The sequence below is a fragment of the Streptomyces sp. NPDC097129 genome (genome assembly GCF_055668065.1).
Genome location: NZ_JBVOQE010000017.1, coordinates 55801 through 97989, shown reverse-complemented (window position 1 = coordinate 97989; position 42189 = coordinate 55801). Strand labels below are relative to the sequence as shown.

Sequence of the window (42189 nt, the reverse complement as noted above, 5' to 3'; positions counted from 1 at the left end):
CTGGCGTTGACTTTTGGCACGCTGTTGAGTTCTCAAGGAACGGTCGCTTCCTTTGTACTCACCCTCTCGGGCTTTCCTCCGGGCTTCCCTTCGGTGTTTCCAACTCTACCAGGCTTTTTCCGGCCCCCCGACCACCGTCCTGCAGGCATGCAGAAGGTGATCCAGGATAGGATCTGACAAGTTGGGGTGCTGCTCGGGCGATGACGCTCGTTCGCATCGCTCAGCCCGTTGCAGGAGTACGACTGTACACGGGGCCGTGGAGCGGGTGCAAATCCGTGGGAGATGTGGTCTAGACCTCTATTGGGATCTCTCATGCGGAACCGGTACTACCTATGACATACCCTGCTGCTCAGTGCGCCGTCCGGGACAGGCGAGACGGCCCTTTTGATCTCCACCCCTGGGAGGTTTCCCATGACCACCGTGACGTCCCCTCTTGCCGGACGTGCCATCGGACTGGCGGCCGTGCCGGATCCGGTCTTCTCCGGGGCCATGGTCGGCCCGGGTACCGCGATCGACCCCGACCGTGAGGCCTCCGAGGCCGTCGCGCCGGTGGACGGAGTCATCGTCTCCCTCCACCCGCACGCCTTCGTGGTCGTCGACGAGAGCGGACACGGCGTGCTCACGCACCTCGGCATCGACACCGTGCAGCTGAACGGCGAGGGCTTCGAGCTGCTCGTCAACAAGGGGGACACCGTCACGCGCGGCCAGGCCGTCGTGCGCTGGGACCCCGCCGCTGTGGAAGCCGCCGGCAAGTCTCCGATCTGCCCGGTGGTCGCCCTGGAGGCCACGGCCGAGGCGCTCCACGAGCTGCGTGAGGACGGCGACCTGAAGACCGGCGACAGCCTCTTCGTCTGGCAGTGACGTCAGCGCCGTCCCTGTGACGGCTGGTAGGACAACCACCGCGGCGGCGGGGCCCGCCGCACTATCGGAGACGGGTGAGATGGAGACAACGCTGCGAGGCGTCGGCGTGAGCCACGGTGTGGCGATCGGCGAGGTTCGGCACATGGGAACGGCGGTGCTCGAACCGCCGGCGAAGCAGATCCCGGCGGAGGATGCGGAGCGCGAACAGGGGCGTGCCCGCAAGGCCGTGGAGGCTGTGGCAGCCGACCTGATGGCGCGCGGCAACCTGGCGGGGGGCGAGGCCCAGGCCGTGCTCGAGGCCCAGGCCATGATGGCCCAGGACCCGGAGCTGATGGCGGACGTGGACCGTCGTATCGCTGTCGGCAGCACGGCCGAGCGCGCGGTGTACGACGCGTTCGCCTCGTACCGGGAGCTGCTGGCCGCGGCGGGCGAGTACCTGGCCGGCCGGGTGGCCGACCTCGACGACGTGCGGAATCGTATCGTCGCCCGTCTGCTCGGGGTGCCGATGCCGGGTGTGCCGGACAGCGACGAGCCGTATGTGCTCGTGGCCCGGGATCTGGCTCCTGCCGACACGGCGCTGCTGGACCCGACGCTGGTTCTGGGCTTCGTCACCGAGGAGGGCGGTCCGACCAGCCACAGCGCGATCCTGGCGCGTGCCCTGGGGGTGCCGGCCGTGGTCGCGCTGCCCGGCGCGGGTGAGCTGGCCGAGGGCACGCTGATCGCGGTCGACGGCAGCACGGGGGAGATCTTCGTGAACCCGACCGAGGAACGGAAGGCGCAGCTGGAGGCTGCTGCGGCCGAGCGCAAGGCCGCGCTGGCCGCCGCGACGGGTCCGGGCGCCACCGCTGACGGGCACAAGATGCCGCTGCTCGCCAACATCGGCGGTCCGGCGGATGTGGCCGCCGCGGTGGAGGCCGGTGCCGAGGGTGTCGGGCTCTTCCGTACCGAGTTCCTGTTCCTGGACGACAGCAAGCAGGCGCCGTCCGAGGAGAAGCAGGTCGAGTCCTACCGGCAGGTGCTGGAGGCGTTCCCCGAGGGCCGTGTGGTCGTGCGGGTGCTGGACGCGGGTGCCGACAAGCCGCTGGACTTCCTGACGCCGGCCGACGAGCCGAACCCGGCGCTGGGCGTGCGGGGTCTGCGGACCCTGCTCGATCACCCCGAGGTGCTGCGCACCCAGCTGACGGCGCTGGCGAAGGCGGCCGAGGGTCTGCCGGTCCACCTCGAGGTCATGGCCCCGATGGTGGCGGACCGCATCGACGCCAAGGCGTTCGCCGACGCCTGCCGTGAGGCGGGGCTGCGGGCGAAGTTCGGCGCGATGGTCGAGATCCCGTCGGCCGCGCTGCGGGCGCGTTCGATCCTGCAGGAGGTCGAGTTCCTGTCGCTGGGGACGAACGACCTGGCGCAGTACACGTTCGCCGCGGACCGTCAGGTGGGCGCGGTGTCGCGTCTGCAGGACCCGTGGCAGCCGGCGCTGCTCGACCTGGTGGCGCTGTCCGCCGAGGCGGCCAAGGCCGAGGGCAAGAGCTGCGGTGTCTGCGGTGAGGCCGCGTCCGACCCGTTGCTGGCGTGTGTGCTGACCGGTCTGGGTGTCACGTCCCTTTCCATGGGTGCGGCGTCGATTCCTTATGTCCGGGCGACCCTGGCGAAGTACACGCTCGCGCAGTGCGAACGGGCCGCCGCGGCCGCGCGGGCCACGGACAGTGCCGAGGAGGCGCGCGCCGCGGCTCAGGCGGTGCTGTCGGGCGAGTAGCCGCGTCAGGCACCTGTGTGTAGGGAGGGGCGCTCCGCTTTCGGGCGGGGCGCCCCTTCGCGCTGTGCGGGGGCGTTGTGCTGGAGCGGTCCTCAGGGCCGGTGGTGGTGAGGGGTCTCGTCCTCGCCCAGGTCGGGCGGTTCGCAGTAGTCGACGTCGGACTCGGGGGAGACGAGGTCGCCGGTCTCGGCGTCGGTGCAGTAGGCGTCGAAGACCTCGCCGGCTGTCAGCGGGCGGAGCGTGTCGGCCCGCATCCGCCATCCGTAGATGCGGTCGGGGGTGCCGGGTGCGCTGGTGCGCATGACGAGGCCACCGGGTCCGTCGGTGGCGAGGCCCAGTGCGAGGACGGTGGTGAACTCGAGGGCTTCCGCTTCGTCGAGTTGGGTGGCGCCGTCGTCGTCCTGTTCGGCGTGGAGCACGGCGAGGAGGGTTTCCGGTGGGCCGGAGACGCTGCAGACGAGATGCCGGTTGCCGGGCGGTGCGGTGTCCAGGACGCGCATGAGAAGCCTGGAAGCGTGCGCGAAGGCGGCGCGTCCGATGTCCTCGCCGCAGGAGGCGCAGTTGCCGAGGCGGGCCAGCAGGGTGGCGGCGTACTCCCAGGTGGCCTGGCGGACTGCCTCGTCGACCAGGGCGGGGACGAGTTCGGTGAGCGGTTGTCCCTCGTAGGGGATGGTGGGGCCGGTGGTGGCGAGTTCAGCGGTGAAGCGGGTGCGGTGGGAGGGGTTGTCGGGGTCCAGGCCGCGCTCGGTGCAGTAGGCGGCGTATTCCTCGGGGTCGAAGAGAGTGACGGTGGTGTGGCCGCCCTGGGTGGCGCGGGTCTTGAGGAGGGATTCCACCTCGCGCAGGTAGGCGGTGTGGTCGTCGAAGGTGAAGCTGCGATAGCGCCGCATGGCGCGGAAGTCGTGTTCGTCGGTGAGCAGGCCGATGGTGCCGGCGATTTCGCGGCGAAGGACGCGTCGCATGGTCCGGCGGTCGGTGTGCGCCATGTTTCCCCCTGTGCGCAGTCGATCAGTGCTCACTCACCGTAACCGGGGGCACTGACAACGGGGTCCGGCCGAGTCGGTCGCGGCCGAGCCGGTGCTGGATCGCGCAGGTCAGGGCGATGGACAGGTGGGCGAGGGAACCTGGGCGCCGGGCGCCGCGCTGCCTCCGGTGCGGCGGCTGGCGGACGAGCTGGGCGTGAGTCCGGGGACCGTCGCCACGGCGTAGTGGACCCTCACCGCCTCGGGGATCGGGCGCTGGGTGCATGCGCGGACCGTCAGCAAGTTCCTGGGGACCGACCTGCACTGGGCGGCTGCGGCCCGCGATCCGGTGGCGCTGGCCCGGCACGACGGTCGGTTGCTGCTGACGTCGGGGTGGGTGAGGCACCTGTTGCAGGAGACGGCGCACGGTCTGATGACGGACCCCGGAACACGCGCGCTGGTGGCACGCGCGCGTGGAGCGTACGCGCGGCGACGCGAGGCCCGGCTGGTGGGTCGCGGCCGGCGCCGATTCCGGCTGGCGGCGCCTGCGGGGGGTGCGGATCTCGGTCGCCGAGCTGGAGAGCGCCGATGCGGCGCGGCCGGCCTCGGACTTCGCCGCTGTGCTGGGCGAGTCCGAGGCCACCTGCGGGGGCTGAGACCGCAGGCGCTGATCCCGGGGGCCGTCAGGCGCGCTTGCGGGCCAGGTCCTCGTAGAAGTGCAGGAGGTCGAGGTTGTCGATGGAGCCGGGGTTGACGGCCTTCTCCAGGGAGGTGCCCTGCAGCAGGCGCTTGACGGGGACCTCGATGCGCTTGCCGGTGAGGGTGTGCGGCACCCCCGGCACCTCGATGATCTCGTCGGGGACGTGGCGCGGGGACAGCTGCTCGCGGATCGTGCGCTTGATCCGGTCGGTGAGGGCGTCGTCGAGCACCGCGCCCGGGGCCAGGTGCACGAACAGCGGCATCCAGTAGCCGCCGTCGGGCTGTTCGACGCCGATGACGAGGGACTCGCGGATCTCCGGCAGGCGCTCGACGGCCTCGTAGATGTCGGCCGAGCCCATGCGCACGCCCTGGCGGTTCAGGGTGGAGTCGGAGCGGCCGTGGATGATCACCGAGCCCCGGGAGGTGAGGGTGATCCAGTCTCCGTGGCGCCACACGCCGGGGTAGGTGTCGAAGTAGCTGTCGTGGTAGCGGCTGCCGTCGGGGTCGTTCCAGAAGCGGATCGGCATAGAGGGCATCGGGTTGGTGACGACCAGCTCGCCGACCTCGTCGGTCAGGGGCCGGCCACTGGGATCCCAGGACTGCAGGTCGGTGCCCAGGCAGGGGGCCTGGAGCTCGCCGATGTACACCGGGAGGGTCGGGACGGCGCCCGCGAAGCAGGAGCACACGTCCGTGCCGCCGCTGACCGAGGCGATCCACAGGTCGTCGCGCACCTCGTCGTGCAGCCAGCGGAAGCCGTCCGGGGGCAGCGGGGAGCCCGTGGTGGCGACGCACCGCACGCGGGAGAGGTCGAAGTCCCGCGCGGGGTGCACGCCGGCTTTGCGGCAGGCCATGACGTAGGCGGCCGACGTGCCGTAGAGGGTGGCCCCCGTCCGTTCGGCGATCCGCCACTGGGCGCCGGTGTCGGGGTAGCCGGGGCTGCCGTCGTAGAGCACGATCGTGGTGCCGGTCAGCAGGCCGGAGACGAGGAAGTTCCACATCATCCAGCCGGTCGAGGTGTACCAGAAGAAGCGGTCCTCGGGGCCGAGGTCGCAGTGCAGGCCGAGCTGCTTGAGGTGCTCGACCAGGATGCCGCCCTGCGACTGGACGATGGCTTTGGGCAGACCGGTCGTGCCGGAGGAGTACAGGACCCACAGCGGGTGGTCGAACGGCACCTGCTCGAAGACCGGCTCGATGTCGGCCGCGGTCAGCGCCGACCACTCCAGCGCACCGTCGGGAGCCTCGGTGCCCAGCAGCGGGATGTGCACCACGGCGCGCAGGGTGGGCAGCTCGCGGCGCAGTTCGGCGACGGTCTCGCGGCGGTCGTGCTCCTTGCCGCCGTACCGGTAGCCGTCGACCGTGAACAGCACGACCGGCTCGACCTGCTGGAAGCGGTCGAGAACGCTGCGCGCGCCGAAGTCGGGAGCGCAGGAGGTCCACACGGCGCCGACGGCGGCCGTCGCGAGCAGGGCGACCACGGCCTGCGGGATGTTCGGCAGATAGCCGCTGACGCGGTCCCCGGGGCGTACGCCGAGGACGCGCAGTTCGGCGGCGAGGGAGCCGACCTGGCGGCGCAGCTCGCCCCAGGTCACCGGACGCGTTTCGTGGGTCTCGTCGACGTACAGCAGCGCCGGTGCGTCGGCGCGGTCGGCGGCGGCGCGCAGGGCGTGCTCGGCGTAGTTGAGGGTCGCCCCGGGGAACCACTGGGCGCCGGGCATGGCACGGTCGCCGAGCACGCGCGTGTACGGGGTGGCGAACCGTACGTCGAACCACTGGGTGACGGCCGTCCAGAAGGCTTCGAGGTCGTCGACGGACCAGCGCTGCAGCGCGGGGTAGCCGCCGTCGGCCGGTGCGCCGTGGTGCTCGGCCGCCCAGGTCTGGAACCTGGTCACCTGGGCCTGTGCGATGCGCTCCGGATCCGGCTGCCAGAGCGGTTGCGGGTTCACGGTCGTCATGGGGGCGGCTCCCGGGCTGTGCGCGTCGTGTGCGTCCGTCCGCGCACGAGCTGGGGTGTGCGCGTGACGCGGCTGGAACGGACGATGCCATGTGATCGTCTTCTGCACCAGGGTTCGCCGCACATAGTTCGTGTCGTGAAGATGTGGTCCGATCACGGGTGAACGGCAGTTGAACGACGCACCCGCGCGGGGCGGTCAATGGCAGGGTGAGCAGCATGGACGGTCGTGACCTGGTGCGTTCGGTGAAGCTGGTCGGTTCGGTGCGGACAGCCCAGGGTTTGCGTGCCGTGCGGGCGGCGTGGCGCAGGCGGCGGGTCGACGCCGCGGGGCTGCCGAGGCGCGGGGCCGAGCGGGCGCGGGTGCCCGGCACTATCCGGGAGGTGGAGCCGGGCCCGGGCGGTGGTGTCATCCGTTTCGACCGCTCCGAGCTGCGCATTCTCGTCGCGGGCAACGGGGCCGCGTTCTGGGGCTGGGACGGGGCCGGCGCGGAGCCGTCGTACGGCCTGGCGGGGCGCTCCCCGGAGCCCGACTCGCGGGCGTCGCTGGAGCCGGACAAGGAGGGCGGCTGGCGGGTGGTGGCCGAGCGGGTGACGGTCGCCGTCTCGCGGCACGGCGCCGTGGAGATCCGTACGCCCGGCGGGGTGCCCCTGCGTCGCGAGGATCCGCCCAGGTGGTGGGAGCCGGCCGGCGGTGGGCCGGGGCGCTGGATGGTGCGCTCCGAGGTCGCCCCGGACGCACGGTTCTTCGGCCTCGGCGGCCGAGCGGGCGGCCCCCGCCTGCGGGACGGGACGTACCGCCTGTGGAACACCGATCCCGGACACGCGTTCTCCACCGGTGACGACCCGCTGTACATCACGATGCCGGTGCAGGTGGTGGTGGCCGACGCGGGGACGCACCTGCTGTTCCACGACAACTCCTGGGACGGGACGGTGACCCTGCGCGAGGGCGAGGAGGGAGCCGGTTCGGGGCACGACCGGGCCGGGGTCTGCGAGCTGCGCATGCAGGGCGGCCCGCTGCGCTGCTGGGTGGTGGTGGGCACTCCCGCGCGCGTGCTGCTCGTCTGGGCCTCGCTGACCGGGGCGCCCGCGCTCCCGCCGGCGTGGGCCCTCGGCCACCAGCACGCACGCTGGGGCTTCGGCAGCGAGCAGGAGGTGCGGCGGATCGTCGCGGGCTACCGGGAGCGCGGTCTGCCGCTCGACGCGGTCCACCTCGACATCGACCACTACGACGACCACCAGGTGTTCACCGTCGACCCGGAGCGCTTCCCGGCGCTGCCGAAGCTCGCCGAGGAGCTGCGCCGGGACGGGGTCCGGCTGGTCTCGATCGTGGACCCGGCCGTCAAGGCCGCTCCGGGCAATGAGGTGTACGACAGCGGCGTGGACCTGGACGTGTTCGTGCGGGACGCCTCGGGGCGGCTCGTCGAGGGGGTGGTGTGGCCGGGGGACGCGGTGTTCCCGGACTTCACGCACGCGCGCGTGCGCAAGTGGTGGGGCGGCTTGTACACGGAGCGGCTGGCGCAGGGCTTCGTGGGTTTCTGGCACGACATGAACGAGCCGACGTCGTTCACCGCGTTCGGCGAGTCGACGCTGCCGCGGTCGGCCCGGCACTGCCTGGAGGGCAGCGGCGGCGACCACCGCGAGGCGCACAACGTCTACGCCCTGTGCATGGCGCGTGCCGCGCACGAGGGGCTGCGCGAGCTGTCACCGCGCGAGCGCCCGTTCCTGTTCTCACGTTCGGGGTGGGCGGGGATGCAGCGGTACGGCGGGGCCTGGTCCGGTGACGTCGCCACGGGCTGGCCCGGGCTGCGGGCGTCGCTGTCGCTCGTGCTCGGCCTGGGGCTGTGCGGGGTGCCGTACTCGGGTCCGGACGTCGGCGGGTTCGACGGCAGCCCGTCACCGGAGCTGTTTCTGCGGTGGTTCCAGCTGGGCGCTTATCTGCCGCTGTTCCGCACGCACGCGCGTAAGGACGCGGGGCGCAGGGAGCCGTGGGAGTTCGGGGCCGACGTGCTCGAGCACGCGCGCGTGGCGCTCGTCGAGCGGCGGCGTCTGCTGCCGTACTTCATGACGCTGGCGCACCTGGCCCGGCGTACCGGAGCTCCTTATGTGCGCCCCCTGTGGTGGGGCGCCCCGGAGGACCGGGCGTTGCGCGGCTGCGAGGACGCCTTTCTGCTGGGCGACTGCCTGCTGGTGGCGCCGGTGCTCGACCCGGGGACGGAGCGGCGCACGGTGCGGCTGCCGCGTGGGCGCTGGTACGACACGGCCACGGGACGCGCGTACGAGGGGGCCGGCCAGGTGCTGCTCGACGCGCCGCTGTCGCGGATCCCGGTGCTGGCACGCGCGGGTGCCGTGATGGCGGTGCGCGGTGACGACGGGCGGCCGGCGCTGGAGGTCTGGGCTCCTGCGCCGGGCCGTTCCGGGGGCGGGCTCGTGGTGGCCGGCGGCGGCGACGGCTGGGGCGAGCCGGAGATCGAGCGGTACGTCACCCGCTGGGAGGGCACGCGCGTGGTCGTGGAGCTGCAAGGCCCGGACGGCCTGCGCGAACCGTCCCTTCCGGTCCGGGTGCGGGGCCTGTCCGGGGGCTGACGTCCCGGTGCGCGGGGCGCCACGGCTCAGACGTAGCGGCCCTCGAACCACGCCCGTACGGCCGCCGTGTGCAGCGGGAACGCGAGGTGCTCCGGGCGGCGCAGCAGCTGCCAGCCCTGCGTCTCGTCCGTGGCCGCCGAGGGCGGAAGGCCGTCGACGGGGCGCTCGGGCAGCAGTCCGAGCAGGAGCAGGTGGCCGTCGGGGGAGCTCATGGCGTCGACGAGGCGGACGTCGCGGGCGGCCGCGTCGATGCCCGTCTCCTCCTTGAGCTCGCGGACGACGGCCTGCCGCCAGTCCTCACGGTCGTCGACGTAGCCGCCGGGCAGGGCGATGCCCCCGCGCGCGGGTTCGACGGTCCGGGTGATCACGATCAGGGCGGTGCCCTGTGTGTCGTACACGGGCTGGAGGGCGATCGCCACGGGCAGCGGGTTGCGGTAGGCGACCGTGCCGCAGCCGGAGCAGATGCGCGGCCAGCCGGTGACGCCCTCTCCGTAGGGCGCGCCGCAGCTCGAACAGTGGGAGCCGGGACCGGAGTTGGAAGTGGAGTGCTGAATTTCGGACACGCGCGGACTGTATCCGATCGGAGAGGGCGTCGACTTCGGTCACTTGACTGTGCCTGCAGGCCGCCTTCCAGGGGTCGGCGGTGTCTTCACAGCCGGCTTCAGCGGGCCGGCCGTGCCTTCGTCAGCGACTTGGCGGACACGGGGAAGTCGAAGTAGGTGTCCGGGTAGGGCTCCGGCTTGTAGGTGTAGTGCCACCACTCCTCGGCGAGGTTGACGAACCCGAGGCTCTCCAGGGTGCTTTTCAGGAGCAGCCGGTTGGCGCGTTGCTCGCCCTGGACGCGCGGATCGAGGGTGTGCGAAAGAGTGTCGAAACAGTCGAATCCGGTCCCCATGTCGATGGAGTTGTCCGGAAAACGTTCCTTCTTGGGGGCGTAACAGGGCACGAGAGGTTGCCCCGGCACATAGGGATGCGTCGGCCTGGCGGGCAGCCGCACGATCGTGAGGTCCATGGTCGAGCCGCGGCTGTGGCCGGACTTCTCCGCGATGTACCCGTCGGCGAACAGCCGGGTCTTGTCGACGTCCGGGTAGAACTCGGCCTTCATGCGGTGGTCGTCGAGGTCCTTCGCCCACCGCACGAAGTGGTCGACGGCGCGCTGCGGCCGGTAGCAGTCGTACACCTTGAGGCTGTAGCCCTCCCGCAGCAGCTTCTGCTGCGCCGCGTGGAGCGCCTGGGCGGCGGGCCGCGTCAGGATACACATCGGCTGCTCGTAGCCGTCGATGCGTGCGCCCACGAAGTTGTGCGGCGTGAAGTAACGGATCTCCTGGATGATCGTCGGGTCGACGGCTCTCAGGGCGACGAAGTCCGCGGGGGCCTTGGGTTCGGTGGACGCCCGGGCCGTGACGGAGGCGAGGGGCACGGTCAGCAGGGCGGTGAGCGCGGTGATCAGCGCACGCGCCAGACGGGGCAGTCGTGTCATGCCCCTTGCATCTACCAGGTAGCCGGGCCGGCGGGGGCCGATTACCCACATCTCCCGCCGTCCGCGCGGGGGCGGGGCGCCACCTCCTACGCTGAGTGATCGCTTCAGAATCCTGCGTGAACGTCTCATGAACTGCGCGTGGGCGCGCTCCCGTGGCGCCATCATGCTCCCGTGCGCTCCTGGACGGATACTCTCCGCTTCGCTTTCCAACCGGTGGTCAACCTCACCACCGGCGGGGTCGCGGGCCTGGAGATCCTCGCCCGCCCGGAGGCCGGCGACATCCTGGCCGAGGCCCGCCGCGACCCCGAACTCGACGGACAGCTCGCGGTGTCGGCGTTCCGGGCCGCCGTGCACAAGGAGACGCTGCTGCCGCTGCAGGTGAACGTCTTCGCCGCGACCCTGGCCGACCTCGGCGGACTGTCCGCGCTGCACGACGCGGTACGGCAGGCCGGCCGGCTGCCCTGGGAAGTGACCGTCGACATCGGCCCGCCGTACACGCACGTGCCGCAACGCGCCCTGCTGGAGGCCGTGAGCGTGCTGCGCCGCCAGGGCTTCCGGATCAGCGCCGACGGGGTCGGGGACGGGGATCTTCCGCTGCGGCTGCTCACGGACCTCTCCCCCGAGCTGATGAAGCTCGACGCGTCCCTGCTGGCGCGGCCCGCGGCGGTGCGGGCGATGCGGACGCTGTGCGACGAACTGGGCGCCCTGCTGGCCGTGGAGGGCGTGGAGACCGAGTCCCAGTGCGCCGCGGCGCTGGCGGCGGGGGCGCAGCTGGCGCAGGGCGAGCTGTTCGCGCCGCCGGCTCGGCTGCCCGCCGCGGACGTCTACGTGCCGCCCCGCTCCCCCGGCCTTGTCCCGGTGCCCCGCTCGGGCCCGCCGGTCCGGCAGTTCGTCCGCCCGGCAGCGCTGTTGCCCGCCGACGCCTCCGCGGGCCAGGTGCGGGCGCTGCTGACCGGGTCGCCCGACGTGTCGGGGGTGCTGCTGGTGGACCGGGCGGGGTTGCCGGTGCGGTCGGTGCACCGCTCGCGGTTCCTGCTGACGATGTCCGGGCGGTACGGCCACGCCCTGTACGCCGACCGTCCGGCGGCCAAGCTCGGGGATCTCCCGCGCACGGTGGGGATCGACGCCACCGCGTGGGAGGTGCTGGACGTCGTGGCGGTCGGCGGGCGGGACCGTACCTCGGACGATGTCGCCGTCGTCGACGGGGGCGGGCGCTGCGTGGGCGTCGTACGCCTCGCCGACCTGGTGCGGGCGCTCGCGGAGAGCCGCGTGGAGGAGGCCGCCGGGCTGAATCCGCTGACCCGGTTGCCGGGGTCGGACGCGATCACCGGCGAGGTGGACCGCCGGATCGCGGCCGGACGGGCGTTCGCGCTGAGCTGGCTGGACGTCGATCACTTCAAGCAGGTCAACGACGGGGCGGGGTTCGCGGCGGGCGACGAGCTGATCCGATCGGTGGGGCGGGCGCTGCAGCGGGCCGCGTCCGGCGCCACGCGCGTGGGGCACATCGGCGGGGACGACTTCCTGGTGCTCGCCGATCCGGAGGGTCTCGGTGCGCTGGCGGCGGCCGTGCTGGACGCGCCGTGGGCGGCGGGCGGCCTGCCGGTCACGCTGTCCCTGGCGACGGTGGTGTGCGCGCCGGGGAGTGTCGGCGACCACCGGGAGGCGGCGGCGTCCCTGGCGCCGCTGAAGCAGGCCGCCAAGGCGCTGCGCGGGGCGAGCTGGGTGCTGGGCCGAGCCGGGCTGGCCGGCCATGAGGTTCTGCGCGGCACCGAGGAGGCTCCGGTGGCGTCTTGAGGGCTTTCGGGCGCTTTCGGGCGCGGAAGAGGGCCATGAAGGCTTCAGGAGGGGCATGGGGGGCCGCGGGGTGCCTTCCAGCGGCGTGTGAGGACGAGGAAGCCGGGCGGGGGCGCGGGGTGCCCGTCGGTGCCGGGCCCGTCGATCGAACAGGCGGGCGATGTCGCACCGTGAGGGGTCGAACGCGTGCGGTCGCTCGCCTTGACGCTCCCTGAGCACCGGGGAAGACTTCCCGTTGTCAGCCGACATCGCCGTACATTCTCGGCGAATCACGCACCGTGCCGCGTGGGCTCTCTGCGTACCAGGCCTGTCTCGGGGCGGGTCGGCTGCGACGGCACGCTCGTCACGGGCGGACGCCGGACGGGGCGCCCAGGTGCCTCGCCCGCGACACAAGCCGCCACGGGAAAGCGCACCCTGCACGGAGCACCGAGGTTGATCATCGGCCGGACCCGGGAGCCGCCATGAGCAGCGAAGGCACCGCGACTCCGAGCGGAGTGGCACCTGGAATCCGGCGCCGGCCCGCTGCCGGCAAGGAGCGGGCCCCGTCCTCCACCCAGCCTGCTGAGCCGAAGCGCAAGGGGTAGCCATGACGGACAACGCCGACAAATACGTCGCCGCCATCGACCAGGGCACCACATCGAGCCGCTGCATCATCTTCAACCACTCCGGCGAGATCGTCGCCGTGGACCAGCGCGAGCATCGCCAGATCTTCCCGAAGCCCGGCTGGGTCGAGCACGACGCCACCGAGATCTGGTCGAAGGTGCAGGCGGTGGTCGCCGGGGCAGTCGCCAAGGCCGGGCTGCGCGCCGACCAGCTGAGCGCCCTCGGCATCACCAACCAGCGCGAGACGACCGTCCTGTGGGACCGCGCCACGGGAAAGCCCGTGCACAACGCCATCGTGTGGCAGGACACCCGCACCGCCGGACTCTGCCGCGAACTGGGCGGATCCGACGGGCAGGACCGCTTCCGCGAGCAGACCGGACTGCCTCTGGCCAGCTACTTCTCCGGGCCCAAGGCCGCCTGGCTGCTCGACAACGTGCCCGACCTGCGGGCTCGCGCCGAGCGCGGGGAGATCGCCTTCGGCACCATCGACTCCTGGCTCATCTGGAACCTCACCGGCGGCACCGACGGCGGACAGCACGTCACCGACGTGACCAACGCCGGGCGCACCATGCTGATGAACCTCGAGACCCTCCAGTGGGACCAGTCGATCCTGTCCGCGATGAACGTGCCGGAAGCGGTGCTGCCCGAGATCCGCTCCTCCTCGGAGGTGTACGGCACAGCCATCGGCCAGCTCGGCGGCGTCCCCGTGGCCTCGGCGCTGGGCGACCAGCAGGCGGCCGTGTTCGGGCAGGCCTGCTACGACGTGGGCAGCGCCAAGAACACCTACGGCACGGGCAGCTTCCTGCTGCTCAACACCGGCAACCGGCCGGTGCCCTCCAAGAACGGGCTGCTGACGACGATGGGCTACAAGATCGGGGACGAGCCTCCGGTCTACTGCCTGGAGGGCGCCATCGCGATCACCGGTGCGCTCGTGCAGTGGTTCCGCGACCAGCTCGGCATCATCCGCACGGCCGACGAGATCGAGCCGCTCGCGGCGAGCGTCGAGGACAACGGCGGCTCGTACATCGTGCCCGCGTTCTCCGGGCTGTTCGCGCCGTACTGGCGCTCGGACGCGCGGGGTGTCGTCACCGGGCTGACCCGGTACGTGACCAAGGCGCATCTCGCGCGCGCGGTGCTGGAGGCCACGAGCTGGCAGACCCGTGAGGTCGTCGACGCCATGTTCCAGGACTCGGGCGTGGAGATCACCAGCCTGAAGGTCGACGGCGGCATGACGAAGAACAACCTGCTCATGCAGCACCAGGCGGACGTGCTCGGGGTGCCGGTGATCCGGCCCGAGGTCTCCGAGACCACCTGCCTGGGCGCGGCCTACGCCGCCGGGCTGGCCACCGGGGTGTGGAACGACCTGGACGAGCTGAAGGCGCACTGGAAGAAGGACGCCGAGTGGACGCCGTCCATGGAGGACGCGGTGCGCGAGCGTGAGTACCGCAACTGGCGCAAGGCAGTGGAGAAGAGCTTCGGCTGGCTGGAGGACGATGACGACTGACACGGTGACGCCCGACCACGCGCGCGTGCACGCTGCCCGAGCCGGCTTTCCCGGCGCCTGAGAGGTACGCGCGCGTGCGGGCCGGATGCAACCGGCGCCCGAGACGCACGCGTGTGTGCTGCGGGCACGGCTTGCGGCTCGCACCCTGGTCGCGCGGCTCGTACCTCGGTCGGCGGGGGTACGAGCCGCGTCCGTGCGTCAGGTGGTGACGGCCCGGCGGTGTTCGGCCGTGTACGCCATGGCGTGCTGGACGACGCCGATCAGCACGTCCTTGACCGACGCGCGGTCGCGGGCGTCGCACAGCACGACCGGGACCGCGTCGTCCAGGTCCAGCGCCGCGCGGACGTCGTCGGCCGGATACCGTGCGGCGCCCTCGAAGCAGTTGACGCCGACGACGAACGGGATGGAGCGGCGCTCGAAGTAGTCGACGGCGGCGAAGCAGTCCTCCAGGCGGCGCGTGTCCGCGAGGACGACCGCGCCGAGCGCGCCCTCCGACAGCTCGTCCCACATGAACCAGAAGCGTTCCTGGCCGGGCGTGCCGAAGAGGTAGAGCACCAGGTCCTCGCGGAGGGTGATGCGCCCGAAGTCCATCGCGACGGTCGTGGTGTGCTTGCTCTCCACTCCTCGCGTGTCGTCCACGGGGCGTCCCGCCTCGGTGAGCAGTTCCTCGGTGCGCAGCGGTCTGATCTCGCTGACCGCGCCGACCAGGGTGGTCTTGCCCACGCCGAAGCCGCCGGCCACGAGGATCTTGAGCGTGACGGGCTCGACCGGGGGCTTGCCGCGTTCAGAGCGCCCGAAGATCATCGGTTCCTTCTCCTGCTCGATGGGGTGCGTCCGGCGGCGGGCCGTAGCCTCCTCCGCCGGGGGTTTCGATGACGAGTACGTCGCCGGGTACGACGTCGGCCGAGTCGCGGCCGGCCAGTTCGGTCACCGTGCCGTCCGCGTGCTCGACCCGGCCCGCGCCGAGGGCTCCCGGCTCGCCTCCGGCCATCCCGTACGGCGGCACCCGGCGGTGCTGGGACAGCGTGGAGACGGTCATGGAGGCGTCGAAGCGGATCCGGCGCACCGCGCCGTCGCCGCCGCGCCACTGTCCGGCGCCACCGCTGCCGCGCCGGACCGCGAACTCCTCGAGCCGCACGGGCAGCCGCCACTCCAGTACCTCGGGATCGGTGAGGCGGGAGTTGGTCATATGGGTCTGCACGACGCTCGCGCCGGCGAAACCGTCGCCGGCGCCGGACCCGGACGCGACGGTCTCGTAGTACTGGTGCCGGTCGTTGCCGAAGGTGACGTTGTTCATCGTGCCGGAGCCCTCGGCCTGCACGCCCAGCGCCGCGTACAGCGCGCCCGTGATGGCCTGCGACGTCTCGACGTTGCCCGCGACGACGGCGGCGGGCGGCTCGGGGGCGAGCATCGAGCCGGGCGGGACGACGATGTTCAGCGGGCGCAGGCAGCCGTCGTTGAGCGGGATGTCGTCGGCGACCAGGGTGCGGAAGACGTACAGGACAGCGGCGTTGACGACCGAGAAGGGAGCGTTGAAGTTGGTGTCCAGCTGGGCGGAGGTGCCGGTGAAGTCGATGGTTGCCGCGCGCTGTTCGCGGTCCACGCGCACGCGTACCCGGATCACCGCGCCGGAGTCGGTCTCGTAGGCGCACTCCCCGTCGTCGAGGGCGTCGATCACCCGGCGGACTGCCTCTTCGGCGTTGTCCTGGACGTGCCGCATGTAGGCCTGGACGACGTCGAGGCCGAACGTGTCGATCATGCGGCCGACCTCCTCGACGCCCTTGTGGTTGGCGGCGATCTGGGCCCGCAGGTCGGCGAGGTTGGTGCCGGGGTTGCGGGACGGGTGGGGCGCGTCGGTCAGCAGGCGGTACGTCTCCTGCTCACGCAGCCGGCCGCCCTCGGCGAGCAGCCAGTTGTCGAACAGGACCCCTTCCTCCTCGATGGTCCGGCTGTCCGCCGGCATGGAGCCCGGCGCGATGCCGCCGATCTCGGCGTGGTGGCCCCGGGAGGCGACGTGGAAGAGGATCCGCTCACCCCGCGTGTCGAAGACAGGAGTGATCACGGTGACGTCGGGCAGGTGGGTGCCACCGTGGTAGGGGTCGTTGACGGCGTAGGTGTCCCCCGGGCGCATCCGGGCACCGCGGCGCCGGATCACCTCCTTCACGCCGGTGCCCATCGAGCCCAGGTGGACGGGGATGTGCGGGGCGTTGGCCACCAGGTTCCCGTCGGGGTCGAACAGGGCGCAGGAGAAGTCCAGGCGCTCCTTGATGTTGACCGACTGGGCCGTGGACTCCAGGCGGGCGCCCATCTGCTCCGCGATCGACATGAAGAGGTTGTTGAAGATCTCCAGCAGGACCGGGTCGGTTTCTGTGCCGACATCGGAACTCTGCGTGACGGCGACGCGTTCCATGACCAGATGCCCGTCGTCGCGGGCGACGGCCTCCCAGCCGTCGTCGACGACGGTGGTCGCACTGGTCTCCGTGATGATCGCGGGACCGGTGACGGCGCGGCCGGGAGGCAGGTGCTCCCGGCGGTGCAGGGGGACGTCACGCCAGGCACCGCCGGTGTGCAGCCGGACGGTCTCGGGGGTGGCGGGGGTGCCTTCGTACGGGGCGAGGGCGGACAGATCGGGGGGTGTGGTGATGCCGGTGGCTTCGACGGAGAGGGCTTCGACGACGATCGGACGGTCGAGTGTGAAGGAGTACGTGGCGCGATGACGTTCTTCGAAAGCCTGCCGCATGGCGTCCGGCTCGGTCAGCTCGACGGAGAGGGTGGTGTCGGTGCCGTCGTAGCGCAGCTGGGCGCGGCGGCTGACGCGGATGCGGTCCTCGGGCACGTCCTCGGCGAGGAGTTCCGCGCGGGCCGCGGCCTCCAGGTCGTCGGCCGTCCGGTGCACGCCGGGCAGGGCGGACGGGTTCAGTGGGGCCTCGACGGACTGTTCCCGCATCGCCGTGGTGTCGGCGAGGCCGATGCCGAGCGCGGACAGCACGCCGGCCATGGGCGGTACGAGGACGGTGCGGATGCCGAGGGAGTCGGCGACCATACACGCGTGCTGTCCGCCCGCGCCGCCGAAGGTGGTGAGGGTGTAGCGGGTGACGTCGTGGCCCTTCTGCACGGAGATCCGCTTCACCGCGTTGGCGATGTTGGCGACGGCGATCTGCAGGTAGCCCTCGGCGACCTGTTCGGGTGTGCGGTCGTCGCCGGTGCGCTCGCGGATGTCCCGGGCGAGCGCGGTGAAGCGGTCCCGGACGACGTCGGCGTCCAGGGGCTGGTCGCCGTCCGGGCCGAAGACCGTGGGGAAGTGCGCCGGCTGGATGCGGCCGAGCATGACGTTGGCGTCCGTCACGGCGAGCGGTCCGCCGGCGCGGTAGCAGGCGGGGCCGGGGTCCGCGCCCGCCGAGTCCGGCCCTACGCGGTAGCGGGAGCCGTCGAAGTGCAGGACCGAGCCGCCACCGGCCGCGACGGTGTGGATGTCCAGCATCGGGGCGCGCAGCCGGACCCCTGCGATCTGCGTGGTGAAGACGCGTTCGTAGGCGCCGGCGAAGTGCGAGACGTCGGTGGAGGTGCCGCCCATGTCGAAGCCGATGACGCGGTCGAACCCGGCCAGTTGCGACATCCGGGCCATGCCGACGATGCCGCCGGCCGGCCCCGACAGGATCGCGTCCTTGCCGCGGAACTGCCCCGCTTCGGCGAGGCCCCCGTTGGACTGCATGAACATCAGCCGCACGCCCTTCAGCTCGTCGGCGACGTGCTGCACGTACCGGCGGAGCACGGGCGAGAGGTAGGCGTCGACGACGGCGGTGTCCCCGCGCGGGACGAGTTTCATCAGGGGGCTGACCTCGCTGGACAGCGAGATCTGCGGGAAGCCGACGCGGGCGGCCAGCTCACCGACGGCCTGTTCGTGCGCCGGGTGGAGATGGCTGTGCATGCAGACCACGGCGACGGCGCGGATCCCGTCGTCGTACGCCTGCCGGAGGGGCCCGGTGAGAGCGTCCAGGTCGGGCGCGCGCAGCACGGTCCCGTCGGCGGCCAGGCGTTCGTCGACCTCCACCACCCGCTCGTAGAGCAGCTCGGGCAGCTCGATGCGGCGGGCGAAGATGTGCGGGCGGTTCTGGTAGGCGATGCGCAGGGCGTCGCGGAAGCCACGGGTGATCACCAGCAGGGTGCGTTCACCCTTGCGTTCGAGCAGGGCGTTGGTCGCGACCGTGGTGCCCATGCGTACGGCGTCCACCGGGTCCGCGGAGCCGGCGAGCAGCGTGCGCACGCCTGCGACGGCCGCGTCGCTGCTCGGCGTCCCCCCGCTGGAGCGAAGCCGCGAGGCCGAGAGGGCGGGGGTGTCGGAGAGCAGCTTGTGCGTGAGGAGGCGGCCGTCGGGGCGGCGCGCGACGATGTCGGTGAAGGTGCCGCCCCGGTCGACCCAGAACTGCCAGCCGGTCATGTCCTCACCCCGCTTCCGCGCTGTTCACAGCGCTCGCAGGCCGTTGATCACGTCGCGCAGAATACTCTCGTCCGGCAGGTCGGCAGGCGGTACGGGCCGGTTCACATGGACGAATTCGGCGTGCACGAGGTCACCGATGAGGACCCGGACCACGCCGATGGGCAGATCGAGCTCCGCGGCCAGTTCGGCGACCGACTGCGGGGTGGTGCGGCACAGCTCCACGATGTCCACGTGCTCCGGGGACAGCGCGGGATCGGCTTCCGGGTCGCCCGCGCCGGATTCCGTGACGACCACCGCGATCAGGTCGAGGCGGTGCTGGGCCGCACTGGTGGTGCGGCCGCGCGTCATGGCGTACGGGCGGACGACCGGTCCGGCCTCCTCGTCGAACCAGCGGCTGCTTGCCTGACCGTCTGCGCTCATGACCTCTCACTACCCGCCGGAGGGCAGATCGGTGCGCGGTGCGGTGCCCAGATGCACACCGACCCGCTTGACCAGGAGGGTCATCTCGTAGGCGACCTGGCCGACGTCCGAGTCGGCGTCGGACAGCACGGCGAGGCAGCTGCCGTCACCGGCGGCGGTCACGAAGAGGAAGGCGTCGTCGAGCTCGACCACGGTCTGGCGGACGCTGCCCGCCTCGAAATGCCGGCCCACGCCCTTGGCGAGGCTGTGGAAGCCCGAGGCGACGGCGGCGAGGTGCTCGCTGTCCTCCCGGGTCAGATCCCTGGACACGCCGGTCGGCAGGCCGTCGCCGGAGAGCACGATGGCCTTGCGGATGCTCGCGACGCGGTCCACCAGGTCGTCGAGCAGCCAGTTGAGCTCCCCGTTGCTGGTCGTGCGGTCGGTCGGCTTCGGTGCGGTCATCGACCGTCCCCCTTAGTGGTTCCCTGTGGTGCTGTGCCGCGCTGGGCGTTCTCGCCCGCGGCGTTCTCCTCGCGGCCGCGCTGCCAGCCACGCTGGAGCGAAGCCATACGGCTGCGTACTTCTTCCGCATCCCGGTTCTCGGGCTCGTCCGCTGGGCGCCGGGAGTCTCGGGACGGCGTCTGTTTGAGCTGCGGTGCCAGGCTGGCCTGGCGCACCCGCCGGGGCAGCGGGCCCTGGCCGGCGGGTGCCTGTCCGGGTGTGCCGGGAGGCGGGGCGCCCGTGGTGTCCCGCTCGCCGGAGGAGGCCCGGTCGGGCAGGCCGGTGCTTCCCGCCGCCCGCGGGTCCTGGCCCTCCGGGCTCGCTCCGGTCGCCGCCGGCTCGATGCCGCCCGGCGCCGTCGCGGGCCGGCTCTCCGGGGCGTCGTCCGTGCCGCCGCGGGTGAGTTCGCGCCGTCGCCGGGCGTCGGGGTCCGGGGTGTTCGACGGTGAGGCGCCGCCCCGCGTCCGCAGGGGCAGCGCGGGGACGTCCGCCGGGTCGTCGGCGGCGGCGGCGGCGGTGACCGGTTCGGCCGGACGGCGGTCGGCCGTTCCGCGCTGGTGCGGTGCCGGGCCGCCCCGGCGCCGGGTGGGCAGGGGCGCCAGGTTCTCCGCGTCGGACGACGGGCGCCTGCCCTGTCGGGGCGCGGGCTCCGGGCCCTCCTCGTCCCGCGGTGCCCGTCGCTCGCCGACGGGGCGGCCGTGCGAGCTGACGAGCTTGGGGGTCTGGCGTCGGGGCGGCGGCACCGGGCCGCCGGCGGCATGCATCCGGTCGTCGGAGTCCGCGGCGTCCGGGTCGCGGTGGGCGCCGAGGCTGCCGCGCAGCGACCCCCGCGGTTCGCCCGGCGGGCCGTCAGCGGCGTCCGGTGTCCCGGTCAGGGAGCGGCGAGGACGGAACAGAGCGTCGTCGCCGTCCTCGTCGAGGACGGCGGGCAGGTCGCCGAGCGCGTCCAGATCGACGGGGGCGTCCAGCTCCACCGGCCCGTCCAGCAGGGAAGCGGGCAGGCCGGGCAGGTGCACGGGCCCCTTGGTGAGGACCGCCCTGCGCCGGCCGGCCGTCTTGGTGTCCTTGGCGGTGTGCGGACGGTCCAGGCGGAAGCCGATGCCGTTGGTGTCGGGGACGTCGTCGCTCAGCAGCGCGTCCGGCAGGAACACCACGGCGGTGGTGCCGCCGTAGGGGGAGGGCTGCAGGGAGACCCGGACGTTCTGGCGCTGGGCGAGCCGGCTGACCACGAACAGGCCGAGCCGGTCGGTGTCCGACAGTTCGAACTCGGGCGTCTCGGCGAGGCGCAGGTTGGCGTCGAGCAGGGCCTCGCCGGTCATACCCAGGCCGCGGTCGTGGATCTCCAGGGTGAAACCGTTGGCGACCCGCTCGCCGATGACGTGGACGGCGGTGTGGGGCGGCGAGAAGACGGTTGCGTTCTCGAGGAGTTCGGCGACGAGGTGGGTGAGGTCGGCGACCGCGGGGCCGGTGACGGCGACCCGGGGCAGCCGGCGGACCTCGATGCGTTCGTAGTCCTCGACCTCCGCGACGGCGGCCCGGACCACGTCCATGAGCTGGACGGGCTTGCGCCACTGCCGCGAGGGGGCGGCGCCGGAGAGGATCACCAGGCCCTCGGCATGCCGGCGCATACGGGTCGTCAGGTGGTCGAGGCGGAAGAGGTCGGCGAGTTCCTCGGTGTCCTCGGTCCTGCGCTCCATGGTGTCGAGCAGGGTGAGCTGCTTGTGCAGCAGGACCTGGCTGCGGCGGGCGAGGTTGACGAACACCTCGGACACGCCGGCGCGCAGCTGGGCCTGCTTGACGGCGGCTTCGACGGCCGCGCGCTGCAGGGTGTTGAGAGCCTGCCCGACCTCGCCGATCTCGTTCCGGTCGTATTCCAGGCGCGGTACCTCGGTCTCGACGTCGACCTGTTCGCCCGCGGACAGACGCCGCATCACGCTGGGCAGCCGTACGCCGGACGCCTCGTGCGCGTCCAGGCGCAGCTGGCGCAGGTCCCGGACGAGTGCCCGTCCGATGCGCACCGACAGCAGCAGGGACAGCACGAGGGCGACGAGGCCGAGAGCAGCGGCGAAGACCGCTTTGAGGATGACGTTCATCGCTACGGGCTCGACCCGGTCCTGGTAGCGGTCGCTCGCCTGGTCGTCGAGGGCGCCGAGTTCCCGCAACGCGGTGCCGGCTGCGGTGTCCCAGTCCTTGGCGGTCACATCGTCGGGCATGCGGCCGGGGGACGCGGAGACGACGGACTGTTCGGCGGTGCGCAGCGGTGCGGTGGTGGCGTTCTTCCAGAAGCGTTCGTAGCGTTCGCGCTCCGTGGCGGGCAGCTGCGGAAGGCTGACCTCGTAGAGGACCTCCCGCTGGGCGACCAGGTCGGAGACGCGGCGTGTCTCGGCGCGTTGGATCTTCCCGACGACCAGAGCGGAGCCGAGGAGCGCGTCCTCGCGGGAAAGCAGTTCGCGGGCCCGGGCGGTGTTGACCAGCGCCCGGTACTCCTTGTCCATCTCGACGCTGTCGACGACGTCCAGTTTGGACAGCAGGGTGAAGCACGGGTCGACCAGCCGGTTGTAGAGGTCGAGGGCCTGGGCGCGGGTGACGGTGCCCTGTTCGACGCTGCGGCGCAGGGAGTCGATGCCGTCGAAGGCGTCCAGGACGGCGGTGACGCCCTCGCCGTCGTCCCCGTCGAGGTCCTCACGCACATCGGACTTCGCGGCGTTGCGGCGTACCTCGGCGACGGCCTTGTCGGTGGCGGTCCGGGTGCGGTGCAGCGCGGACAGCGCGTCGGCGGCCCTCGGGTCGGCCAGATAGACGAGGGTCTGACGGCGTTCCTGTTGCAGGACGCGGACGGTGTCCCCGACCGGAAAGCCGACGTTCTCCATGACGGAGGAGACGCTGAACAGCCGGCCGGCCTCCCGTCCGGTGAGTACCGTGGCGAAGCCCCAGATCGCGGTCAGGGACACCAGCGGCACGAGAAGCAGCGCCACGATCTTCCGGCGGATCGACTTCCCGCGAAAGCGCATGGCCTCCCCCAGCTCGACCCCCATCAGCAGGGGGTACACATGTACGTCAACAAACGGCGCGAGCCTACTACCGACGCAGAGGTAACTCGAAGACCCGTCCGGAACCTGAACTTCCGTACCGGGGGCGCGACATGCGGAGGTGTCCGGGCATTGCGGGAGATTGTCCGGCGGACCACGGCGGGACGGCCGCCGCGGGACGGCGTACCGAACTACGGGAAGTGGCTGGATTTTTTCGCCGCGTGGGAATCTTCGGGCGGTCCTGTTCGTCCTTCTCTACAGGAAATAGGGGGCGGAAGGCGCCACAGGAGCCACATCCCGCCTCCCGGGGGCATAAAGCAGAGCAAGCCGGGCAGCCAGACAAGGAGCCGGAGACCTTCCGGCACCGAGGGGAACGGTTCGACCGGCGGTGGGGAGGGGCACGTTGATGGGCACGGCGGAGCGGCGCCAGACGCCTGGCACCGGCACGACGGGAAGCACGACGGCGTGGCAGGGACGGCAGCAGCCGGATCCCGGCACTCGAGCCGACGAAGGGCCGACCGGGCGGCCGGTTCCCGAAGGCCGGGAGACGTACCGGCCGTTGTGGGTGGAGGAGCCCGCGCGGCGGCGCCGGCTGCCCGATCCGGTGCGCACGGCCGCCGTACGGGCGGTGCTGATCATCGCCGTGACGCTGATACAGGCCGTGGCCGCCTTCCTGTGCACGATGGCCGGGTCCTGGCTGGCCTTCCCGATGGTGCTGAGCAGCATCGCGAGCACGGTGGTGGCCACTTGGAGCGTCCTCGACGTGTGGGTGACCCGCCAGGTGTGGAACCAGCGCAACGGCGTGGTGTCGATGCCGAGCAGCACGGCGCGGGCGTTGCGCCGCGAGCGGCGGCGGGCCCGGCGGGTGGCACGGGTGGCCGAGCGGGGCCAGAGCCGAATACGGCGGCGCGGGGGCGCCGGTCAGCTGTCGCATCCCTGACGCCGTTCCGCCCCGCCGTACGCGTGGACTAAGAGGTGGTCGGAGCCGGGCGTTTGAACATCCGCGTCGCGGTGATCTCGCTGTGCGCCGCCTCCCCGGCGGGGATCTGCTGGGGCAGACCGGGCCGCAGATGCTCCTCGACGCTGATGTACTTCAGGCCCGCCCGCAGGTCGGCGTCGTTGCGCAGCCGGATGACCAGCGGGAACTCCGCGAGGGCGGTGGTGTCGAACAGGCCCGTGGTGTACAGCAGTTGCACGCCGAGCGCGTCGGACACCGCCCGCTGCAGCTCCAGCAGGTAGGTGGCGTTGGCGCGGCCGATGGGGTTGTCGAGGAAGAGCGTGCCGGCGTGCCGGTGCTTGTCCCGGCCGCGGTCGTTGGACCGCAGCGCGGCCATCGTGCAGTACAGCGCGATCGCGGCGGTGAGCAGCTGGCCGCCGGAGAACACGTCGCCCATCTGCCCGACCGGCACCCGCTCGGCGCGCAGGACGGCGTCCGGCTTGAGGATCTCCACGGCCACGCCCTTGGGCTGCAGCGCCGCCGCCACCCCGCGCAGCAGCAGGGACATGCCGTCGCGGCGCAGATCGGAGTTCTTCTTCACGGCCGCGCGGGTGGCCTCGTCGATGACCTCACCGAGACGCTCGGTGAGCGTCGCCTGGTCCGGTTCCTCGAAGCGGATGCGCAGGAACTCCTGCCCGGACCACTCGCCGAGCCCTTCGGGCAGCCGCGACAGCCGTTGGGCCGAGCGGAGGGTGGCCAGCGCGGTCTCCACCAGACCGCGCAGCCGGTCCACGATCGAGTCGCGGTTGCGTTCCAGCTGCGCCAGCTCGTCGGTGAGGACGCGCAGGCGGGGCGCGAAGGCGTCCGCCCACTTCTGGGCGTGCTCGGGCAGCGCGGAGGCGGGCAGTTCGCGGATCTGCTGCCGGGCGGGGGTGCGGACCTGCTCGTAGCGGGTGGAGTTGGCGTGCCGGACGAGGATGTCGCTCGCCTCGCGGACGGCGGTGTCGGCGGCGGACAGGTCGGCGGCGCAGCCGCGCAGTGAGCGGCGGGTCTCCGCGGCCGCCTGGCGGGCCTCCTCCAGCGTGCCGGGGTACGGCTCGGGCTCCTCCTGCTCCTCCTCGGCGGCGTGTTCGCGCAGCAGGTCGCGGAGCATCGCGGCGAGTTCCTCGAAGCCGCCGACCGCGTCCTCGGCTGCGCGGTGGGCCTGGAGCAGTTCGGCGTGCGCGTCGCGGGCCTCGGCCAGCGCCTCGGTACGGGCGGCGAGTTCGGCACTCGCCGTGCGCAGCAGGGCCTGCGCGTGCTCGGCGTCGCGCGGGAGCATCTCCTCGGGCAGTTCGGTGTGGGCCTCGCCGTCCTCGGGGGCGTGTCGTTCGGCCTCGCCGCGCAGCCGGCCGAGCTGTTCGCTGGCGTTCGACATACGGGTCTCCAGGAGCTGCACCAGCTCCTCGGCACGGGCGGCGGCCGCCTGCCGGGACGGCCCGTCGGAGCCGTCGGGGGACTCCAGCAACTGCTCGGCGCGGGTGCGGACCTTGTTGCTGAGCCGGTCCAGTTCCGCGCGGGCGGCGCTCTCGTCGCTCTCGGCACGGGCCTGCTCGGCGCGCAGATCGGCGCCGACGCCGACCTTCTCGTACACCTGGGAGGCGGCCCGGTAGGCCTCACGCAGGGCGGGCAGGGACGCCCTCGGCGTGTCCCCGTCCGTCTCCGGTACGTCGTCGGGGGCGCCGGCGATCTCGGAGCGCTCGGCGCGCAGCGCGCGTGCGGTGCGGCGGGAGTCGTCGGCGGCGCGCTGGGCGGCGCGGCGGTCCTCGTCGGCGGCGCGGGCCCGCTCCAGGCAGGCCTGGGCGCGGGCCTCGGACTCCGTGGCCTCGTCGGCGAGTTCACGCAGGCGGGCCTGCCAGCCGGCGCGTTCGCGCAGCCGGAACGCGAGCCCGGCCAGGGCGTCGGCGGCGCGGCGTGCCTTCTGCGCCGCCTCCTGCCGCTCGTCACGGACGCGGACCGCTTCGGCGGCGACCTCCTCGGCCTCGGCACGGGCGGTGCGGGCCTCGGTCAGCTCCGCCTCGCTCTCCTCGGCGAAGGCGCGCGCCTCGCGGGCCGCCTCGGCGAGTTCGGCCAGCCGTCCGGCGGGGCAACCGGTGCGCCAGGACGCGAGCCGCGCGGACAGCTCGCGGTCCTTGCCCAGGCGGGCGGCGAGCGCGCGGATCTCTTCGTCGCGCTCGGTGGCCCGGGCGCGCAGCGCCTGCCGTTCCTCGTCGGCGGCGTGCTCGTCGTGCATGGCCGGGTTCGGCGGGACGAGGAACACGTCGCCGGTGTCCGTCTCCGCGGCCGGGGTGGGGGCGAGCAGGGCGGCGGCCGTGCCGACGGCGACGGCCGAGCGGGGCAGCAGGGCCGCGTCACCGAGCGCCTGCCGTGCGCGGGCGTGCGAGGCGGGGTCGGTGATGATCACACCGTCGACCAGCTCGGGCCGGGCGGCCAGTACGCGCGCGTGGTCGGCGGGGTCGACGGCCTGGGCGAGGTAGCGCCAGCCGGGCAGGGCGGGGATGCCGTGCTCGCCGAGGAACTCGACGGTGGCCAGCACGTCGGGGCCGGGCGGCAGCAGACCGCCGTCGCCGAGCGCGCCCAGGATGCGGGCGTCGTCGGCGGCGGCCGTACGCAGGTCGAACAGCTGGCGTTCGGCGAAGGAGACGGCGTCGTCGAGGAGTTCGCGCAGCTCGTCGGCGCAGCGGTCCAGCTCCTCCGGGGTGAGGGCCCCGCGGACGCCGTCGCCGTCGCCCTGCCGGGGCTGCGGGATGGCGGAGCGCGCGTCGGTGAGGCCGAGCAGCTCGGCGAGCCGCTCCTCGCGCGACAGCGCCTCGGCGGTGCGGCGCTCGCCGTCGTGGGAGCGCTCGGCGGCGGTGGCGGCGTCGGCGGCGCGAGCGGCGGTCAGTTCGGCGCGGGTCTCGGCGGCGGCCGCCTCGCGCGCGTGCTCGGTGGCCCGGCGGGCGGCCTCGCGGGCGGTGTCCCAGGCGGCCACCGCGGTCTTCTCGGCGTCGCTGGCGGCGAGTGCGGCGCGGGCGGGGTCGGCGTCCGGTGTGCTGTCGTCGAGCCAGCCGGCGCGAACGGCTTCGGCGGTCTCCTGCTCGACCTCGGTGAGGCGCTGGCGCAGATGCCCGATCTCGCTGCGGGCGCGCTGCGCTTCGGTCGCGGCGGCCGTGGAGTCCCGGTAGGCCGCGTCGCTGACCTCCTGGAGCTGCGCGGAGCGCTCCTCTTCCTCGTTGGCGAGGTTCTCGGCGTTCTCCGCGGCCGCGTGCAGGGCGCGGACGAGCTCCACGGCGGCCTTGGCGCGGGCGGCCAGCGCGGGCGCGGCGTCGCGTTCGGCCTCCTGGATCGCCGCGGACACGCGGGCGACCCGGTCGGCGGCGGCACGGTGGCGCAGGACGACCTCGGCGGCCTGCCAGGCGGCGTGCAGGGTGCGGGCGTCGGCCAGCTCCCGCTTCTGCGCGGCGGCGGCCTTCTCGGCGGCGGTCAGCGCCAGGGAGGCGTGCCGGTAGGCGAGTTCGGCCGCGATGAGGGCGCTGCGCTCGCGGGCGCTCTCGGCGTGCGTGACGGCGTAGGCGGCGGCGGTGACCCGCTGGGCGAGGTCGCTGGCGCGGGCGCGCTCCTGCACGGCCCGTGCGGTCAGCCGGCGGGCCAGGGTGCGGGTGCGGCGTTCGGCGCCGGTGTGGACGTCACGCGCGCGTGCGCGGGCGTCGGCGGCCTCGACGATCCGGCCGAGCAGGTCGACGGAGCCGGCGGTGAAGTCGCGTTCGGCGATCAGCTCGGCGCGCCGGCCGAGTTTGTTGCCGAAGCCGCCGACGAGATCGGCGAGGCCGTCGGTGTCGCGGGTGTCGGTGACCGCGCGCAGCAGCAGGTCGGTGAAGTCGGAGTCCTTCTTCACCGCGAACAGGCCGGCTGCCTCGCCCTCGTCCGCGTTCATCTCCCGCTGGTAGCGGAAGAGTTCTGGGTCGAGGCCGAGGTCGCCGAGGTGCTCGATCCAGCGGTCGTGGATCTCCTCCCAGTGCACCTCCAGGTGCGGGTACGCCTTGCCGGCCTCGGTGATGGCGTCGCGGAAGCCCTTCATGGTGCGGCGTCGGCCCTGCGCGCCGGACTGGCCCTCGACGGACGGGCGTACCGCGGTGGACTCGGCGACCGGCAGATTGTCCAGAGTCAGTCCGGGGCCGGGCCGGAAGGAGTACCAGGCCTCGGCGAACTTGCGCGGGTCGTTGGAGACCTGGCGGCCGCGCCACTCACTGACCTTGCCGACGACGACGCACTCGCCGGTCTGCACGTGCTGCCACTCCAGGGCGACGTGACCGCAGTCGTCGGCGAGCAGGAACTTGCGCAGCACGCCGGAGCTGGCGCCACCCAGGGTGTTGCGGTGACCCGGCAGCATCACCGAGAAGATCAGCTTGAGCAGGACGGACTTGCCACCGCCGTTCTCCAGGAAGAGCACACCGGCCGGTGCGGGGCGGCGCGGCGGGCCGACCGGCTCCTCCTCGAAGAACTCCGCCTGGGTGGGCGCGGGATCGGGCACGGGCTCGCCGACGCCCCGCAGGTCAAGCACGGTGTCGGCGTAGCGGGCACCGGCAGGACCGATGGAGTAGAGGCGGACCCGGGACAGCTCGTACATGGCGGACTCTCGTCAGTCTTCGAAAAAGGTGCGGTGGTTCGGCGGGTGCGGGTCAGGAGTGGAACGGCAGCCCGGCGTCGGCCACCAGGTCGTCGCTTTCCTCTGCGGGCAGCAGCGTCGGCGAGCCGTCGGTGACGGGGACGACGCCCAGTTCCAGCAGTTCGGCCATGGCGGCGCTGCCGGCCATGTCACGCACCTGGAGCTGGTAGCGGGCCGTGGTGCGGTAGGTGCCGCCGTTGTCGTCGCCGGTGCGCTGCAGGAACCCGGAGTCGGTGAGGAAGGCGACGGCCTTGGCGACGATGCCGGTGGTCGAACCGGCGAGCCGGCGGGCGTCCTTGGTGGCGCCGGTGGCGCTGCGTCTGGCCCAGATCCGCCAGGCCGCCTCGAGGCCGGGCGCGTCGGCGGCCGGGTCGGTGTTCTCGCCCTGCTCGGCGGCCCGCTCCTCCAGGCGGCGGCAGGCCTGCCGGACGAAGGCGTCGACGCCGTTGACGGTGACGCGGCCGATGTAGCCGTCGTCGGCGAGGTCCTCGGGGCGCGGGAAGGCCAGGGCGGCGACGGCGAGGTGGGCCAGGCCGTGCAGGAAGCGGTCGCCGGAGTCGGCGGAGGCGCGACGCGCGTAGTCGCCCATGCGGACGGCGAACACGGAGTCCTCGGCGGCGGTCACGGCCATCCCGGCGCGCGGGGACACCTCCAGCACCACCAGGCCGAGCCCGGCGGCGACGGCGTCGGCGAGCCGGGCGAAGGGCGGGTCCTCGCGGTAGCGGCGCAGCAGGTCGGCGTACTCCTGGTCGCGGGCCGGCTGGAGTTTGGGCTGCAGCCCGAAGGCGACGAGCCGGGCCGCGTCGGCGGCGTCGGCGGGGGTGACGGCGGCGGTCGCCGGGGCGGGTCCGGCTTCCGGCTCACTCCACTCGACGTGCTCGGTCACGGCTGTCGCTCCTTGTCGTGCGGGTCGTGCGGGTCGGGCTGGTCGTGCGGGTCATGCCGGTCGTGCTGGTTGTGCGCGTCGTTCTTGTCGCGCGGGACATGCGGGGCCTCCGGGTCGCGCGGATCATGCGGCGCTTGCCGGCAGTTCGGCTTGCGCGGGTCATGCCGGGCGTGCTGGTCCACCGGGCCGAGCGGGTCCTGCTGGTCCACCGGGCCGTACGGGTCCTGCTGGTCCACCGGGCCGTACGGGTCCTGCTGGTCCACCGGGCCGTACGGGTCCTGCTGGTCCACCAGGCCGTGCGGGTCCTGCTGGGAGGCCAGGGCCCGCGGGCAGTCCGAGATCCGCCGGTACTCACTCATGCCGCTTCCGTCCGGTCCGCGGCCATCCCCGCCGCGTCCAGCAGCGCCGTGCCGACGATGAGGTCGGCTCCGCCGAACTCCCAGTCGTCCAGTTCGGTGCCGTCGTCGACGGCGAACAGCAGCTTCTCCTCGCCCTGCCGGTAGGCCGTGCCGAAGGGCGGGCTGGCCGCGTGCACGGCCAGCAGGGCGACCAGGTACGGCAGCTCGGGATCCTTGCCGCGGGCCTCGGCGAGCAGGCCGGACAGCCGGCGCGGCGCGTCGTGCGGCAGGTCGAGCAGCTCCTGCGCGGCGGCCATCTGCTCCTCGCTGAACCGGCTGTCGTCGGGCGTGGCGACCAGGTCGGGCTCGGGCATCTCGGCGCCGAGGTGCTCGCGCTCGACGGGCGGGGTCAGCAGGATGTCGACCAGGTCGCCGACCCTGACGGCCACCGGCGTGCGCAAGCCGGTGCCACGGCGGAAGAACGCGTCCGTCACGCGCGTGGCCTGCTCCAGCGGCAGTGGCAGGGTCGGCGCGAGGAGGTGGCCGTACAGGTCGAGTCCCGATGTCGTCAGCGGCGTGGCGAAGGCCTGCCGGTCCTGTTCGGCGCGGAAGAGGGGGCCGGCCTCCAGCAGGCGGGACTGGAGCTGGGTGTGGCGGCGGATGCAGTCCTTGACGATGTCGACGAGCTCGGCCCCGCGCCGCTTGTGCTCGGGATCCTCGGACTCGTCGCGGGCCTTGCGGATGTTGGTGAGGATCGCGTTCTCGTGGCGGTAGCGCTCGGCGACGTGGTCGAGGGCCTCGGCGATCATGTCGGGTACGGCGTTGAGCCAGTCCACCGCGCGGACGTTGCGTCGGGTGGCGTCCAGGGCGCGGCGCAGCGTCTCGGAGTACTGCACGGTCCGGTAGCGGGCCTGCTCGGCGGCGAGCTGGGCATCGGCCAGCCGGCCGCGGCTGATCAGGACCTCCAGCTTGACCTCGGCGGCGATCTGGGCGCTGGTGACGTCGGTGTCGAGGGCGCCGACGAGGACGTTGACGGCTTCGTCGGTGGTGCGCAGATAAACCGTGCCGCCGGGGCCGGGGACCTCCTCGATCAGCTTGAAGTCGTAGTCGCGGCGGACGTAGGAGCCGTCGGCGGCGAAGGTGCCGTACACCACGCGGAAGCCGCGGTCGACGCTGCCGACGTTGATCAGGTTCTCCAGGACCCAGCGGGCCACCCGCTCGTGCTCGGGGCTCGGGCGCTGCGGGGCCTGGGCGGCGATGCGCGGGATCAGCCGGGCCACGATCTGCTCGTGGTCGGCGCCCGTGTCGAAGTCCATGTTGAGTGTGACGAGGTCGATGGCGGCGAGGGCGATCTCCGCCATGCCGTACACCGAGTACTCACCGGCGAGGTTGGCCTTGCGCGCGTCGAGGTCGTGGATCGGCGCGGTGCAGGCGAGCGCGCGCAGCCGCCGCGCCAGTCCCTCGTCGGCGGCCGGCCCCGGTGCGGGGCGCGGCCCCGCGCTGAGCTGGGGCGGAGCACTGTCCGTCGATGCAGGCGAAGTCACGGTGCACAGACTAGGTCCTTGGTCTGACAACAGCCCAAACGAGCGGCTCCGCCGGGGAGCGCCGGGTATGTGCGGTTGTCGTTCGGGGGCGGGCCCGGATGTGGCTGGTCGCGCGGCTCCCCGCGCCCCTGGGGAGTCCTCCGGCCGTCAGCCGGGAAGGGGGCCCTCGTCTCCGACCCGCCGTCGGTAGACCTCGACCACCCGGTCCAGGGAGTCGCGCAAGTACACGGCCAGCAACTGCTCTGCGCCCTCTTTGTTCCCGTTCTGCAACATATGCAGGATCTGCCGGTTTCGCGCCAGGTACGGCTCGTGCAGCTGACGTGGATCGTCCACCACGTGGAAGGCCAGGCGGAGTTCCGCGAAGACGCTGCGCATCACCTCGTCGGTGCGTTCGCTGTCGGCCAGGGCGACCAGCTCCTGGTGGAAGTGGATGTTCGCCGTGCCCAGCGATTTCCAGTCATTCTCGGTACTCGCCCGTTCGCCCTCGGCCACCGCCGCGGCGAGGCCGTCGAGGGTGTACGGCGGGTCGCCGAGACCCCGTACGACCGCGCACTCCACCAACGCGCGCGTGCGGTAGATGTCCTGCACGTCCTCGACGGTCAGAACCCTTACGAACACCCCCCGGTTGAGTTCGTGGACGAGCAGGCGCTCGTGGGTGAGCAGCCGGAACGCCTCGCGCAGCGTGTTGCGGGACACGCCGAGCGCGCCGCCGATGCTGTCCTCCGACAGCCGGGTGCCGGGCGGGAAGAACCCGTCGGCGATCCGGCTCCGCAGGATGTCCGAGACCCGTTCGGCCGTGCTGGTACGACCCAGAAGGGCACGGTCGTCGGCCAGTGACGCCAGCTGCTCTGCCATGCCCGGAATTCAAGCGCAGATAGAGGGACGAGACAACGGGGGTATTGAAGGATCGTTGAACGATCCCCTACGGTGCTGCGCACGGCTCTTCCTGACGCTTCCCCGTCCCCCCTCTGCGAGGTGTCCATGAGCACGACCCCTCCACCGCAGGCCGCCGCTGCCGACACCCACTCCGCCGCACCGGAACCCGGCTCCGCCGACGGCACGTTCGGCTGGCTGCGCGCCCTCGGCCCGAGCGGCCGGCGCGCCTTCGCGGGCGCGTTCGGCGGTTACGCGCTCGACTCCTACGACTACTTCACGCTCCCGCTGAGCATGGTCGCGCTGGCCGCGTACTTCGGCCTGGACAGCGGCCAGACCGGCCTGTTCACCACGGTCACCCTCGTCGTCTCCGCGGTCGGCGGCGCCCTCGCGGGCGTGCTCGCGGACCGGGTGGGCCGGGTGCGGGCCCTGCTGCTCACCGTGATCACCTACGCGGTCTTCACGGTCGCCTGCGGCTTCGCGCCCGACTTCGAGACGCTGATCGTCTTCCGGGCGCTGCAAGGCCTCGGCTTCGGCGGCGAGTGGGCGGTCGGCGCCGTCCTGGTCGCCGAGTACGCGAGCGCCCGGCACCGCGGCCGCACGCTCGGCGCCGTGCAGAGCGCTTGGGCGGCCGGCTGGGCGCTGGCCGTGATCGTGTACACGCTGGTGTTCTCCTTCGTCGACGACGCTCTCGCCTGGCGGGTGATGTTCTGGACCGGCGCGCTGCCCGCCCTGCTCGTGCTCTGGGTACGGCGCCGGGTGCACGACGCGCCCCAGGCCACCGCCGCCCGTGAACGCAGCGCCCACAAGGGCTCCTTCGCGGCCATCTTCAAGCCGGGCCTGCTGCGCACCACCGTCTTCGCGGGCCTGTTGTCGACCGGCGTCCAGGGCGGCTACTACACGCTCGCCACCTGGGTGCCGACGTATCTGAAGTCCGAGCGCGGCCTGTCCGTCGTCGGCACCGGCGGCTATCTCGCCTTCCTGATCTCCGGCGCGTTCATCGGCTACCTCACCGGCGGTCATCTGACGGACCGGCTGGGCCGCCGGCGCAACATCTGGCTGTTCGCCCTGCTGTCGGCACTGTGCATCGCGGTCTACGCGAACATCCCGAGCGGCGCCAACGCCGCGCTGCTGGTGCTCGGTTTCCCGCTCGGGTTCTGCATGTCGGCCATCTTCAGCGGCTTCGGGTCGTATCTGAGCGAGCTGTATCCGACGGCCGTGCGCGGCACCGGCCAGGGCTTCACGTACAACACCGGCCGCGCCGTGGGCGCCGTCTTCCCGACCACGGTGGGCTTCCTGGCGGACAGCTGGGGCGTGGGCGGCGCGCTGGTCTTCGGCGCGATCGGCTACGGGCTGGCCGCCGTCGCCCTGCTGGGGCTGCCGGAGACGCGCGGGAAGGAGCTGGTGTGAGCCGTACGGACGACAACTCAGCCCTCCTCGTCGGCGATGACGACGACCGGTCCCTCACCCACAAGGACCGGCCGCTCACCCACGACGAACGGCCCCTCACCCACGAGGACCGGCGGCTCATCCACGCCGAACGTCCCCTCCCCCTCGACGACCGGCCGGTCACCCTCGTCGACCCGCACGCGCACGCGTGGAGCCCGGCGGCCGCACGCGCCCGTTTCCGCGACGGGCTCTCCGGCCCGACCGCCGGTGTCGCCGCCGGCCACACCCAGGTGAACCTCATCTCGGTCCCGGCCGACTGGGCGTACGAGACACTGCTGTTCTGCACCCGCAATCCCAAGCCCTGCCCGGTCCTCGACGTCACCGACGCGGGCTCCTGGACGACCGCGCTCGCCGACGGAGCCGACCTGCGCACCGATCTGCCGCGCTACCGGGTGTGGGAGGACGGCCGGCTGGTGGACGAGCCGGCCGATGTGCGGGCGTACTGGCGCGACGACCTGGTGTCGTTCCTCATCGGGTGCAGCTTCACCTTCGAGTGGGCGCTGACCGCAGCCGGTGTGCCGCTGCGCCACATCGAGCAGGGCCGCAACGTGCCGATGTACACGACGAATCGGCAGTGCCTTCCGGCTGGGCGGCTGCACGGCCCGCTGGTGGTGTCGATGCGCCCGGTGCCGCCGGAGCACCTTTCGGCGGCGATCCGGGAGAGCGCACTGCTGCCGGCCGTACACGGCAGCCCCGTACACTGCGGCGATCCGTCGGCGCTCGGCATCGACGACCTCGGCCGCCCCGACTTCGGCGATCCGGTTCGCCTGGAACCGGACGACATCCCGGTGTTCTGGGCCTGCGGCGTGACCCCGCAGGCCGCGGTGACGGCCTCCCGGCCGCCGTTCGCCCTCACCCACGCGCCGGGACAGATGTTCCTCACCGACGCCCGCGACGAGCAGTACCGCGTGGCCTGAGCATCCGGGAAGAATCCATGACCGCTCCATCCACGACCTCGCAATCCACGACCCCGCAACCCATGACGCCGCAATCCATGACCCCGCAATCCATGACCCCGATCGACCTGAACGCCGACCTCGGTGAGGGCTTCGGCCGCTGGGAGCTGACCGACGACGAACGGCTGCTGTCGGTCGTGACCAGCGCCAACGTGGCCTGCGGCTTCCACGCCGGGGACCCGGCCACCATGCGCCGGGTGTGTGAGCTGGCGGCCGAACGCGGGGTGCGGGTCGGCGCGCAGGTCTCCTACCGGGACCTGGCCGGTTTCGGGCGGCGCGCGATGGACGTGCCGCCCGCCGAACTGGCCGCCGAGGTGGCGTACCAGATCGGCGCCCTGGAGGTGTTCGCGCGGGCGGCCGGCACGCGCGTGGCCTACGTCAAGCCGCACGGCGCGCTGTACAACCGGGTGGTGGGCGACGAGGAGCAGGCGCAGGCGGTCGTCGACGGGGTGCTCCTCGCCGACGCCGGGCTGCCGGTGCTGGGACTGCCCGGCTCGCGGCTGCTGGAGAGGGCGGAGAAGGCCGGACTGCCCGTCGTCACCGAGGCGTTCGCGGACCGCGCCTACGCCGACGAGGCCACCCTGGTGCCACGCGGCCGGGACGGCGCCGTGATCACCGACCCGGAGACGGTGGTGGAGCGGTCGGTGAGCCTCGCCCGCTCCGGGACGGTCGCCGCGCACTCCGGGGCGCGGATCGCGGTACGCGCGCGTTCCCTGTGCCTGCACGGCGACACGCCGGGCGCGGTGGAGCTGGCCCGCCGGGTGCGCCGGCGCCTGGAGGAGGCCGGTGTGCGGGTGGAGGCGTTCGCGTGAGGACGCTGCCCGTGGGCGACCACGCCCTGCTGATCGAGCTGACCTCCGGTCAGGAGGCCGAGGCCCTGCACGCCGAGCTGGTGCGCCGGCGCGCCGAGGGACTGCTCACCGCGCGGGAGATCGTCCCGGCGGCGCGCACGGTCCTGCTCGACGGGCTGCCCGACCCGCACCGCGTGGCCGGCGAGCTGGCCCGCGCCGAGATCCCGCCCGCGCCCGCACACGCGCGTGAGGTCGTCGAGATACCGGTCCGCTACGACGGCCCGGACCTGACGGAGGTGGCGGCGCGCTGGGGGGTCGGCGCGGTGGAGGCGGCGCGGATCCACGCGGCGGCCGAGTTCCGGGTGGCGTTCTGCGGGTTCGCCCCGGGGTTCGGCTACCTCACGGGCCTGCCGGCGCGCTACGACGTGCCACGCCGGGACACTCCGCGCACGGCCGTGCCGGCCGGTTCCGTGGCGCTGGCCGGGCCGTACACCGGGATCTACCCGCGCTCCTCCCCCGGCGGCTGGCAGCTGATCGGCACGACCGACGCCGTCCTGTGGGACCCCACGCGCGTGCCGGCCGCGCTGCTCGCGCCGGGCACGCGCGTGCGGTTCGTGCCCGTGGACGGGACGGGTGCCGTATGACGGACCGTGCGTTCGCCGTCGTACGGGCCGGGGCGCTGACGACCGTGCAGGACCGGGGGCGGCCCGGGCACGCGCATCTCGGGGTGCCCCGTTCCGGGGCGCTCGACGCGCCCGCCGCAGGACTGGTCAACCGGCTGGTCGGCAACGTGCCGGAGGCGGCCGTCCTGGAGACGACGCTGACCGGCTGCGCCCTGCGGCCGCGCTGCGCGGTCACCGTGGCGGTCGGCGGCGCGCCCTGCCGGGTCACCGTGGACGGGCGGCCGGCCGCCTGGGGAGCGCCGGTGCGGGTGCCCGCCGGGGCGCTGCTGGACGTCGGCCCCGCGGTGCGCGGCGTGCGCAGTTATGTGGCGGTCCGCGGTGGCGTCGCCGTCGACCCGGTCCTGGGCAGCCGCTCCACCGACCTGCTCTCGGGGCTCGGCCCCGCGCCGCTCGCAGACGGCGCGGTGCTTCGCCTCGGGCCGGAGACGGACCCGGCCACGGCACCGTACGCGCGCGTGGACGTCGCTCCGCAGCCCTGTCCGCCGGACGAACTGGTGCTGCGGATCACCCTGGGCCCGCGTGACGACTGGTTCACACGGGAGGCGGTGCGCGTCTTCACCACGCGCGCGTACCGGGTGTCCGCCGCGAGCAACCGCATCGGTCTGCGCACCGAGGGGCCGTCCCTGGAACGCGCGCGGCCAGGTGAACTGGCCAGTGAGGGCATGGTGCTGGGGGCCGTGCAGGTGCCGCCCGACGGACGCCCGGTGGTCTTCCTCGCCGACCATCCGACCACCGGTGGCTATCCGGTGATCGGCGTGGTCCGCGCCGCGGACCTCCCGGCCGCGGCACAGGCGGTGCCGGGTACACCGGTGCGGTTCGTGGCGGTACGCCGCCGGTAGGGCATCGCCGCGAAGGGCTCCGGACTGCTGCCGGCAGGGCGTCGCTTCGGCCGGCTCCGGACTCCCGGCGGCAGGAGGTCACTCCGGCCGACTCCGAACTCCCGGCGGCAGGACGTCACTTCGGCAGGACTCCCGACTCCCGTCGGTAGCGCGTCGCTCCCGCCGACTCCGAACTCCCCTCAACCAGGCATCACCTCGGCCGCGGGCGAACTCCGTGTGGGCGGGCGACCGGTTCCGTGTACAACGTCGGCTTCCTGGTCGACGGCGAAGTCTTCCACCCGGGCGACGCGCTCACGCGTGGTCAACGCGCCGACCCTCCTGCTGCCCGGTCAGGCGCCGTGGCTGACCGTGCCCGACCTGATCCGCTACCTGCGCCGCATGGCGCCCCGCCATGCCTACGCGGTGCACGACGGGTTGCTGAAGGACTGGGGCCTGAAAGGCCTGGACGACGTGCTCGCCATGGCGGCCGGCCGGGCGGGCGGGCCGCGAGTACCGGCGGCTCCGCCCCGGGGAGAGCGTCGGCCTCTCATAGGGACGTGGCGGACCGGCGCGGGCTACGCCGCCTCCCCCATCTCCCCCACCGTGACCGCCGCCAGGGCCGCAGAGACCGCCGCCGCCGTGCGACGGTCGAGGCGGGCGCTGGTGCCCCGGGCCCGGTGGCGCAGTTCGTCGGCGGCGAGGGCGAGCAGTTGGGGCAGCAGGTCGGTACAGCGGCGGGCCACCCAGCCGGTGCCGGCGGTGGCCAGCCACCACAGGCTCGCCGTCCGCGTGGGGGCGGGGAGTTCCGGCTCGGGCGAGGGCGCGGGACCGCTCGCCAGGCCCGCCTCGGCCAGCAGGGCGTGGCAGCGGACGGCGAGTTGCCGGTGCCCGCGTTCGCCGGGGTGCAGACGGTCAGCGCTCCACATCGCGCGGTCCGTGATCCACTCCCCGGAGTCGGCGTGCAGGTGCAGCGTGCCGTATCGCTCGGACAGGGCGTGCACGACGGCGTTGACGGCGCGCTGCCGCCGGGACAGCGGCCGGGCGAGGGTGCCGGGGAGGCCCAGCATGGCGCCGGGGTCGGGCAGGCAGGCGGTGAGCACCGTCGCGCCCTGCCGGCTGAGGGCGCCGTACACGGTGTCGAGGCGGGCGGCCACCTCGTGGAGGTCGAAGGTGCGGCGCAGGGTGTCGTTGACGCCGATCACGACCGACACCAGGTCGGGGCGCAGCGTGAGTGCGGCCGGCAGCTGTTTCTCCAGCACGTCACGCGTCTGCGCGCCGCTGACCGCGAGGTTGGTGAAGTCCACGGGCGACGCGGCCAGGGACGGGGCAAGCAGCGCGGCCCAGCCGCGCCACCCGCCCCCGACCGGGTCGCCCACGCCCCCGACCGGGTCGCCCACGCCCTCGGTCAGCGAGTCGCCGAGGGCCGCGAACCGCACGGCTCTCATGCCACGCCCTCCGGCACGGTGGGCCGCGGCGCGAGGGGCACGTCGTGCGCGGCGAGGAACGCGTCCACGGCCTGCTGCCAGCCGAAGCACTCCGCACGCGCGCGTGCCGCAGCCCGCCGGTCCCGCTCGGGCCGCGCCAGCAGCAGCTCCACGGCGTCCGCGAAGGCCTCGCCGTGGTCGGCCGCGGTGGCGCCCGCCGATCCGACGACCTCGGGAAGCGCCGAGGTCCTGCTGACAGCCACGGGCGTGCCGCAGGCCAGTGCCTCCAGGGCGGCCAGACCGAACGTCTCCGCGGGTCCGGGCGCCAGGCACACGTCGGCGGACGCCTGGAGGACGCCCAGGTCCCGGCGGTCGGCGACGTGCCCGAGGAAGTCGACGGGCAACTGCCTCTCCCGGGCCCGCTGTTCGAGGCGGGCGCGCAGCGGGCCGTCCCCGGCCACCACGAGCACTGCCCGCCGGCCGCGTCGGAGCAGCGTCTCCAGGGCGTCCAGGGCGGTGCCGGGACGTTTCTCCGCGGACAGCCGCGAGCACATCAGCAGCAGCGTCTCGTCCGCACGCGCGTGTACCGCCCGCACGCCCGCGTCCCGCAACGCCGGGTGCCGCTCGGCCAGATCGACGCCGAGCGGCGCGCGGACGACGTTCCTGGCGCCGATCCGTACGAACTCGCGCTCGGCGAACTCCGTCGTGCACACCACGCGCGCGTACGTGTGCGCGGTGCGGACGTTGAGCGCGTCGGCGGCACGCCGGGCGGCGCCCTCGGGCAGGCCCCAGGTGCGCAGCACGCCGTCGGCGGATTCGTGGGAGACCATCACGGCCGGCACCCGCGCGCGGCGCGCCCACCGGCCGGTCCACCGCAGCGTCGTGCGGTCGGACACCTCCAGACGGTCGGGGGCCAGCTCCGTCAGGAGCCGGGCCACACGCCGCTTGTCGGTGAGGACGCGGTAGCCGCCGGTGCCGGGCAGTACGGGTCCCGGCACGGTGATGACCCGCCCCTGCTCGGTCTCCTCGTCGCTCTCGCCGTCGCCGGGGACGACCAGGACGGGGTCGTGTCCGGCGGCCCGGTAGCCCTTGCCGAGCTCGCGCAGGGCGGTGCGCAGACCGCCGGAGGCGGGCGTCACGAAGTTCGCGAGCCGGACGATCCGCAGTCCACCCATGCCGCCACCGGGCGTCGCGTCGCCGCTCTCGATCCCGGTCATGCCGCCACCACCGGCCTGCGCGCGGCGAGCACGTCGGCGTAGTGCCCGATCAACTGGTCCCCTACGGCCGCCCAGGTGCGGCCCTCGACCATGGCCCGCCCGGCGGCGCCGAAGGCCGAGCGCAGGGCCGCGTCGGCGGCCAGGACCCGCACGCCCTCCCGTACGGCGGTGGCGTCGCCGGCCGGGAAGAGCAGCCCGGTGTGGCCGTGGGCGACCAGGTCCAGCGGGCCGCCGGCGGCGGGCGCGAGCACCGGCACACCGCTGGCCATGGCCTCCTGCACGGTCTGACAGAACGTCTCGAAGGGACCCGTATGGGCGAAGACGTCGAGGGAGGCGAAGATCCGGGCGAGGTCGTCGCCGGTGCGGCGGCCCAGGAAGACGGCGCCGGGCAGCGCCGCCTGCAGGCCGGGGCGGCTGGGTCCGTCGCCTACGACGACCACCCGCACCCCGCCCAGGCCGCACACCCCGGCGAGGAGCTCGACCTGCTTCTCGGGGGCGAGCCGGCCGACGTAACCGACGATCACCTCACCGTCGGGGGCGAGTTCGCGGCGCAGCGCCTCGTCCCGGCGGTCGGGGCGGAAGCGGGCGGTGTCCACCCCGCGCGGCCACAGCCGCAGACGCGGCACACCGTGCTCGTCCAGGTCGCGCAGGGCGGCGGTGGACGGGGCGAGGGTGAGGTCGGCCGTGGCGTGCACGGAGCGGATGCGCCGCCAGGCGGCGGCCTCGCCGGCGCCCATGTAGGTGCGGGCGTATCCCGGCAGGTCGGTCTGGTACACGGCGACGGACGGGATGCCGAGCCGGGTGGCGGCGGCCATGCCGCGCGCGCCGAGGACGAAGGGGCTGGCCAGGTGGACCAGGTCGGCGCGGTGCTCGATGAGCGTCGCGGTCAGGCGCCGGCTGGGGAGGGCGACGCGGACCTGGGGGTAGCCGGGGAGCGGGAGGGAGGGGACGTGGACGACGGGGCAGGGGGCGGACGCGTCGGGCTTGTTCCCCGGCGCGGGGGCCGGCGCCACGACGAGCGGGGCGTGACCGCGGTCGACGAGATGCCGGGCGGTCTGGAGCGCGCAGTGGGCCACGCCGTTCACGTCGGGGGGAAAGGATTCGGTCACGATGACGACACGCATAGGGGTGTTGTCGCCGCGCCGGACGTGGCCGCGTCAACGTGGATCTTTCCGGCCGAGGAACGTCCCGTGAGCGTTGCGCTCCGCACCCGGGCAGGTCGGAGACCGGCCACGCCCTCCTGACGTACGGGTCACCCGGCGTTCACACGACGGGCCGCGGCGCCCCTGCGCCTCGCCCGCCACGCGGCGGGGTCCGCCGGCGCCGGACAGCGGCACGCGGCAGGGACACACGGCGGGCCGACAGCGGCGCGCGGCAGTGTCACCAGGCGCGCGCACCACCCGTCCCCGCCCGGGCCCCGTCCCCGGCTCACACCGCCGACGCGTCCGGCCCGATCCGGCTGCGTACCGCCGTCTGGACCTCGTCCTCCTCCGCCGGGTCGGCGGCCAGCCGGCGCAGTCGCTCGACCACGCGCGTGTCGCCGGTCTCGGCGTGCCGCGCGGCGATCTCGCGGGTGGTCTCCTCGCAGTCCCACAGGCACTCGACGGCGAAGCCGATGGCGAAGGAGGGGTCGGTGGCGGCCAGCGCGCGGGCGCAGCGGCCGCGCAGATGGGAGGAGGCGGTCTCGCGGTAGACGTGCCGCAGGACGGGTGCGGCGCAGGCGATGCCGAGGCGTCCGGCGCCGTCGACGAGGGTCCACAGGGTGGGCGCGTCGCAGCCCTCGCCGCGTACGGCCTCCCGCAGGGCGCCGAGGACGAGGTCGCTGTCCTGGGCGCCGCCCCGGCAGGCGAGGACGCGTCCGGCGGCGGCGCCGAGCGCGTCGGGGCGGCGGGCCCAGCCGCGGGCGCGGTCGACGGCGGCGACACCGCGCATGCGTTCGAAGGCGTCGACGGCGGCCTCGACGACCGGCGCGGTGCCGCCCACGGCGGCGGCTTCGATCAGGTCGAGAGCGTGGGGGTCGTTGCTGTCGGCGAGGTAGCGCAGGGCGGTGCACCGGGCTCCCTCGGTGCCGTCCAGCGCGGCCCGCACGATCTCGGGCCGGTCCTCGGGGCCCGCGACGGCGGCGAGGCAGCGGGCGGCGGGGACATGGAGGGCGGCGCCGCGTTCGACGCCCTGCTGGGCCCATTCGAGGACCGCGGCGACGCTCCACCCGGGCCGGGGACCGGTCGGCCGCATCTGCCGCTGCCAGCGGTCGAAACAGCCGGCCTCGTGGGCGGCACGCACGCGTGCCGCGATGTCGGCGCGCGGGTCCTTCGCCCACAGCCGCCACGGCCGCGGTTCGAAGGCGTCGCGCACGACGGCGGCCAGCGCGGCCTCGCCCTCGGCGTCGGTGGTGAAGCGGGCGAGGACGGGTACGGCGAGGGTGCGCAGCCCTGCGTCGTCGTCGCGCAGGGCGAGTTCGTCGAGCGCCCAGGCCCAGTTGGAGCCGGTGGCGGCGTAGCGTCGCAGCAGCTCGAGGGCGTCGCGCCGGCCGTAGGAGGCGAGGTGGCCGAGCACGGCCAGGGCGAGTCCGGTGCGGGACTCGTCGGTGTCGAAGGCGTCCTCGACGTCGAAGAGGTGGGCCTCGATCTCGTCCAGCTCACCGGCCAGGTCGAGGAAGAGACGGGCGTAGTACAGGGAGCGGTTCTCCAGCTGCCAGTCGTGGCGGGGGTCGCGCAGCACGCAGTGGTTCAGTGCCGCGAGCGCCTCGGCGCGGGGGGCGGTGAGCGCGTGGAGTGTGCCGTCGCCGCGGCCCCGCTGGAGCAGGCCGAGCAGCGTACCGCTGGGCGCTATGACCGGATCGAACATGGGAAACAGCCTCACATCAAGCGTCGACACAACCGGGGACGTGCATTACCTGGCCGCGTGACGACACGTCGGGGCGCCCGCCGTTTCCTGCTTGCTGTAGACCATTTCTCTCTGCCTCTCGTCGGTGGCCCCATGCGGGCCGCGTCACGGCCCGCGCGGTGCGGCGTCACCTGCCCGGCCATCGCGTC

31 protein-coding genes are annotated in these 42189 nt (G+C 73.4%); 13 read left to right on the top strand and 18 right to left on the bottom strand.

The features are described from left to right. Nucleotides 1–411: 411 nt before the first annotated feature. Both AC0B9F_RS34625 and ptsP read left to right on the top strand, forming a co-directional pair. A complete protein-coding gene (locus tag AC0B9F_RS34625) occupies nucleotides 412–861 on the top strand; it encodes a PTS sugar transporter subunit IIA (RefSeq protein ID WP_472009292.1) in 450 nt (149 codons plus the stop codon). Between the two features lie 79 nt (nucleotides 862–940). Further along, nucleotides 941–2611, top strand: coding sequence for a phosphoenolpyruvate--protein phosphotransferase (gene ptsP / locus AC0B9F_RS34620; RefSeq protein WP_472009291.1), 1671 nt, complete (start codon nucleotides 941–943; stop codon nucleotides 2609–2611). 92 nt (nucleotides 2612–2703) lie between these two features. On the opposite strand, the gene AC0B9F_RS34615 is transcribed toward ptsP, so the two are convergent. Then, entirely contained in the window at nucleotides 2704–3597 is an 894-nt protein-coding gene (locus tag AC0B9F_RS34615) for a hypothetical protein (protein ID WP_472009289.1), read from the bottom strand. Between the two features lie 91 nt (nucleotides 3598–3688). Here AC0B9F_RS34615 and AC0B9F_RS34610 point away from each other — a divergent pair, with 91 nt between their 5' ends. Both AC0B9F_RS34610 and AC0B9F_RS34605 read left to right on the top strand, forming a co-directional pair. Further along, nucleotides 3689–3820: a GntR family transcriptional regulator gene (locus AC0B9F_RS34610; RefSeq protein WP_472009288.1), complete on the top strand. Its 132-nt coding sequence runs from the start codon at nucleotides 3689–3691 to the stop codon at nucleotides 3818–3820. 226 nt (nucleotides 3821–4046) lie between these two features. Next, nucleotides 4047–4229, top strand: coding sequence for a hypothetical protein (locus tag AC0B9F_RS34605; protein WP_472009287.1), 183 nt, complete (start codon nucleotides 4047–4049; stop codon nucleotides 4227–4229). Nucleotides 4230–4256: 27 nt separating this feature from the next. Here the strand turns inward: AC0B9F_RS34605 and AC0B9F_RS34600 are convergent, their stop codons facing one another. Beyond that, nucleotides 4257–6224: an acetoacetate--CoA ligase gene (locus tag AC0B9F_RS34600; protein WP_472009286.1), complete on the bottom strand. Its 1968-nt coding sequence runs from the start codon at nucleotides 6222–6224 to the stop codon at nucleotides 4257–4259. A gap of 215 nt (nucleotides 6225–6439) precedes the next feature. Here AC0B9F_RS34600 and AC0B9F_RS34595 point away from each other — a divergent pair, with 215 nt between their 5' ends. Next, nucleotides 6440–8806, top strand: coding sequence for a glycoside hydrolase family 31 protein (locus AC0B9F_RS34595; protein WP_472009285.1), 2367 nt, complete (start codon nucleotides 6440–6442; stop codon nucleotides 8804–8806). A gap of 26 nt (nucleotides 8807–8832) precedes the next feature. Here AC0B9F_RS34595 and AC0B9F_RS34590 read toward each other — a convergent pair whose 3' ends face one another. Together AC0B9F_RS34590 and AC0B9F_RS34585 are read right to left on the bottom strand one after the other, a co-directional pair. Next, on the bottom strand, nucleotides 8833–9369 hold the full coding sequence (locus tag AC0B9F_RS34590) for an NUDIX domain-containing protein (protein ID WP_472009284.1): 537 nt from the start codon (nucleotides 9367–9369) through the stop codon (nucleotides 8833–8835). Between the two features lie 98 nt (nucleotides 9370–9467). Next, complete coding sequence (locus AC0B9F_RS34585) at nucleotides 9468–10286, bottom strand: M15 family metallopeptidase (protein WP_472009283.1); 819 nt, start codon at nucleotides 10284–10286, stop codon at nucleotides 9468–9470. Nucleotides 10287–10457: 171 nt separating this feature from the next. Here AC0B9F_RS34585 and AC0B9F_RS34580 point away from each other — a divergent pair, with 171 nt between their 5' ends. Then, nucleotides 10458–12080 (top strand): EAL domain-containing protein, encoded by a 1623-nt coding sequence (locus AC0B9F_RS34580; RefSeq protein ID WP_472009282.1) that lies wholly within the window; start codon nucleotides 10458–10460, stop codon nucleotides 12078–12080. 586 nt (nucleotides 12081–12666) lie between these two features. Continuing rightward, complete coding sequence (gene glpK, locus AC0B9F_RS34575) at nucleotides 12667–14187, top strand: glycerol kinase GlpK (protein ID WP_472009281.1); 1521 nt, start codon at nucleotides 12667–12669, stop codon at nucleotides 14185–14187. A gap of 198 nt (nucleotides 14188–14385) precedes the next feature. On the opposite strand, the gene AC0B9F_RS34570 is transcribed toward glpK, so the two are convergent. Genes AC0B9F_RS34570 through AC0B9F_RS34550 form a run of 5 tightly spaced genes read right to left on the bottom strand, consistent with a single transcriptional unit; the run spans nucleotide 14386 to nucleotide 22536 of the window. Continuing rightward, complete coding sequence (locus AC0B9F_RS34570) at nucleotides 14386–14991, bottom strand: GTP-binding protein (protein WP_472009280.1); 606 nt, start codon at nucleotides 14989–14991, stop codon at nucleotides 14386–14388. Then, a complete protein-coding gene (locus tag AC0B9F_RS34565; RefSeq protein ID WP_472009279.1) occupies nucleotides 14972–18625 on the bottom strand; it encodes a hydantoinase B/oxoprolinase family protein in 3654 nt (1217 codons plus the stop codon). Before AC0B9F_RS34565 ends, AC0B9F_RS34570 begins: the two co-directional genes overlap by 20 nt. Nucleotides 18626–18649: 24 nt before the next feature. Further along, nucleotides 18650–19045: a DUF742 domain-containing protein gene (locus AC0B9F_RS34560; RefSeq protein WP_472009278.1), complete on the bottom strand. Its 396-nt coding sequence runs from the start codon at nucleotides 19043–19045 to the stop codon at nucleotides 18650–18652. Nucleotides 19046–19054: 9 nt separating this feature from the next. Then, nucleotides 19055–19486 (bottom strand): roadblock/LC7 domain-containing protein, encoded by a 432-nt coding sequence (locus AC0B9F_RS34555; protein ID WP_472009277.1) that lies wholly within the window; start codon nucleotides 19484–19486, stop codon nucleotides 19055–19057. Continuing rightward, the gene (locus AC0B9F_RS34550; RefSeq protein ID WP_472009297.1) at nucleotides 19483–22536 is read right to left on the bottom strand and encodes a sensor histidine kinase; all 3054 of its coding nucleotides are present in this window, start codon (nucleotides 22534–22536) and stop codon (nucleotides 19483–19485) included. Before AC0B9F_RS34550 ends, AC0B9F_RS34555 begins: the two co-directional genes overlap by 4 nt. 424 nt (nucleotides 22537–22960) lie before the next feature. Between AC0B9F_RS34550 and AC0B9F_RS34545 the strand changes: the two genes are divergently transcribed. Further along, entirely contained in the window at nucleotides 22961–23494 is a 534-nt protein-coding gene (locus AC0B9F_RS34545; protein ID WP_472009275.1) for a hypothetical protein, read from the top strand. A gap of 28 nt (nucleotides 23495–23522) precedes the next feature. Here the strand turns inward: AC0B9F_RS34545 and AC0B9F_RS34540 are convergent, their stop codons facing one another. The 5 genes from AC0B9F_RS34540 to AC0B9F_RS34520 all read right to left on the bottom strand — a co-directional run bounded on the left by AC0B9F_RS34540 (nucleotide 23523) and on the right by AC0B9F_RS34520 (nucleotide 31798). Next, complete coding sequence (locus tag AC0B9F_RS34540; protein WP_472009273.1) at nucleotides 23523–28136, bottom strand: hypothetical protein; 4614 nt, start codon at nucleotides 28134–28136, stop codon at nucleotides 23523–23525. 52 nt (nucleotides 28137–28188) lie between these two features. Then, entirely contained in the window at nucleotides 28189–29061 is an 873-nt protein-coding gene (locus AC0B9F_RS34535; RefSeq protein ID WP_472009271.1) for a hypothetical protein, read from the bottom strand. Next, nucleotides 29058–29420, bottom strand: coding sequence for a hypothetical protein (locus tag AC0B9F_RS34530; protein WP_472009269.1), 363 nt, complete (start codon nucleotides 29418–29420; stop codon nucleotides 29058–29060). The genes AC0B9F_RS34535 and AC0B9F_RS34530 overlap by 4 nt, the downstream gene beginning before the upstream one ends. Then, nucleotides 29417–30943, bottom strand: coding sequence for a hypothetical protein (locus AC0B9F_RS34525; protein WP_472009267.1), 1527 nt, complete (start codon nucleotides 30941–30943; stop codon nucleotides 29417–29419). The genes AC0B9F_RS34530 and AC0B9F_RS34525 overlap by 4 nt, the downstream gene beginning before the upstream one ends. A gap of 147 nt (nucleotides 30944–31090) precedes the next feature. Next, on the bottom strand, nucleotides 31091–31798 hold the full coding sequence (locus tag AC0B9F_RS34520) for a GntR family transcriptional regulator (RefSeq protein ID WP_472009265.1): 708 nt from the start codon (nucleotides 31796–31798) through the stop codon (nucleotides 31091–31093). 126 nt (nucleotides 31799–31924) lie between these two features. Between AC0B9F_RS34520 and AC0B9F_RS34515 the strand changes: the two genes are divergently transcribed. From AC0B9F_RS34515 to AC0B9F_RS34495, 5 genes are all read left to right on the top strand, one after another. After that, nucleotides 31925–33226 carry an MFS transporter gene (locus AC0B9F_RS34515; RefSeq protein ID WP_472009263.1) on the top strand — a complete coding sequence of 434 codons (1302 nt, stop codon included), beginning with the start codon at nucleotides 31925–31927 and terminating at the stop codon, nucleotides 33224–33226. Nucleotides 33227–33345: 119 nt separating this feature from the next. Then, on the top strand, nucleotides 33346–34182 hold the full coding sequence (locus AC0B9F_RS34510; RefSeq protein WP_472009295.1) for a putative hydro-lyase: 837 nt from the start codon (nucleotides 33346–33348) through the stop codon (nucleotides 34180–34182). Nucleotides 34183–34274: 92 nt separating this feature from the next. Next, nucleotides 34275–35033 (top strand): LamB/YcsF family protein, encoded by a 759-nt coding sequence (locus AC0B9F_RS34505; RefSeq protein ID WP_472009261.1) that lies wholly within the window; start codon nucleotides 34275–34277, stop codon nucleotides 35031–35033. Beyond that, nucleotides 35030–35656: a 5-oxoprolinase subunit B family protein gene (locus tag AC0B9F_RS34500; RefSeq protein ID WP_472009259.1), complete on the top strand. Its 627-nt coding sequence runs from the start codon at nucleotides 35030–35032 to the stop codon at nucleotides 35654–35656. Before AC0B9F_RS34505 ends, AC0B9F_RS34500 begins: the two co-directional genes overlap by 4 nt. Then, complete coding sequence (locus tag AC0B9F_RS34495; protein ID WP_472009257.1) at nucleotides 35653–36534, top strand: 5-oxoprolinase subunit C family protein; 882 nt, start codon at nucleotides 35653–35655, stop codon at nucleotides 36532–36534. The genes AC0B9F_RS34500 and AC0B9F_RS34495 overlap by 4 nt, the downstream gene beginning before the upstream one ends. Nucleotides 36535–37088: 554 nt before the next feature. Here the strand turns inward: AC0B9F_RS34495 and AC0B9F_RS34490 are convergent. The 4 genes from AC0B9F_RS34490 to AC0B9F_RS34475 all read right to left on the bottom strand — a co-directional run bounded on the left by AC0B9F_RS34490 (nucleotide 37089) and on the right by AC0B9F_RS34475 (nucleotide 42001). Next, entirely contained in the window at nucleotides 37089–37958 is an 870-nt protein-coding gene (locus AC0B9F_RS34490; RefSeq protein ID WP_472009256.1) for an SGNH/GDSL hydrolase family protein, read from the bottom strand. Then, nucleotides 37955–39154, bottom strand: a complete 1200-nt coding sequence (locus AC0B9F_RS34485; RefSeq protein ID WP_472009255.1) for a glycosyltransferase — start codon at nucleotides 39152–39154, stop codon at nucleotides 37955–37957. Before AC0B9F_RS34485 ends, AC0B9F_RS34490 begins: the two co-directional genes overlap by 4 nt. Continuing rightward, nucleotides 39151–40278 (bottom strand): glycosyltransferase family 4 protein, encoded by a 1128-nt coding sequence (locus AC0B9F_RS34480; protein ID WP_472009254.1) that lies wholly within the window; start codon nucleotides 40276–40278, stop codon nucleotides 39151–39153. The genes AC0B9F_RS34485 and AC0B9F_RS34480 overlap by 4 nt, the downstream gene beginning before the upstream one ends. Nucleotides 40279–40582: 304 nt before the next feature. Beyond that, a complete protein-coding gene (locus AC0B9F_RS34475) occupies nucleotides 40583–42001 on the bottom strand; it encodes a HEAT repeat domain-containing protein (protein ID WP_472009253.1) in 1419 nt (472 codons plus the stop codon). Between the last annotated feature and the right edge of the window lie 188 nt (nucleotides 42002–42189).

Coding starts and splice junctions, on each gene's coding strand:
- AC0B9F_RS34615 (WP_472009289.1), bottom strand. CDS start 3,597: ATGGCGCACACCGACCGCCGGACCATGCGACGCGTCCTTCGCCGCGAA.
- ptsP (WP_472009291.1), top strand. CDS start 941: ATGGAGACAACGCTGCGAGGCGTCGGCGTGAGCCACGGTGTGGCGATC.
- AC0B9F_RS34515 (WP_472009263.1), top strand. CDS start 31,925: ATGAGCACGACCCCTCCACCGCAGGCCGCCGCTGCCGACACCCACTCC.
- AC0B9F_RS34585 (WP_472009283.1), bottom strand. CDS start 10,286: ATGACACGACTGCCCCGTCTGGCGCGTGCGCTGATCACCGCGCTCACC.
- AC0B9F_RS34570 (WP_472009280.1), bottom strand. CDS start 14,991: ATGATCTTCGGGCGCTCTGAACGCGGCAAGCCCCCGGTCGAGCCCGTC.
- AC0B9F_RS34595 (WP_472009285.1), top strand. CDS start 6,440: ATGGACGGTCGTGACCTGGTGCGTTCGGTGAAGCTGGTCGGTTCGGTG.
- AC0B9F_RS34495 (WP_472009257.1), top strand. CDS start 35,653: ATGACGGACCGTGCGTTCGCCGTCGTACGGGCCGGGGCGCTGACGACC.
- AC0B9F_RS34545 (WP_472009275.1), top strand. CDS start 22,961: ATGGGCACGGCGGAGCGGCGCCAGACGCCTGGCACCGGCACGACGGGA.
- AC0B9F_RS34480 (WP_472009254.1), bottom strand. CDS start 40,278: ATGCGTGTCGTCATCGTGACCGAATCCTTTCCCCCCGACGTGAACGGC.
- AC0B9F_RS34565 (WP_472009279.1), bottom strand. CDS start 18,625: ATGACCGGCTGGCAGTTCTGGGTCGACCGGGGCGGCACCTTCACCGAC.
- AC0B9F_RS34475 (WP_472009253.1), bottom strand. CDS start 42,001: ATGTTCGATCCGGTCATAGCGCCCAGCGGTACGCTGCTCGGCCTGCTC.
- AC0B9F_RS34540 (WP_472009273.1), bottom strand. CDS start 28,136: ATGTACGAGCTGTCCCGGGTCCGCCTCTACTCCATCGGTCCTGCCGGT.
- AC0B9F_RS34600 (WP_472009286.1), bottom strand. CDS start 6,224: ATGACGACCGTGAACCCGCAACCGCTCTGGCAGCCGGATCCGGAGCGC.
- AC0B9F_RS34530 (WP_472009269.1), bottom strand. CDS start 29,420: ATGAGTGAGTACCGGCGGATCTCGGACTGCCCGCGGGCCCTGGCCTCC.
- AC0B9F_RS34520 (WP_472009265.1), bottom strand. CDS start 31,798: ATGGCAGAGCAGCTGGCGTCACTGGCCGACGACCGTGCCCTTCTGGGT.
- AC0B9F_RS34625 (WP_472009292.1), top strand. CDS start 412: ATGACCACCGTGACGTCCCCTCTTGCCGGACGTGCCATCGGACTGGCG.
- glpK (WP_472009281.1), top strand. CDS start 12,667: ATGACGGACAACGCCGACAAATACGTCGCCGCCATCGACCAGGGCACC.
- AC0B9F_RS34490 (WP_472009256.1), bottom strand. CDS start 37,958: ATGAGAGCCGTGCGGTTCGCGGCCCTCGGCGACTCGCTGACCGAGGGC.
- AC0B9F_RS34505 (WP_472009261.1), top strand. CDS start 34,275: ATGACCCCGATCGACCTGAACGCCGACCTCGGTGAGGGCTTCGGCCGC.
- AC0B9F_RS34555 (WP_472009277.1), bottom strand. CDS start 19,486: ATGACCGCACCGAAGCCGACCGACCGCACGACCAGCAACGGGGAGCTC.
- AC0B9F_RS34550 (WP_472009297.1), bottom strand. CDS start 22,536: ATGCGCTTTCGCGGGAAGTCGATCCGCCGGAAGATCGTGGCGCTGCTT.
- AC0B9F_RS34485 (WP_472009255.1), bottom strand. CDS start 39,154: ATGACCGGGATCGAGAGCGGCGACGCGACGCCCGGTGGCGGCATGGGT.
- AC0B9F_RS34560 (WP_472009278.1), bottom strand. CDS start 19,045: ATGAGCGCAGACGGTCAGGCAAGCAGCCGCTGGTTCGACGAGGAGGCC.